The following is a 47,235-nucleotide window of genomic DNA, read 5'->3' as shown; positions in this document are numbered from 1 at the left end:
AATAGCAAGAGTGAACCACCTGATCCCTTCCCGAACTCAGAAGTGAAACCTCTTAGCGCTGATGGTAGTGTGGGGTTACCCATGTGAGAGTAAGTCATCGCCAGCTCATTATTCGAAACACCCCCTGCACTAGTCAGGGGGTGTTTTTTTATGCGTGATGAAAAGGGAAGAAAAAAATAATAAGAAAAGCAGAAGAAAAAACAGGGAAATGATAGATATTTAAAAAGAATAAGGCCGATCAACAATAAACTCGTCTAGAACTCTTTTATATCATTTAAAATGTTTTGCTAATGAAAATGTGTAATAAATCAATATAATAAAATCGTTTGTCTCTTTAATAATATATAGGGTATTTAAGATGTTTTTAAAAAAATTATTAGCTACAGTTTTATTTGCATTTGTTTCTTTCAATACTACAGCCGGTGTGTATCAGGGTAAACTAAGTGAATGTTTGGTAAATAAAATTTCAGCAAAAGAGAGTCAGAACTTAACAGCTTGGATTTATTTGGCATTTTCAGCACATCCAGAAATTTCTAAATATAGTAAAGTAACGCCAGTTGAGATACAAAAAATTGATAAAAATATGGCTATTCTATTTCAAGATTTATTTACTAAACGTTGTAATGCTGAAATCAAAGCTGTTACAGAAAATGAAGGAACAAATGCTCTAGGTAAAGCATTTGAACTATTGGGAAATCGTGCAGCTGAAAATCTGATGAAAAATCCAATTGTTGAAAAACGTATTGCATCATTTGCGCAATATTTTGATGAAGATAAAATGCGTCAATCTATGAAATAATTGAAGAGATTAGACCTAACAAAATTTATCCTCTTAAGCTTAGTTAGGTCTATATGGTTAAATAAAAGATTAAATTTTTAGAAATTATAAGGAACTTTTTAAATTATTTTGATGTTCTTTAACTTGTTTTGCATAACGTTTGCCTTGTTTTTTCATTTTTCGATTGGTGTTATAAGCAGTAGGTCCGACATTATAGTAGGCTAAAGCTTTTGGAATACTACCTGCCGCATTTTTATATTTAGTTAAAATAAATGACCCACAATTAATATTGGTTAATTCGTCATATAAATCCCCAGGGCATGTTGCTTGCCAATAACGTGGCATCACCTGAGTTAAACCGACTGCACCTGCAGGAGAACTGACATAAGGGCGGAAAGTTGATTCTTGGCGAATAACGGCAGCCAGTAGTAAAGGATCTAAGTTGTATTGATCGGCAGTTTGCACAATGTAGGGTGACACTCGATTTGCAGTTTCAGGATTGACTGAATAGGCCTTTTGGATCCCTGATGAAAGTTTAACTGCACGTTTTTCTACAGAGCCACCACCTAGTGATGAACATCCAGAAATCAGGGTTACAGATATAATAACAGTTGAAAACTTTAAGTTGTGAGCGTTTAGGAGCGACGAAAGACGAGTTGAAAGGCGAGTTTTATTCAGTACATTCTGCATTTATATTCACTTTAAAATAATCATGGCTAAGTGTAATTTCTAAAGCGATATTATGAACTGGAGACTTAGAGGTCAATATTTTCTTAAGATGCTCTGTACAGTGAAATTGTAAGAATTGATGGAAATGTACTCAAATTACATGATTTTTTAAGTGAAGAGAGAAAAACAGATCGTGTTAATTGAGTCAGTATTTCTCTCTTTACATTCTTACTTAAGATTGTGGGGCATTCAAATCCCGAGAACTTTAGTTATAAAAAACTAGAATATCCACTCATTAAATATCCCTATTTGGAAAAGCTATAACTCTTTTCAGAGGTATTAGTGGAATCTGAGTTTAAAGCGTTTTAAGCATCCAAATTTCGCATGCTTGGCTATGACCTGTATTGCCCTTGGGAGCTTGTAAATGTTGAAATCCTACTTTTTCATAGAGTTTTACCGCTTGTCCAAGTGTATGTGTAGTTTCTAAATAACACGCTTTAAAATTATGATCTTTGGCGAATTGAAAACAAAGTTCTAAAATATCTTTGGCTAAGCCATGACCACGTAATTCAGGCATAAAATACATTTTTTGGATTTCTAAAATGCTTGAGTCTCCAGCTAAAGGAGAAAGGCCGCCACCACCTAAAATTGTACCGTGTGGATTTTCAATAACCCAATATTGTGCATTTGCTTGTGCATAAACGTGATATAAATCATCTAAAATTGGATCTGCAACAGCAAATCCTGACTCTGGCGCTAATCCAAATTCTTTGGAAACTGTGCGAATGACATTGGCAATGCTTACATTGTCTTCAAGTTGAAGTGGTCGGATCTGAAACATAATCATCGAAAAACAAAAAGATGGATTGTTTATAGACTGATCCTATAAAAAAATCCATCTCTAAGTTTAAAATTACTCAAGCAAAAAATTACTTTAATTCGCTTGAACTTTTACCCAGTTCACGACGTGCAACGATTAATTGTTGAATTTGCTGTGTGCCTTCAAATATATCGAGGATTTTTGAATCACGTGCCCATTTTTCTAATAATTCATCTTCGCTATAGCCGACAGCCGCTGCGAGTTCTACACACTTTAACGTGATTTCATTACCTACACGGCCTGCTTTTGCTTTAGCGATGGATGCTTCACGTGAGTTTGGTTTTTTGTTGTCGGCCATCCATGCGGCTTTGAGCATGAGGAGACGTGCTGCTTCCCAGTCTGCTTCCATTCGATATATTTGTGCAGCAATATTCGAGCTTTGTAAGATCGGTGTTGAATACTGCTCATCTAATTCATCTTTAAAGATTTCTTTAATTCGCTCTAAAGATGCCTTGGCACAGCCAATAGCCATCGCGGCAACGAGTGGGCGAGTATTATCAAAAGTTTCCATAACCCCAGCAAAACCCTTTGCTACATCAATTTCAGCATTGCCTAATAAGTTTGCAGCAGGGACACGACAATCTACAAAGCTAATGGCAGCCGTATCAGAAGCTTTAATACCCAATTTATGTTCTAGGCGTTCTACAGTCATGCCCAGCGTACCTTTTTCAACAACAAAGGATTTAATCGCTGCACGGCCTAATTTTTTATCTAGCGTTGCCCAAACCACCACGGAATCAGCACGCTCACCCGAGGTGACAAAGATTTTTTCCCCATTGAGAATGTATTCATCGCCATCTTTCGTCGCTGTTGTCCGAATAGCAGCAGAATCAGAGCCGCAATTGGGTTCTGTAATGGCCATAGCGGCCCAAGTTCCTTTTAAGCGTTCTAGTTGTTCATCATTGGCTACTGCTGCAATAGCCGAATTTCCAAGCCCTTGTCGAGGCATACTGAGCAACAGGCCTGTATCTCCATAGCACATCTCGATGATACTGAGGGCTGTCGACATATTGACACCGTTTTTATTACCAGTGTCTGTGTCACCACGTTTATTGACGGCAGCACCTGCATTCATGCCATCTCCGCCATCATTCATACCGTCGACGAGGGAAGATAACATGTCTAACTCTTTAGGATAGGCATGTTCGGCTTTGTCATATTTACGTGAAATAGGACGTAGAACATTTAATGCGACTTCATGGGCTTGGTCGATCAGCAATTTAAATTTTTTCGGATTTTGTAAGTTCATGGACATTTCCTTGTTTTTATTTTGCTGAATTAAGCATGCAAGCCAGATTGAAGAATCGCTGTGGCACGTAAGTCTCGATACCAACGTTCTACGGGATGTTCTTTGGTAAAGCCGTGACCACCTAATATTTGCACGCCATCGGTCCCAATTTTCATCGATTTTTCAGCACATAGCACGCGAGCTAAATAGGCTTCACGATGAAAAGGCTTGCCGGCTTCGGCTAGGCTTGCTGCATTGAGGATGAGCATATGCATGGCATCAATTTCGATTGCCATATCTGCAATCATAAATGCCACACTTTGACGGTGCGAAATTGGCTCTCCAAAAGCTGTACGTTCGTTTGCATATTGAATGCAATATTTTTTGACTGCAGTTGCGGTGCCAACAGCCATGGCACACCACATTAAGTTGCCAAGATCGATAAATGAGGTGTAATTGAAATCTTGATCTCCTAAGCGTTGGGCAGGGGTCTGATCAAATTTTAAAGTTACCGTTTCAGTGGCTTTCAAACCCATAGCAGGTGTTTTTTTTGCGCTAATGCTCTGGTCGCGTTGCACAATAAAAACTTCAGGCTGTCCATTGAGCATGGCACTCACTAACAGCACATCTGCCTGTTCGCCTAGAAGGACTAAGGTTTTCTCCCCACTGATTTTATACTGCTGGCCATCAGCAATCGCGTGAGTTTTAAGTTGATAGGGATTAAATGCCGCTGTTGCCTCTTGAACCGCAAAGCTTGCACGTAGGGCTGAATCATCTGCAAATGCCGCTAAGTAGGTTGCTTGAACAGATTCGGAACCCCATTGGGTAATGGCGTTGATACAGCTAAACGTCGACAGTAAACCTGCTGTTAAACTAAAGTCACCTTCAGCCAATTGTTCAGCAATTAAGATATTGCTAATGATATTTTTTTCTGCCGCGACGCCACCCAAATCTTCAGGTAAGGCATAATAATTTAGACCTAGATCTTGGATATGTTGCCATAACGCTTCAGGAAATCTTTCCTCTTGATCGGCTTGATGAGCAAGTGGATACAAGACTTCTGTGGCAAACTGCTGCATCGCATCAGCAGTCATTTGTTGTTCTTCAGTCAGGTTTAAATCAAATAATGATTTTTGTTGATTAGGCAAACGTTGCTTATGCACATCTTTGTTGGTCTGAAATACTTTTTGCGTCTGGCTCAGGGTTTTAAAACCAGCTTTTGAGCTTTGATACAAAGATTTTTCAACAAATTTGCGCAGTTTAAACTGATCGAGTACATCACTTCCGGCAATTTTAGTTAAAAGTGAGAGTCCAAATCCTTGTGCCTTGTTTACCATATTGGTCATTGTTGTTTTCCATTTGCGTTGTTCTTATTTAATGCTGACATGCCAAAGATAGAAAAACCATGTCATAAATGACATGCATGATTGTCAAAGATAAACGGCGAGATTAGGTGGGATTTGATAGCTAAATAATTAATTAAGAATAGAAAAGTAAAAAGGCTTAAAAGGATTTTTATTTTAAAATTGACTTGGCTGACATTTGAGTCAGCCAAGTCTTGAAGTGTGCATTGAGTGATTATTGATATTTTTGAATCATACGACGAACATTGGTTTTCGCTTCAATGACGGTCATAAAGGTATATGCACCGATAAATTTACGGCTGATAAACATAAACTCTTTAGGTGGAACTGAGAAGTAGCGAGATGCCATCGATTTTGAAGCTTGTTGCATTACACGGCTATGTAATTGGCTTTTTTTCCAGTCATAGCGTTGTTGTTCGTCCATAACACCAGCAGGGATGTTTGGGTTATTTTCAGTGCTACTAAATGCCTCTGTTGCTAACAGAAAGACTTTGGCCATATCGGGTTTAATACTTTGTGGAATACCATCAAAGAACTCATAACCTGTCATCGCTTTGACCATTTGCTCAGCGCTATGGTGATAACCCGCGGTAATCAAATTACGTGCAACGCCTAATAGATGCTCATCGAACTGACGGATTGCACCAAAGTCGAGGAGTACGATTTTATCTGGTACATCCGCACCATTGCCCAAACGCACCAAATAGTTTCCGAAGTTAGGGTCGGTTTGCATTTCACCCCATTCAAAAATTTCACGTACGGCAATCTCAAGTGATGCTTCACCTAAGGCATTGCGACGCTCTTGAGGAAGTGACAGCATTACTGGGCTGTTAATCGGTACACCACGTTCAAAAGTCATACACAGCACTTGAGGTGTTGAATAACCATCAATGATTTGCGGCACGATATAGCGCGGGTCTTCTTTTAAGCGTGCAGCAAAACGGCGAGTGGTATCTGCTTCGATTTTATAATTTACTTCACGATGCATCATTTCACGAACTTCATCAAACCACTGATCAAATTCACGCGTTTGAGGAACCATTCGTGTCAGTTTGAGCATGTTTTTGAATAGATTCATATCCGAATCGATTGCATCTGCCACACCCGGATACTGGATTTTTAAAACCAGTTCTAAACCATCAGATTTGCGTTTTGCACGGTGAACCTGTGCCAGAGATGCTGTGCCAAGTGGCTCATGATCAATCACGAGATCATCAAGCTTTGAGCCAAGTTGATTTTGTAATTGGACTTTGATGGCTGGCCATGCCAATGCAACTGTTTGATTGTTCAGCGTGTTGAGGGCTTGGGTGATTTCTTCAGGCAGAAAATGTTCACCATACAACGCCATCATTTGCCCAATTTTTACAATTGAACCTTTTAATTTACCAATTTCTGCGACGAGATATTCAGCCTGATCTTTCATGGCTTTTTTACGCTTTTTCTCTTTTTCTTCTTCACTCGAAAAAATAGAAGTGGCGTTTGATGCTGCCCAACGAGTTCCCGCAAGTAGCGATGCCTTTGCGATAGATAAGCGTCGATCCATAGAAGACGTTTTCAAGTGTTTGAGCTTATCGTTCTGATCTGACATGTAAATTAAATCCTTTAATCAGCAATTCGCAGAAAAATACATTGTAGCTAATTTTAACGTTTCTTAACGTATTAAAATAGTTCAACTTACTGAATATGCAGTAAGCATTTGCAAACTTAAGCAAGATGCCACGTAGACAGGCACATTGGAAAAGAAAACTATAAACGATATTTGATTTTTACCGTATCGTTTTGCATCAATGCCGCTTTATGTTCTTCAATATGTTGATGAATAAGGTGTTGGACAGATTCGTCTTTAAATCCGGCAGCATAACCTTTGACAATAATAATGCTCGGTAAGCTAAAAAATAGGGTACGAGCGTTTTCTAAACTCGGATCAGGGAAAACTTGATGTTCGATCAGCAGTTGCTGAAAAAATGCCTTTTCATTTTGCACGTTTAAAGACTGAGTGTCTTCCCAATAGCTTTGACGCATAGCCATGAGGTTATTGTGCTTATAGCTCATTGGAGCTCCGCATTTAAAATTTAACTGTTTGTATGGGGATGATTTTAAGAAATTAAAGCTTAGGATCAAGTACAAATTGCTAAACAATTGAGCTTGAATTGGTTTTTATTCGTAATTTTCATCTAATTAGATTTTATAGAATGCTGAAGAAAGGCATAAAGTACACATTTCATTTCAGCGAATGTATCAGACCTCATATATACGGTTATGAAATGCTTTCAAGCGGTGAATAATGCCGTATTTTTATTATAAATAGCATTAAAACAAGGTATCATAGGGTGTTTTAAAAATTATGAACTGGAGACGCCTTAAGTGGATCGACCGACTATTAGCCCTGAACATTTACAGGAAGCAGCTGAAAACCTATCTACAATTCGTGATTATATCCGCTTTGGGGTAACAGCTTTACGTCAATATGATGCCCACTTAGGACAAGGTACAGAAGACTATTTTGCTGAAAGCTCAGCATTGGTTTTACAAACGTTATCTCTAGATTGGAATGCAGATGCGGAAATCTTAGATGCGAAATTATTGCCAAGTGAAGTTGCAGAATTTTTAGCATTGTTAGAACGTCGTATTAATGAAAAAGTTCCGACGTCTTATTTACTAAACTTGTCGTATTTCTTTGGTAAGCCATTTTATGTTGATGAACGTGTACTAATTCCACGTTCTCCAATTGCAGAGTTAATTGAAAACCGTTTTGCACCTTATTGTTTAGGCGAAAATGGCGAAATGGGTGCTGCGGTTAATAATCTACCTGAAAATACCAATCCAAAAACTCCTCAGCGCATTTTAGATATGTGTACGGGTTCGGGTTGTATCGCGATTGCTTTAGCTTATGCATTCCCAGACGCTGAGGTTGATGCAACAGATTTGTCTAAAGATGCACTTGAAGTGGCGCAAATTAACTGTGAACACCACAATAAACAATATCAAGTGGCTTTACTTGAGTCTGATTTATTCGCCAAAATTCCAGCAGAAAATCAATATGATTTAATCGTGTCGAATCCACCATATGTGGATGCTGAAGACATGGCAGATTTACCAGAAGAATTCCACCATGAACCTGAAATGGCGCTTGCTGCGGGTCAAGATGGTTTGGATCTTGTGCGTAAAATGTTGGCACAAGCTGCAGATTACCTGACTGAAGATGGCTTAATTGTGATCGAAGTGGGTAACTCAGAATGGGCAATGCGTCAAAACTTCAATACCGTTGATTTTTACTGGTTACAGTTCCAAAAAGGCGGTACAGGTATCTTTGCATTGACTGCTGCTCAATGCCGCGAATACCGAGATTTATTCATTCAATCTGTTCAAGCATAAGGAGTCGTTTGACATGGCAGGTAATAGTATAGGGCAACTCTTCCGTGTAACGACTTGTGGTGAATCTCATGGCGTTGGTCTGATGGCCATTGTGGATGGGGTTCCACCGGGTATTGAACTGACTGAAGCCGATTTGCAAAAGGATCTGGATCGTCGTAAGCCGGGCACATCTAAGTTTGCAACTCAGCGTAAAGAACCCGATGAAGTTGAAATTATTTCAGGCGTATTTGAAGGCAAAACGACGGGCACATCGATTGGTCTATTGATCCGTAATACAGATCAAAAATCAAAAGATTATGGCAACATTGCGCAAACCTTCCGTCCGGGTCATGCAGACTATACGTATACACATAAGTATGGTTTCCGTGATTATCGTGGTGGTGGCCGTTCGAGTGCTCGTGAAACTGCGATGCGTGTTGCTGCAGGTGCGATTGCTAAAAAATACTTGTTTGAGAAATTCGGCATCGAAATTCGTGGTCATGTAACGCAAATTGGTACCGAAAAAGCACAGAAATTGGACTGGAATGAAGTTCCGAATAACCCATTTTTCTGTGGTGATGCAGATGCCGTCCCACGTTTTGAAGCTCTAGTAACGTCACTTCGTGAACAAGGAACGAGCTGTGGCGCTAAACTGGAAATTATTGCGACACAAGTGCCAGTTGGCTGGGGCGAGCCTGTATTTGATCGTTTAGATGCAGATATTGCACATGCTATGATGTCCATCAACGCTGTAAAAGGTGTTGAAATTGGTGATGGCTTTGGTGTTGCCGAGCAGTTTGGTCATGAAACCCGTGATGAGTTAACTACGGATGGTTTCTTGGCAAACCATGCTGGCGGCATTTTGGGTGGTATTTCGAGTGGTCAGGACATTCGTGTTGCGATCGCCTTGAAACCAACAGCTTCCATTACTACGCCGGGTAAAACCATTACGATTAATCGTGAAGATACAGATGTGTTGACCAAAGGTCGCCATGATCCTTGTGTCGGTGTTCGTGCGACACCAATTGCAGAGGCGATGTTGGCAATTGTGCTTATGGATCACTTCATGCGTAACCGCGCACAAAATGCGGATGTAGTCGCACCATTTGCCCCAATTGAACCCAAGTGAGGAAACAAAGCGCTGCTTTGTTCCGAACGCGGTTGGTGAGTAGCGTTAGCGAGTCACAGTAGATAAATAACAAAGCGTTGCTTTGTTCCGAACGCGGTTAGTGAATAGCGTTAGCGAGTCACAGTGGATAAATAACAAAGCGTTGCTTTGTTCCGAACGCGGTTAGTGAATAGCTTTAGCAAGTCACAGTGTATAAATAACAAAGCGTTGCTTTGTTCCGAACGCGGTTGGTGAGTAGCGTTAGCGAGTCACAGTGGATAAATAACAAAGCGCTGCTTTGTTCCGAACGCGGTTGGTGAATAGCTTTAGCAAGTCACACTGATGAGAAAATTGCATAAAAAAACCAGACAATTGTCTGGTTTTTTTATTTCGGTAAACTAGGCCTATGAAAATAAATAGCAAAAAAATATGAATATACGAAATGCTTTACTTGGTGATATTCAGCAGCTTGAAAGCTTAATGAATACAGCCTATCGGGAAAATCATCCCAAGAGTTGGACGACAGAACATCATATTGTTCGAGGAAATCGAATAAATGTGTCTCAACTCAGTCAACTCTTACAAAAAAGGGATTTTCATTTATATGTGATTGAGTCGGTACATGCGCAGATCATGGGGTGTATTGGTATTCAAATGCAGGGGAAGAGCTGTGAAATTGGTCATTTTGCAATTCATCCAAATGAGCAAGATCAGGGCTTAGGAAAAAAATTATTGCAATTTGCAGAACAGCAAGCGATGTTGATTGAACCCAATGTTGAAGAATTTGTGATGTATGTGATTGATCGGCGTTTAGAATTAATAAAATATTATCAACGACGTGGCTATAAGCTTACAGATGAAAATCAAGCCTATCCTCTTCATCTAGAGGTAGGTCAACCGATTTGTGAACTGACAATTAAACAATTAATTAAACGAATAAAATAAAGACCATGTGATGCATTTGATCAATTTATAAAGCGAGATGAATAAAAAATCCCCAAAAAACATACACTAACTTTTGGGATTTTGATTTTAGACTATTTGGGCTTAAGAGTAAGCACGTAAAAATAGTCGGTAGGCATCTGATGATTTTTGGTTTTTTAGCATATAGTGTGCGATTTCACCTTGGTTGGTATTCATAATCACCGCAATATCTTTTGCGTCACAGAATTGTTTAAGCACAGTATCTGGGATCATCACGGTATTAGAAGAATCAATCACATTTGAATTATCTAAGCGACGATAATTTGTTTGACCTATTGCAGGATAAGACAATACTTTGCCGTCGATCACAAAAGATATTTCATTCATATCAAGCTGCTGTTGATCATAAGAATGCAGTGAAAGTGCATACTCACCTTTATTCTTTTGCTAATCAATTGCAAGTTCAGGACATTTTTGTCCAGTTTCACACAGTAATTGACCTCGAGTAATGGTTCGTTGGATTACGTTACTGTTTTCAACGGTATTGACACCATTCAGCTTTAATGTTCTGGTTTCAGGTTTATTTTTAGGTACGGTAATACAACCTGTGAGTAGTAGGAGTGTAAATCCTAGAACTAAATAATTTTTCATGTGTTTTTCCATGTTAGCGTTATTTTTATAAGCAATATTTATTTTGGCGCATATTCACACAGAAAAAACAAAAAAGTAAAATACATCACACTTTTCTAGTTTTGTTTGAGCACTGCTTTGATATAAGTGGTCGATATTCAAATAAAAAATATTATTAAGTGATGTAAATCTTATTTCATTGAAATTTAGATAACTTAAGTAAGATCTGTGATTTTGCGCTATCAATCTGCTCGGGATTGGTTTGTCGAGACAATTGGTCACGTGGTTTTTCGCCTAAAAAATATTTGATCCGTTCAGCATTCGCACCCGATGGATGGGGAAGTCCTGCTAAAATCTGCTGATCTTTTAAATAGCCTAAGCTGCTTACATAATTTAAAACCTCATCTACACCTTTGCCTAGCGGAATATAAATTGCGTTCGGAAGCTGTTGAATCATAGGAATAAAATAATCATCAATATGTTGTTTTAATAATTCATTTTTCAACATTGCGGGCGTTGAGCCTGCATAATTTTTTCCATTGACCAAAATACATTGCTGTAAAACCGAACACATTTGCACCATATCTTGATGATTGCTAAATAGCTCTGCAGTGGTCTGTATGCCTAATTGATTCTGTAATCCAATATGATCTAGCAGTTGAGTTAAATTTTTACGAATAGGACCACTAAAAGCACCACTATTCTTGGCAAGTTTAAGTATGTTTTCCTCAGATAATTGCTGCTCTACGCCGTCCTTCGCTGCAATTAATGCATTACGCCATTGTTGTTGGCCTGGGCAGATGCCGACGATGACCACTTTTGCATCATGATTTATGGCCTCGAATGGTGCATAAAAGCTTTGAATAGTTCCCAGAGTTTTAAGACGGAGTAAATCACTTTGAGTTAATTCTTCAATAGAATGTGTTTTGATCACAGATGCAAAGCAAGAGAAAAGGGTAGAATCCGACATAAAACTTCAATCTTTCTAGATATAAATTTCATTCAGTATTTTAAACCTTTATTTTAAAGATGAAGTATTTAGGTATAAAAAAATTGATTTTAAATTTATAACCTAATAACTTAAATCGATATAAAAATATTATTTAACAATATTGACCCAAATAGGACTTGAGATTTGGTACAAATATTGCTCATATCTAACTAAGGCAATACCAAGATGAATGCCGAATAAAAAACGAATGGATGATTGCAGGAGAGAAGCACAGATCGTGCTCGCCGAAGGAGCAAGTTCCCCCAGGAAACTCTCAGGCAAAAGGACTGTAATCATATAAAAATCTGGAGAGAAGTAGGCTAGACCTACTCACCGAAGGGGAAGGTTCACATTGCTTCGCAAGGAACCAAAGCTCTCAGGTAACAATGACAGATGGGGCGAACATAGGAAATATAATTTCCAAGGAGCCTATATGTGTCATATTGTTGTGATTGGTGCAGGTATTACTGGGGTAACGACAGCTTACGAACTCGGATTACTCGGTTATCGTGTCACTGTGGTCGATAAACATCTTTATCCTGCGATGGAAACGTCGTTTGCCAATGGTGGACAATTATCAGCGTGTAATGCTGAAGTCTGGAACCAAAAAGCAACGGTAGTGAAAGGCATCAAATGGATGTCACAAAAAACCGCGCCATTATTATTAAATCCAAGTTTTAATCTACACAAATATTCATGGCTCTTTGAGTTTATGGGGCATATTAAAGATTACCGTGAAAATACTCACGAGACCGTCCGTCTTGCATTGATGGCACGTCAGCGTTTATTTGAAATTGCTGAGCATGAAAACTTGCAGTTTGATTTAGAAAAACGCGGCATTTTACATTTCTTTCATAATCAACATGATTATGAGGTGGCGACTCAAGTTAATAATATGCTCTGTGAGGGTGGCTTAGAGCGTCATCCTGTGACATTAGCTGAAATCCGTGACATTGAGCCTAGTCTGACAGGTGAATACTATGGTGGATTTTATTGCCCAGGGGACGCCACGGGCGACATCCATAAATTTACGACGCAGCTTGCCAAAGCAACAGAACGCTTTGATGTGAAATATATGTGGGGCTTTGAGGTGACTGACTTTGAACATCATGCAAAAGGTGTCAATGTTCAGTTAAAAGCCAGTGATGAAAATATGGAACATCCTGATGCAAATACCATACTTGAAGCAGATGCTGTGGTGGTCTGTGGTGGCGTAGGTAGTTATGAACTTGCGCATAAACTCGGTGACCGCGTAAATGTCTATCCAGTCAAAGGATATTCAATCACCATAAATTTAAATGATGAACAAAGTCAGGCCAATGCGCCTTGGGTAAGTCTGTTGGATGAAAGTGCCAAAATTGTGACTTCACGCTTAGGTGCAAATCGACTACGTGTTGCAGGCACGGCAGAGTTTAATGGCTATAACCGAGATATTCGTGCAGATCGGATTCAGCCCTTAATTGATTGGTCAAATCGTAATTTTAATCTATCAACAGAACATGTGGTGCCATGGGCGGGTTTACGACCAATGATGCCCAATATGATGCCAGTGGTACATGCTGGTAAGCGAGATCATATTTTCTATAATACTGGGCATGGTCACCTTGGATGGACCTTATCTGCGGCAACAGCTGCAATGATCAGCCAGCAAGTGCAGCAAACACATCCGATTTAACTGACATATTGTAGACATCAAAAAAGCCTAAATGTTGAGGCTTTTTTGATGTATCTAAGTCATTCGAATTTGATCTTAATCATATAAACGATAAATCCCTGCAAAACGTTCACAGCCTTTTTGTTCAGTTTTTACTGAGAGTAAGGCTTTACTGTAATTGAACTGATATTTGCAGTCGTGTTCATTATCGGTGATTTGATTTTTTTGTTCGGGTGTTGTGTAAGCTAAAAATGGAATGGTTTGTGTTTCAACTCGATTGTTCGGATTACGATAGGCAATGCCTTCTATTTTGATGCTGTTTTTGCCTAGTTGATGCACCTTTAAATGTACAGGTGATGTCGCAAAATGGCCATTTTCAAATTTAAGATAATGCTGCGTTAAACTTTGGTTCATTGAGGTATAAATATTCAAATCTTCATGGCGAAGCTCGAATTGTTGTTTAAAACACTCCAAGTTTTTGCATTGCTGAACTCGGCTGTACCATAATTTTTGCGTATCTATCAGCAAGCGTACAGGGGCATCGGTAATCAACTGCGCCGTTAAAAAAAGCCCATCTAACTTTTCACGCTGTTCTTCAAAACCGTCAGAACAGTAATTTTTTTTTGCCTGAGTATTGGCATGATCACAGTCAATCTTTTCTGCATGCGTAAACGTCGCTAGGCTAGAACCTATTAGCAGAACTAGTCCGAATTTTTTGATGATATTTATTTCAGTTTTCAACAGCATGATCGCTTATACTTTCACTATGTTGCGCTTGCCCACACTATAGCGAAATAGAAAGCGTGAATACAAGATTTCAATCATTATTTTCTCAAGGAACTCAAGCATGATAGCTCAAATTCGTATCGGTCAGGGCATGGATGTGCATGCATTTGAAGAAGGTGACTTTGTAACGCTTGCTGGTGTTCAAATTCCACATACACATGGACTCAAAGCACATTCAGATGGTGATGTGGTACTGCATGCGCTTTGTGATGCATTATTAGGTGCTTTGGCACTTGGAGATATTGGTCAGCATTTTCCAGATACAGATCCAAAATTTAAAGGTGCCGATAGTCGAGTACTTTTAAAACACGTCTACCAACTGATTTTAGATCGTGGATATGTACTTAATAATGCTGATATTACCGTGGCTTGTGAGCGCCCTAAACTAGCAAAACATAATTTAGAAATGCGTCAAAGTATCGCAGATGTTATGGATGTTGAAGTTACACAAATTAGCATCAAAGCGACCACCACCGAAAAATTAGGGTTTACTGGTCGCCAAGAAGGTATTCTTTCTACTGCAACAGTACTGATTTCTCACGCAAAATGATCTGGATGGATCAGTGCATGTTGTAAATCTTGAGTTGCTTTACGGCCTTGAAGTTGTAAGGCAACCGCATGGATTAAACCTGTCCATGTTTCATTGGGTTTCCAAATTTGATGCATCAAATCTTGAGCCTTTGGCATATCAACATCCATATAGTATTGACGATATAAATACATCAAACTGCTGACACGGAAGTTTTTCGCACAGTGTAGCCAAACCGTTTGACCTTGAACCAAATGGTCAATCATATCGAGTACTAAAAGGCATTGATCATCTGAAGGGGTATCCCAAGAGATCGGAACTTGAATGTAGTTCAGGCCTAGATCTAGGCAAATGCGGTCTTCATGCTCGATATGATTGGATGCATCGGTCAGTGCTAAATTAATAACCGTTGAAACACCATATTCTTTGATCGTTTGAAGCTCAGAAGGAGATGGTTGTCCTGACGTTAATAAGTGTTCATGTATATATTGGAAGTTTTCAATGTGACTTAACGCATTTTCGATTTCATTCATCTGACAAATAATCCTTCAAAGTAAAACGCCATCTTGAAGATGGCGTTTTTCATTCACTTAGCGTGTCGGTAACACGTCTTTAAGTGCTTCATGCATCTCTAACAAGACTTTTTCAGTCGTATCCCAATCGATACAGCCATCAGTCACTGATTTACCATATTCGAGGTCACAGAGGTTGGCAGGAATATCCTGACGACCACCTTTTAAGTGACTTTCTACCATAATACCCACGATTGACTTGTTTCCGTCAAGGATTTGTTCAGTAATATTTTTCAGAACAAGGGGTTGTAAGTACGGGTCTTTGTTTGAGTTTGCATGACTGGTATCAATCATGATTTTGCCACTAACTTTTGCTTTGGCTAATGCCGCTTCGGCATCTGCAACAGAACCTGCGTCGTAGTTTGGTTTACCGTTACCGCCACGAAGTACAACGTGTGCATAAGGGTTACCACTGGTACGAATAACTGAAACTTGACCTTGGTCGCTTAAGCCCAAGAAGCTATGACCATGTTTAACAGATTGCATGGCATTGGTCGCAACGGTTAAACCGCCATCTGTACCATTTTTAAAGCCAACTGGTGAAGAAAGGCCAGAAGACATTTCACGATGTGTTTGGCTTTCAGTGGTACGCGCACCAATCGCTGACCAAGAAATAAGATCTTGGTAGTACTGTGGTGAGTTTGGATCGAGCGCTTCAGTTGCACAAGGCAAACCTTTTTCATTCAATTCAAGTAAAAGTTTACGACCAATACGTAAGCCTTTTTCGATGTTGAAAGAGTCGTTCATGTCTGGGTCATTAATTAGACCTTTCCAACCCACAGTGGTACGTGGTTTTTCAAAATACACTCGCATCACGACATAGATCGTATCTTGGATTTTGTCGCTTAAAACTTTTAAACGGTCAGCATAATCATGTGCAGCGACTGTGTCGTGAATTGAACATGGACCAATGACAACAAAAAGACGTTTGTCATTTCCATCTAAAATATTACGTACAGTTTCACGGCCCTTAAGGACTGTTTGATAGGCAGTTTCAGTCAGAGGTAGCTCTTTTTTTAGTTCTGCAGGAGTAACAAGAGGCTGAATGCTTTTTACATTCACGTCATCAATGTCGTTTTGGGTAATAGAATTTGACTGTAAAGTATTCATTGCCGTCACTGGTTTGATTATACAAAAGGTTGTTTCGTGAGCCGAATATAACATGAATATAGCATTCAAATGTTATAAAAAAGATCAATAAGTCTCTGAAAAAAAAGTGATGAATCGGGCAGTTAATTTAAACCTGCTGACTATTCACTGTCGGTGCGATCAACATTGCAGTTGTTGGTTTTTTAACAGGTTTTGATTTTACTGGATTAATAATGAAATTCATGCCTAAAACAAACAAGGTAATGCCTAAGACTTTACGAATGACTTTTTCAGGTAAACGTGAGCTGATTAAAGTTCCGACCACAATTGCAGGAATAGAACCCACCAATAACCAACCCAATAAATGAAAATCGACATTACCTGAGCTCATATGACCCAAGCCTGCAACCAGTGTAAGAAGCACGGCATGTACGACGTCAGAACCAATAATACGAATCATCGGTAAGTTCGGGAACATGAGCACCAAGGCCATAATACCGAAGGCACCTGCACCAACAGACGATAGGGTAACGAATACGCCTAAAATAATGCCCATGATGATGATATATGCACGCTTATTTTTTGCTTGGAAATTGATACGCTCCAGATCAGCACTCATATCATCTAACTGATCAGTTTTTCGAAATTTATTAAAGAATTTTTCAATATGACCACGGAAAATAATTGAGATCCCAGTAATCGTCAGCATAAAACCCAAAAACATGGTTAATACGGTTTTGTAATGTGTCGATTGGCTCAGATAGTTTTCAAGGACCCAATGGGTCGCAAAAGACGCAGGGATACTGCCGACAGCAAGCCAAATAACAATGGTCCATACGATATTCATTTTACGTGCATGAACTAAAGAACCACAAAATTTTGAAATTGCGGCATATAGTAAGTCTGTGCCAATCGCAATATGAGGTTCAATTTTATACAGGCTAATCAGGATCGGGGTCATCAATGAACCACCGCCAACACCGGTAATACCTACGCAGAAACCTACAATTACACCTGCCAGAATGAACTCTAAAGGACCGACCATCGCTGAATGCCAAATATCAAAAAACGTGCATATCTTATGACTAATTGATATAAGTCGTTGTCTCGATTAGTGATTTGCTTGTGAAAAAAATAGATAAAGAATGATTTTAATTTTGAAATAAATGAATTATTTCTAAGCTAAGTTATTGATTATGGTTTTCTCAAGTAGTTAATAGTTCAAATGGGGATTATGCTGCAGTGAAATCATATATTTTGAATACAAGGCTTTGAATATCTGAAGTGGATTTCCAATCACTCAAAACACACTAAGTTTTATCATCCTAGCTTTCGATTTGATATTTATCGATATATGCAGCAGTGAACATAAAGTCCACTGCTGCAAAGACTAATATGCCTTAAAAAGATAAGGTTTCGCCATCTAAAGGAATCAACACTTTATCCTGAATATTTTGAGCTTTTACATAGGCTGCCAGTTGTTCACGCGTTAACGACATGTGGTTAATGGCGTCCATATGCACAGCGACAATTTTAGCTTTCGGTGATTGTTGCACAGCGCGTAAGGTGTCTTCTTTGCCCATAATAATCGACTCTTTAAATCCATCGACTAAGGCGTTGCCTGTATTCAAAATAATCACATCAGGTTGGGAGCTTTGAATGGCTTGATCCACTTCAGGGCGCCATATCGTGTCACCCGCCAAATAAATGGTTTCATGTCCTGAGGCTTCAAAAATGATCCCCATGGCTTCACCTAAGCCTTTTTTCAGCTCCGGGACACGATACATTGCATCCGTACCGTGTTGTCCACCAGTTTTGGTTAACGTCACGCCTTTAAATGTGGTTTTCGTTAATACGCGTACATCTTTAAAGCCTTGGGATTGGATGGTCTTTTGATCTTGACTGTTTTGGACAAAGATCGGCAGCGTTTTAGGAATCGCCGCTTGCGCAGCATCATCCCAATGGTCGAGATGAGTATGGGTAATGATCACGGCATCGACATTCGCCAAAATGGTTTCGGCTTTAAGCGGTAAATCCACCAATGGATTACGTAAATAACTCCGATGTGTATTTGGAAACCCTTCATAGAACCCTTTGGGTGCAAACATCGGATCTACTAAAAAGGTCGTATCTGTATAGCTGATTTTGACCGTCGCATTGCGTATTTCTTGAACTTGAGTGATTTTAGAAATATCACGGACTTTGTCTTGATTTGCCCATGCCGAAGCAGAGCCGATAACCAAAGCAGTCGCTAAAAACGTATAGCTTAAAAATGTTTTCATAAAAAGCATTCGTATAACAAAGATGACTTTATTATTGGGAAATAAATGCTTTAAATATATTGTCCTTAAAGACATAAATAGAAACTATTAGGCCAAATGGTATAATGGCTTTATTTATGAATAGCCACGTGATGTCTATACCTAAAATTGCGTTGTTTATATATCCAAATATTCCGCTGTTTCATTTTTCAGTCCCGCAAACCATATTCAATATTGAAATAGAGGGACAGAAATTATTTGAAGTAACGACGTTTTCGGTTGATGGAATGCCCATCAGTACTGAAAAGACGGTCATGATTCAGGCTGATGGCGGCTTAGAGCAGATGCTTGATGCTAACCTTGTAATTATCCCGGGCTGGGATGATATCCATCAAAAGCCAGATCATGAGCTGATGACAGCCTTACAAAAGGTACATGAAAAGGGAATCAAGATTGCAGGCCTGTGCTATGGCGCATATCCATTGGCGTATGCTGGGTTACTTGACCACAAACAGGTCACGACACATTGGGCTGGCAGTGCCGATTTTAAGCAAAAATTTCCATGTGTGAACTTAGATAAAGATGCTTTATATATTGAAGATGCAGGCATCATTACTTCCGCAGGTACGGGGGCTGCTTTAGATTGTTGTTTATACATAGTCGGGGAAATCTACGGGGCAAAAATTGCCAATAAAATATCGAGATTGATGGTAATTCCAACCCATCGTGAGGGCGGACAGGCGCAATTTATTGAACAGCCGATTTCTACAATGACTTACGATACGGAGATCAATCGTTTACTCGATTATTTACGGCATAACCTGTCGAAACCGCACACTATTGAAGAACTTGCCGTTTATTCCAATATGAGTAGAAGGACACTGACCAGACATTTTAAACATGCAACAGGGCTGCCTATTGTCACTTGGTTAAATAATGAAAGACTGCGATATGCGGCTGAATTGCTTGAAGTGACAGATTATTCGATTGATAAAATTGCGGAAGGTGCAGGTTTTAATACCGCAGTGCTATTTCGTAAATTGTTTAAGAATAAATACGGCACAAATCCGAACCATTGGCGGAAAAATTTTAATCAGCAGCTAAGTAGCAGTGATGAATATTCTTAAAATGGTGAATTAAAACCGTGCAGCTTTTTTCAGGAAATCTATTAACTTTGCGAAGGACTCGTATAGAATCTATAGCTAAAGAACATTGAGTTAAAAGGACAGACTTTTGCAAAATCGGAAACTTAAAATTGGCATCGTGGTTGGGGAAGTATCCGGGGATACATTAGGCGCCAAGCTTATCCGCAGTTTTCGAGAGCAAGGGATTGATGCGGAATTTGAAGGCATCGGCGGTCCGCAAATGATTGCAGAAGGTTTTAATAGCTATTATCCGATGGATATTTTATCGGTAATGGGGATTGTTGAGGTCTTAAAAGATATTAAAAAACTCTTTGCTGTACGCGATGGTCTGGTTGAAAAATGGACTGAAAACCCTGTCGATGTTTTTGTGGGGATTGATGCACCGGATTTTAATTTACGTTTATCTAAGAGCTTGAAGCAAAAACAGCTACCAATTAAAACAGTGCAATATGTTAGCCCTTCAGTGTGGGCGTGGCGCCAAGGCCGTGTGCATGGCATCAAGGCGAGTATCGATTTAGTCCTTTGTTTATTTCCTTTCGAAAAAGCGTTTTTCCAAAAATGGCAAGTTCCCGCTGCATTTGTCGGACATCCATTGGCAAGTCAGTTGCCTTTAGATAATCCACTCGCTGCGGCTAAACACGAGTTAGACTTAGATGAGCATCAAAAACACATTGCATTACTTCCGGGCAGCCGTCGTGGTGAAATTGAGCGCTTAGGGCCTTTGGTACTGTCCGCCGCACAGATATTGACGGAGCAGCATCCAGACTATGTGTTCCTGATTCCTGCAATCAATGATGCACGTAAACAGCAAATCGAATTATTGCTCAAGCAGTACCCTGAAGCATTACAAGCCAAAGTTCGCTTGATGGAAAACACCGATACCGAATCTAAAATTGGCCGTCAGGTGATGAACGCATCGAATATTGTCGCTTTGGCATCTGGTACAGCAACCTTAGAAGCGATGCTTTTACACCGCCCAATGGTGACCTTTTATAAGTTAAATTGGCTGACCTACCATGTGGTGAAATTACTGATCAAAATTCCGTATTATTCATTGCCAAATATTATTGCGGGCAAAAAGGTGATTCAGGAACTTATTCAACATGATGCAACACCTGAAAAATTAGCAGCAGAAATTGAAAGCTTGATGGATGTTGAAAAATCGCAAGTTCAAGTGATGCAGCACATCACCATGCATAAACAACTGCTTTCAGGCAACAGTGAAAACCCTGTGGAAGCGATTTTAAAGCTTTTAGATTAAACCTTTAAGATGACTCAGTTTTTGCGAGCTGATGCTGCTGTCGATACTGGCTCGGTGTGAGATCATAAAACTTTTTAAAAGTTTGGCTAAATGCCGTTTCAGATGAGTAACCTATACGATGGGCAATTTGCTGAATAGTCAGTTGCCCCATTTGTAAGTGCTGTGTTGCCAGTCGCAAACGATGTTGCTGCAAATAGGCGAGTGGAGATTCACCGAGCATTTGAGTGAATAAACTGGCAAATTTAGAACGTGACATGCAACATTGTTCTGCCAAGCTTTCGACGGTCCAAGCATGCTGTGGTTGTTCATGAATCGCGGCCAAAGCGTTGGATAATTCAGGATGACTCAAGGCATGCAACCAACTGCTTGAATCTGACAAGGCTGCAATATAATCACGCACACATTCGATAAATAAAATACTCACCAAATGATCCAAAATTTTGTCGCGGCCTGGACGGATCTGATGCGCTTCAACTGCCAGAAAATGTAAGCCAATTTGCAACCATTCCGGTGTGGTACTGCTCATGATATGTGGTGTATGTAACAGCGTGGGGAGTGCATTCACTAAGGGCTTTGCCATAATGCTGTCGACATGCCCACGGATCGCTAGTACAAACAATTCTTCTGCTTCATGAGATTCGGCAGAATTTAAATCAATGGTTTTATTTCGTTGCTCTTGAAACAGTGGTGTGATGTTCACTGATTCGACCAAGATATCAGACTGTATAGATTTGCAGTGGTGGTTTTGCCCTGACGGAATAAGGCAAAGATCGCCAGCTTCAAGTAAGACCTGCTCTTGATCTATATGTACAACACACTGACCTTGAATCACTACATACGCAACCATGGCATTGTGATCTTGAAAATGAAAAGCCCAAGGATGCTGTGATTTCAAATAAATATATTCAGATCGATGGAGATGAATATCATCAAAAATTTTACTTAAAGCATCCATATTTCAAATATTTACTCATATTAATTTTGTATTTATAGATGGTCACTATGTGCTTAAAGGTCAACATTTATCCTTAAATGCCAAAGACGATAGCATAGTTTTTTTGGACGCTTAAAACTGTTCTGGCTGCCCATATTTTACGAATATAAACACAGAAGAAGTAATTAAGGAAGTCTAGCGCATGAATGCACCAGTAAAATTAAATGAACAGCAGCTCGCTCAGTTAGAAAGTAAAATCGGTAGTGTTTTAGATAAAAAACGTTATGGTTGGCTATTGAGTCCAGGTTTACCAGTCATTGGTATGGGGATCTTGGCGGGTTATCATTTTGGTCCAAAACCGACAAAAAAACTATTTGCCATGGGCGGGCCGCTTCTACTGCATGTCATTATTCCTGCACTGGATGCACTGATCGGTGATGATGCCAATAACCCGACAGATGATGACATTAAAGTTTTAGTAAATGATCCTTATTATGATCGTATCGTCAAATTATTTATTCCACTGCAAATGGCAGCGAACGCTTTTGCTGGCTATGTGGTTACCCGTAAAGATGTTTCATTATTAGATCAAGTTCTACTTGGGATTTCGATGGGTGCCATCAATGGAGTCGGTGTAAATACAGCACATGAACTTTGCCATCGACCACATAAAAAAGACCATTATTGGGCACATGCGACGCTCGCGCCTTTGGGTTATAGCCATTTCCGCATTGAACATCCTTATGGACACCATAAACGTGCGGCAACGCCTGAAGATCCTGCATCTTCAAAAATGGGCGAAACCTTTTATGAGTTTTGGCCACGCACTGTATTTGGTGGAATTAAATCGGCGGTACAGATTGAAAAACAACGTTTAAAACGTAAAGGTTTAAGTTTCTTTTCGAAGGAAAATGAACTGTTTCATGGTTGGGCGATGAGTGCAGGTTTTCATGCCGCGATGCTGAAAATGTTTGGTAAAGGCGTGACACCGTATTTAGTTACACAGGCCTTGTATGGAATCAGCCTTTTTGAAATTATTAATTATATTGAACATTATGGCCTGAAACGTGAGCAAAAAGCGGATGGAAGTTATGCGCGAACCATGCCTGAACATAGTTGGAATAACAATAATATTGTGACCAATCTATTTTTGTATCAATTACAGCGACATTCAGACCATCATGCATATCCGACTCGCCCTTTTCAGGCATTAAGACATTTTGATGAAGCGCCAGAGTTGCCTAGTGGCTATGCCACTATGCTAATTCCTGCTTTAGTACCCTCTATATGGTTTAAGATGATGGATAAACGGGTCTATGATCACTATCAAGGTGATTTAACTAAAGCCAATATTCATCCTAAACGTCGTGCAAGACTTTTTAAAAAGTTTGCGGTTTCAGACGTTTAAATCGAATACCTGATGAGAAGAATCCCAAGCTTGTTTGCTTGGGATTTTTTATTGTGCTTAATTTCAAAATCTAAAAATGATTGTTTTAAATAGAGTCTCTTCTTAAGACCACCAATAGCGCAAAATATGGAAAAAAATCGGTGCAGAAAAGCAGATGGAATCAATTCGGTCGAGCATGCCACCATGGCCTTGGATGAGTTGTCCCCAATCTTTTACACCACGATCGCGTTTAATGGCTGACATGACAAGACCACCAAAGAAACCGAATATACAAACAATAAAACCAATACATGCAGCCTGTAGATAGCTAAAGGGTGTAAGCCATGACATAGCAACACCTAGTGCAGTAGCTAAAGCAATGCCTCCGATTAAACCCTCAACGGTCTTAGATGGTGAAAGTATTGGTGCGACTTTGTGTTTTCCAAATAGCTTGCCACAGATATATTGCAAGACATCGGAGGCTTGTACCACCATGATCAGCCAGATCGCTAGCCAAATTTTTTCACCTTCAAATCCGGGAAGTTTAAGATTTAATAGCGCAGGTACATGCGAAATACAGAATACGCTGATCATCAGTCCCCATTGAATTTTTGAGCTACGCTCCAAAAATCGCGTGGTATCTTCAGCTTTGAGTGTAGCGATAGGGATAAGAAGAAACACATACAGCGGAATAAAAATAGAATATAGCCCATACCAATCGATATACACCAAGTAATACTGGTAAGGAATGACAAAATAAAAAGCGATCAGCAAAGGAAGATAATCACCGCGACGGGTTGGGAGCAAGCTGATAAATTCACGTAAAGCAAAGAGTGAAATCAACGCAAACAGGATCACAAAGGCAATTTTGCCTAATGAAATTGCTACACCAAGTACCAACAACATGACCCACCATGCATTGATCCGCGCATTTAAATTGTCGATGACCGGTGCAGGTGCATAACCCGCTTTAAATTTTAGTATTGAGCCAATGGTTGAGGCAATAATCAAAATAATCGCAAAGATACCAAACAATACATAAGTCATTTGCGCATTGGTGAATTCCATTATTGATACTCCAATGCTTTTAATTTGAGTAATTCTTCCTGAGCGTAGTTTAAAAACGCGGATTTACTCTGTTCATTATGAACTTCTAAAGGCTTACCAAAAATAACGGTAGATAATAATGGCAATGGTATTAGCGCACCTTTAGGCATGACACGTTTTAAATTTGAGATCCACACCGGTACAATTTCAACATCAGGAAATTGATTTTTGAGATGGAATAAACCGCTTTTAAACTCTAATAATTCAACGTCATCATTTAAATTCCGAGTGCCTTCAGGAAAGAAAATAATCGAGTCACCTTGTGCTAATACGGTTTTGATCGGTTCTAATGGATCTTGATTTTGCTCTCGATTTCGCTGAATAGTGACGCCAGTAAACGTATCTTGAATGAGAAAACGTCGAAAGCCATCTTTTAGCCAATAATCCGAAGCCGCTACAGGACGCGTATTCCGTCTGAGATCTGTCGGTAGTGATGACCAAAGCAAAATAAAGTCGATATGGCTATTATGATTTGCATAATAAATACGCTGCTTCATTACAGGTTTACACCCGACCCATAGACTCCGCGCGCCCGTGAGCAGCCGCGCACCACGACGAGTGAGAAAGGCAATATAGCGAGCAATTGAACGGCTTAAAAAATTACCTTTCATTGGTGAGTGAGCATTCCTTGAAGTGTCTAATGGAGTTGGCATAGCTTCAAATTATTGTGAATTATTTATACAGTAAAAATATGCAGAGGAATGCGATGTATTGCAAGCAAAGCACAAAGATCTGCCATTTAAATAAAGCCAGACAACCTAATTCACGCAGCTCCCATGCGCGACCACATTTATTTGCAGGCATTAATTTTAAGTTGATTAAACTTAAGTCCAGCTCCTTGGTGGTTTGTTCAAGGTTTTGAGTTTGGCTGTATTCAGCGACAGTGGCTAAAAGTGCCGAATCAAATTTGATTCTCAGGCTTAAATAATGTTGTATTCCGAGCAAAACTAGACAAATTAATAAATATAGCAAATCGAATAGCATCACATTACCAAACTGGATAATGAGCCAGAGCGTGAGGATCGCTGCTACATAAGCTGAAATGAGCAATCCAGTGGTGGATTGTAACAACTTTGATAGCACCACAAGTTGTAAATTCATGGTGCAAGTCCTTTAAGTTTTAAACGATAAGTATTTAAATGTTTTATTTGCGGTGTTTTAAGCACAACCCAAGGACGGTTATGGCGAATAATCCGTAAAACATCTTCGACTGAATATTCAGGATGTTGTTTCAATAATAATGCGGCAACTACAGCACTACTTCGTGAATATCCCAAAGCACAGAAGACCAAGATGTTTTGTGCTTCATCATTGTTATTAGATTTCAAGAATAGTTCTAAAGACTCTACAGCATTATGTAGCTGATTGGCCTGTAAAGGAATCAGGTCTAAACTCAAGTTTTGAGCATAGGAGCATTTTGGATAAGTGGGTAATTCTGCGCAACAATCGAGTAAAGCATCATATTGCTGCATGACGTGTTTGGACGGATAGCGACCTAAATAAATATAACTCTGATTGATTTTGATGATTTTAGAATCTTCAGGATGGCGATAAGTCCAGATTCGGCTATTGATCCAAGCAAATACAAAGTAAGGCGCAAACAATATTTTTGCAGCAATGGTCATATCACCATGACTGAGTTTTTGAAAAAAATGGGGTCGATTGAATAAATATGCAAACGCAACTAAAAGCAGACTGCTTGCAGGATAGAGCAGCCAAAGCCACCAACCTTTTGCATGTGCGATTGCGCTACAAAATAAGGCAGCAAACAGATAAAGGATGCCGATTTTAATGTGCTTTAAGCTTAGCCGACTCTGTATATTTTTAGCCCATGGCGCAGAGCCAGCCATCGGGAATAGCCATAAACATAAGGCACCGACCAATAAACCCGTTGGGATATCTATAAAATGGTGCTGCCAAGTGGTTAGAACTGAGAGACCGATCAAAAAGGACCAACCATCTACCAGATATTTTAGTTTGCCTGTGCTATGCCGACGGTAAAAATCCCAAAGAATCACCAGTAGCACAATATGCAGAGAGGGTGCTTGATTAAACGGTTTATCAAAGCCCATCAAGACATCAAACCACAGCCCGAAAAAACCTGTGAGTTCGGGGCGCTCAAAGCTAAAACGTAGCGGGAAAAGTAAAAAGCAGCTGATTGAAAGGATTTGTGCCGAAAATAGTCGCAGGACATGTTGTTTTAATTCAAACTTATTCCAACAAAGTAATAAAGACAATCCATAGAACAGATCAATCGACCAATAAGGCACAATACTCCATGGCCAAAGTGGAATATATTTTTCCCATTCAAAGACGATAACAGGTACAGACGCTAAACCCGCAGCGTATTGATTGGCAAAACCATAACTTAAGAAGAAAAAAGGTGCCAGAAATGCCAAACACAGTAGGCTGTATTTCCAAGTTCCTGTTTCCGGATCCAGTTTATGCATAAGATTGACCGTCCAAGCTTAAATTTTTTGTGCAACGGAAACGGTGAAAATACCAAACTCATCAATAACTTGATCGATTTTCTTGAATCCTGCTTGCTCAACCAAGGCATCCATCTCGGCTTGTGAGCGTAAACGCATGACCCATGCATCTCTTTGGCGATGTGAGGTCAGAGCACGGGCGATAAACTCTTGTTGCGGATGCCAAATTTGACCTGTGTAGATGAGATAACCATCTTTCTCAATGGCCTGACTTAAGCCGGTTAAAGACTGTCTAAGCAAATCATTATCACTAAATAATTCGTATAAACCTGAGACCACGGCTAAAGTCGGTTTAGGTTCAACACTGGCTAGTGATGTGGTATCAAAGGCATCCGCTTCTACAAATTTGGCAATCTGGCTTAAACCTCTTTGCTCAATCATTACTTGACCTGCTTGTACATTGATCGAGCTGTAGTCTCTAAGCAGGATGGATTCAGGATGCTCAGGCAGTTTTTGTACAGCATCTAAAATATATCGGCCATGGCCCGCTGCAATATCCATAATCCGTACTGCGTGTTGGGCATCATGTAACTTAGAAGCATATTTCGTTAATAGTGCTTCAATATTTTGTTTTCTAACGCGAATACCACGCCAACCGATCGCATTTAAATACTGTCGATCGATGATGTTACCAAGAGCATTTTGGCTTTCTGATTGATCTCGATAAACAAAATCTAAGGTGCTGCCAGAGTCATATCCTGTCTCTTCACCAATTTTTAAGCCCTTGGAAAAGAGACTACCAATTTTAAGATTTTGTTTGGTTAAGCTCCAAAATGCATGTTTTAAAGAATGTTTTGGAAGCGTTGAACTTAAGGTTTCTGCTACAGCACAGCTCGGGCCAATTTTATCTGCATCTAAAAGTTTAGGTGCGGAATAGGGTTGTTTAAAACATTGTTGAATAAAGCGATGGATTTTATCTGTGGCGATTTTGCGATGTTTTTCACCCAAAGTATCATGATAAAAACCATCTAAGACGTGAAATTCCTTCAATGGATGAGGGAGTTTTTGATAAAACGCCAATTGCGGTTTTTGATGCACCACGTAGTCAGATCCTGAACATAAGACTTGAGTAGGAACAAAAATATTTTGTGCATCTTTAACGATTCGATCTGACGCTGCATATAGACCCAGCAGCATCCGGACTGATATGGCCCGAGCGATCTGCGGGTCTGTTTCATAACTTTGCGCACGTGCAGTATCGTGCGTCAACATTTTGGCTTTGACATAACTATTGATAAAAAAGTTGCCGGCGAATTTGTTGAGGAGTGTTAAGCCGGGTTTTGCAAAAGGCACATAGAGTTTGATGTCAAATGCAGGCGAGGCAAGGCATAAAGCACGAATTTTAGGGGCATAATCATGCACCCATGTCGCGGCTAAAACAGCGCCAACGCTTTGAGCTACAATTGCTATATTTTCTGATCGAATTTGGTAATTTTGTTCTATATGCTGAACAAAATATTGAATGTCTTGAACGCATGCAGAAAAGCTCGGTGCATCTCCTCGTTCACCAGGAGTATTACCGTGACCTCGCGCATCCCAAGCGAAAAAATCAAAATCAGGCAAATTCAATTCATTGACCAAATGCGCCATTCGTCCCGAATGTTCATGGCCACGATGAAATAAGATCACCGCTTTTTTCTTACGGTTGCTTTTTAAACTGCTATTTTCCCAATGTTGATAAAACAAGGATGTTCCATCATGGCTCGTAAAGGTATGCTGAGTATTGTTATACATTGTGTTGTTCTCAAAATAATGAATCGACTGACGATCTAAACTGAAATTTATTGTGGGTTGATAATGCTATTTTTAATGCGGTTATAAATCGTAATAAATAATAAAAAGATGGTAATAATCAAAATACTATTGCAGATAAGAGACAATGTATTTAAGCCAACATTCAATATAGAAGAGGTCACGATGATGACGCAGATGATGCTAAATACAAAAGCGCGGTCACTTTTTCCCATTGGACCATCGTAACGACGTTCTTGCCCCACTAATGGCGCCATCACACCGGTATATTCGGCAAGTATGGCGAGAAAACAGGTTAAAATAAGTAATTCAGCTTGAATAAAAGCAAAACAAATTAAACTAAAATAGAGTGCTGAGTCGGAAATCACATCACATAATTCATTATAAAAAGCACCGAGTTTGGATTGTTGGTTGAACTCACGTGCCAGCATGCCATCTATGGCATTGAAGCCCATTCGAATAAGCATCCACACGGGGAAAATCAACAGTAAAATGCCAATACCGTTGTGAGAAAAATAGATATAAATAAAAAATGCCACAGCTAGCGAAATGAACATTGCCAGTAGTGTTACTTGATTTGCTGTAATACCAAGATGATGAAGTGATTTAACCAAAGGTCGAAGCAGGTTTTGAAATGCAGGCTTAAGCTGGTAGATCGAAGGCATATTATTGTTATAGCGGTATGATTTGCATGAATTTTATACGATTGATGCTTAACTTAACAAGAATTTGAATGTTAAAGATTGTCACAGGCCTCAAGATTCGCCTGTATAACGCATTAAGTTTTCTTGTGTAGTACTTGCGACTAATTTTCCATCTTGCCACATTTGTCCATGACTAAGCCCACGTGATTGGGAGGTTCGGGTGGTATTCATGTCATAGAAAACCCAATCATCCACCCGAAAGGCATGATGATAATACATCGAATGATCAAGACTAGTTGCGATGAGTTCAGGAGACAGATAATTTAAACCATGTGTTTTGAGCGCCGCAGAATATAAATTATAGTCTGAATAGTATGCTGCAATGGCCTGATGTATATGAAGTTGGTCAAATTGTGCATCCAAGGCATCATGGAGTTTTAAATATTCTGCATATTGATTTTGATTTAAGACAGAAGTTTGACCGGGCGGTGGCAAATCTGTCAGCACGTATTCAATTGGTTTAGATATAAGCTGAAAAGGCTGTAAAAATGTGGATAGATATTCAGGTGAAATGGATGATTGGATTTGCGATTTATAGAATTGCTCTTCTTTGAGCATAATTGGTGGAAACTGTGGGATCAGATCTGGTTCAGGTATTTGATACTCCATACCCGTTTCGTTATTCATATAGGACAACATCACCATATATATTGGTTTGCCATGCTGTATGGCGGTCACTTGTCGTGTAGAAAAACTATGGCTATCACGTAAATTTTCGACTTTAAATAAGACGGGCTGATTTGCATGACCCGCAGAAATAAAGTTGGCATGTAAAGAGTGAAGTGGGAGCGTGCAGGTATAGGATGCACTGATTATACTCTGAGCAAGTAATTGTCCACCAAAAATATGGTCACCAAACAGAGGTTTGCTCTGTGCCAAAAAGTAGCCCTGATCTTTGGGCACTACAGTTAATAATTGGATGAGGTCTTGAGTCAGCGTTGTCATATTTTTTTGAAATTTTTGCTTTGTTTAAATGTATTCAACTCAAACTTATTGCACAAGTCATGTTCATGAAAAATATAAAAGTGTTCGCCGGTCTTTCTAGAATAGGCTTATAATCGAGTTTTCCTAGTTGTCCGAATGGAATGACGAAAAAGCAATGACACCTGCATGTAAACTCTTAAAATCTAATAAAATCGACTTTACAATTCATGAATATGATCATGACCCAGAAGCAAAAAGTTTTGGTTTAGAAGCTGCGGAAAAACTTGGTTTAACCGTCGAAGAAGTGTTTAAAACCTTGATGGTTACGGACGATAAAAATTACTTTGTTGCCGTATTGCCTGTGGAGTTTCAGCTGAATTTGAAAAAAGTGGCCACAGCATTTGGCTGTAAAAAACTAAAAATGGCAGACCCAAAAGATGCAGAGCGTTTAACCGGTTATTTGGTTGGTGGTATTAGTCCAGTTGGACAGAAAAAACGCTTAAAAACTGTGATCGATGTTTCTGCACAGAACTTAGCTAAAATCTATGTGAGTGGTGGTAAGCGTGGTTTGGACATTGGTTTAAAACCCGAAGATTTAGCAAAAGTTTTGGGCGCAATCTTTGCTGATGTGATTGATGATTAAATGTGGTTTTTGACTACTTAAATTTAAGTGAATTTAGAGGGAATACCTTCCACTTCAAAATCTATAAAATAACAAAAGCCGCATTGAGCGGCTTTGTGGTTCGATGACGCATCAAGTGTCACGGATTTATTGGACATGGTGCAGCTTTTTATATTCGATATACAGGGTACTAAATTTAGGATTGTAGGCTAAATATGATTATTAGAAGGTATATTTATGGTGCTTCTTGAATTGATATGAGAAATACCGAGCGCGCAGAAATTGATGCCAAATTTGATGTGAAATGAGGGTTGGCAGCTTTGCATATATATTGATAATGTTGTAAACCAACCATGGGCTGGTTTTTTTTGCATTACATTTGGGATTTGTAATTATCTAAGATAGATTTTCTACCATCAGGAATTGTTTCTATTTCATAGAGCGACTCATATATTTCTTTGTCTTCTGAAAATTTTTTTGAGTCCACAAGCTGCTTTAATTTAGATTTATATTCTGTTTTACCTGCATGGAATAAGCTCGCATAGTAAGCCCATTCTGTTTTACCTGCATGGAATAAGCTCGCATAGTAAGCCCATTCTGTTTGATCGTAATAGGGATCATTTTTGGGCATATTATCTAACTGTTTTTTATATAAATTAGCATTGTATAAATAACAGTCTTCAATATCCTTTTTTGGTTTGTTTAAAACTTCAATGAGTAAACATTGAAAATTTTTCATATTGGTTGTTTCTTTTTTTTCTAAAATTGTATTTGTAATAGCAAAGGCTTCTTCATAATTGCCAAGACGCATATTGATGTTTAGTAAAAGGTTATTTCGTTCATTCTCTGAGTTAATTTTAGAAATTTTAGGTAGAATTTTTTTGAGCTTTTGATTGGTTATTTGAGGGTCTAACTCACTTTGAGATTGAATTAGTATCTGATTATATTCATTGATGATTTCTTTACTTTCTGGAGAAAGCTCAGCATCAACTTTAGTTGCTGAACTTTGTGCAAGGGGGGGGCTGTTTCACTTGAATTACCACAAGCTGAAAGTGGAAGGATTGATAGTAATAATGGAAATATTATTTGTTTCATTAGTTTACACGCTTAGCTGCTGAATTTAGTTTAAAAGTATATTTCTTATATGGAGGAATAGGGGTTACGTATCCCACACTATCTGCTGGTTTCACTGTGTATCCTAATGTTAATTCAACCTCAACGAGTTGTAAGTTTGGCTCTGGTAAAGTGATATCGCAACTTCCAAGCGGTGCTTTCTTTTCATCTGTATCCCAAATTCCTTTTCCAACTGTTAATTTAGTTAGTAACACACTAAGCAGACAAGTTCCTTCTGCTAATACAGTCATGACTCCTGCCATTGGAAGTAGTTGTAAGCTCACTTGGAAACAGGTGGGCTTTTTTGTTATTTCCGTTTTAGCTTTGAATAACGAAAATCCATGAAGTTGCAGAAGCAAAATTTAGTAAAACTTCATGTTTAGAGGCTCATTCATTAATAGTGCTTAATTATATTTAAATGTAAAAATACCTATAAAAAATAGGTATTTAAAATCCGACTAGAACAGTTGTATTTTAATTTAAAAGCTGTAATTTGAAAGAGCGATCTAATAAAGAGACAACAAAATGCCTTATTCAAATACTAAAGCGATTATTGAGCAAATCTATAATTTTGTATTAGAAAAACATGGTTTAGCGTCTAAAAGTCGATTTATGCAGTTATCGATTTTCTTTAAAGAATTACATGAAGGGGATGAGTCAAAATTTACCGCAGATAGGTCTTTTTATTACAAAGGAATATTTAACAACAGAGAAAAAAGTGTATTTGCGAATGCTGCGCCAGACTTTTTTGATAAGCACAAGTTTTTGGATTGGGTTGTTAAATCAATTGATTGATTTCAACCCAATCGTTTGAGTACATATTCATCATTCATGCTGTATAGCCAGTCTGAATAGAAGATATGGATCAGAAATCAGTGGGTGTTTGTTATGAAATACATGCTTATAGTCAATAAAGATGCATGATCAGTATGATGCCAGTAAAGTCTTCAATGATTAAAATTTAACTACACTTTTTGTACTTTGCTTTAAATAAAAGCTCGGTTGGAAGCAGAATATAAAAACCCATGTAAAAGACATGGGTTTTTAGTTTAAGTTGCACAATGTGATAATTTGGCTAAAAAATAAGCAATTCGATTCATTTGTTCTATGCTAAATGAGAAAATTATCATTTAGTTCCATTTCAGAAAATTGTATAAATAAAAACAGAAAAGTTCATATCAAAAAAATTAATTTTTAAATACATAGAGATAAGACCAAATTTGCAATCCTGTAGCAAATCTTCACAAAAATGCAATTATTAACAATAATGATTATCATTAACATAGTTTCACGCTGGCCAGCGTACTAAGCATGACTTGCACAGTTAAAGAAACATAATTACATGACAAAGCTTGGAAAAGCTTAAAAATAGAGGATATGGTCAGATGAAAGAGCTTGCTAATCGCTTGGCGATGCAGCATCTTGTCAATGCATACTCACAAGAAACCGGTAAAGGTATTTTGCTGGAAAAGTATCAACAGAATTCATCACAATTGACGTTTAGCCAAGGCTTGACGTTGTTATGCATCCCTTTAGATTGCATTCAATCACAGTTATTTGTACCACTATCTTATGTCAGCCTTGTTGGTAGACATCGTCTTGCAGATCTCCCACACGTCTTTAACAAGGGACAGAAACAGTCATTTAGTATCACCGCGATCGCGAGTTTATTGCTTGAACAGCTCGTACAAGAGTCAGGTCATACATTGGATGCTTCATCATTATTAGAGCGTTGGATCGAAAGTCGTGAAGCGCTTACACAATTTTTGACACTACGTGAACATGATTTAGAGGCCTTGGTCCAAGCGGAACAAAGTTTCATTGAATCGGAACAGGCCTTAATTTTAGGGCACAGCATGCATCCTGCACCGAAAAGTCGGGTTGGTTTTGTGCATGAAGATTGGGAAAGGTATTCGCCAGAAGCCAAAGGTCTCAGCCAACTGCATTATTGGTTGGTTGCTCCAGAATATATTCAAGAAGGTTCAGCTTTAGATCAAACTGTATCAACGCAATTGAAAAGCGAATTGCAATGGCATTTATCAGAAACTGATCAAGCACTACTGAATGCCTATTCGCATTATAAGTTATTACCTTTGCATCCTTGGCAAGCACGCTATTTACAGTCAAAAGCATGGTTTAAAAACTTAAAAACCAAATTAAAAATTATCGACTTCGGCGAAAAGGGTTGGACATTTTCACCAACAACATCTGTACGTACCATGGCAAGTTTTGCGGCGCCGTGGATGTTGAAACCATCACTTTCCGTAATGATCACCAATTCAATCCGAGTCAATCTTGCCAAAGAATGCCACCGTGGTGAAATGACCCATCGACTTTGGCATTCAAGTCTTGGTGAACGTATTTTAAAACAATGCCCAACGCTCAAAGCGGTGAATGATCCTGCATGGATGGCATTGAGCATAGATGATGAAATAGTCGATGAAACTATTTGCATCTTCCGTGATCAGCCTTTTAGTGAAAAGCAGCAGGTGAGTTGTATTGCATCATTGTGTCAAGATCATCCTGCACAGCCGATAAGCCGTTTTAATGCACTATTCGAACAAATCGCAAAACAACAACCTGAACTTGATCAAAGCGCCATTGCGATCAATTGGTTTAAACAATTCTTAGCTATCAGTCTAAAACCACTGATGTATTTGTATCACCGATACGGAATGGCTTTTGAATCACATCAGCAAAATGTCTTACTTGAGCTTGAAAATGCAATGCCTAAATATCTATGGCTGCGTGACAATCAAGGCTTTTACTATATTGAAGAACTTGCAGGTGATGTCTTAAGCGCGTTTCCAGAGTTGCAAGAAAAAGCGCATGCCGTGGGTTCCAAAGCCTTTGTCGATGAGCGCTTTAGCTATTATTTCTTTGGTAATACTTTATTCGGCATTATCAACGCAATTGGTGCAACTGGATATGTCACAGAGCAAGTGTTGATATCGATATTGCAAAATGAACTGTTGGACTTACATCAGGCTTATCCAGAGAGTTCATTGATTCATTCATTACTGTATCAGCCGACCTTGCCGTATAAGGGCAATCTGTTGACACGCTTGTATGAGCTGGATGAATTGATTGCCCCAGTCGATCAGCAATCGGTTTATGTACCGTTGCCAAATCCTTTATGTGTGGAACAGAAGGATGTGCAATATGCTTGATTTTATTGGGATAGGCTTAGGGCCATTTAACCTTAGTTTGGCGAGTTTGCTACATAAGCAAAATCATTTGCAGTATCAATTTTTTGAAAAGAAACCACAGTTCGACTGGCATGCGGGTATGCAATTGCCCAATACAGTACTGCAAGTGCCGTTTATGGCCGATCTGGTTTCCATGGTCGATCCAACCAGTCCTTTTAGTTTTTTAAATTACTTAAAGGCGCAGCAGCGTTTATACAAATTCTATTTTTTAGAACAAGCTCAGATTCCTAGACGTGAATATAACCATTATTGTCAATGGGTTGCAGACCAACTAGAGCATATTCAATATCAATCAACCGTAAAAGCCATTTATGCCCAAGAGCAAGGCTTTGAAGTCATGGTTGAACAAGATGGACGTTTTAGACGTTATCAATGTCGAAATTTGGTCATTGGTTCGGGCAATATTCCGCATTTACCACAGTGTCTAAAAGACATACAACAGCAATATCCGGAGCGCTGCTTACATTCTGCAAATTATTGCAATGCAGCGTTAAATCACTTGAAAGGGAATGTGGTTGTACTGGGATCAGGCCAGTCTTCGGCCGAAGTCTTTATGGATCTGTTTGATCGTCAATATTTGCAGGATCAAACCACAACAGCGCAGTTTAAATTGCATTGGCTGACACGCTCAAATGGGTTTTTCCCAATGGAATATGCACCACTTGGATTGGAGCATTTTAGTCCGGATTATACTACGCATTTTTATCAACTAAGTCTTGAAAATAAAGTCGAACAACTGAAACAACAAGGTTTGTTATATAAGGGCATCAGTGCAAAAACCATCCGTGATATTTACCAAAAACTGTATCACCGGAGTATTGGTCAAAATATTCAACAGACGCATTTACATGCTCAGGTGGGTTTGGTCGATGCCGAGCCTCATGGTGCGGGCATTCGTTTGCAGTTTCAGCATAAAGTCACGGCAGAACAATTCTATCTGGATGCGGACTTTGTCGTGGCTTCAACGGGATATCACAGTCCAGAGTGGCAATATCTCAAATATCTAAAACCGCTGATTCAGTGTGATGAGTTCGGTCGCTGGAAAATTAGTCAGGACTACCGAGTACAGCATGACGCTGTCGGTGAGATCTTTGTTCAAAATCAGGAAATGCACAGTCACGGTGTCGGGACTCCTGATTTAGGGTTGGGTGCTCACCGTGCAGCAGTCATTGCCAATCAATTACTGGGTTTTAACTTATACGATTTGGGTGATCAAGCGCAAAGTTTCCAACATTTTTCACCCTGTGAAAATGCTGAAATGCACAGTATGGGCATTGTGAAGAAATCAGCACCAACCAATATCCAAAGACCTTTATCCGTAAAAAAAACCATTGCCAACTATGCAATGAACCGCAATACGACCATGCCGAATAAGCAAGAACAGAATACGGTTAAACTCGAGAAATTATAATGACATTTGCAAAATTACAGATAGATCAAACGCAGTGGCGCCGTGCAGGGCAAAGACTGATTGAAATGGCGATTGCTGAATTTTTATATGAAGAAATTATTCAGATTCAGCCAGTGGAAAATAACACATGGCAACTCAATCTGGATGACAAAACGTATCAATTTGAAGCGACACAGTTTCTGCTTGGGCATTGGCGTATTGTTGAAGGGAGCGTTCGCGAATTAAGTGAATCGACAGCACAGCCCGCATGGAATCTGCATGAATTTATTCGTGCTTTTTCAACTCAAGCTGAGGTGAAGCCATTTACCAAGGCTTATTTGATTAAAGAAATGAACAATACATGGTTGGCTGAAGCACATGTTTTTGATGAACAGAGATTGCTAAGTCAGGCTGTGCTGTCAGCACCGCACTATCAAATTGAAGGCATGTTGCGTGGACACCCATGGCTCATTATGAGTAAAGGCCGTATGGGTTTTGGCTATGATGATTATTTAAGCTCAGCACCAGAGATTTCTCCAACAGTCAAAGTCTTGTGGTTAGCTGTTCATCGTGATTTAGCTGAGTTTCGTTCGACCGAGGCTTGGGATGCGCAAAGTTTATATCGCCATGAATTGAACTCAGCGCAATTACACGATTTTCAACAGCAATTAGCGGACAAAGCCTTAGATGCTGCTGAATATTACTTTATTCCTGTACATGCATGGCAATGGCATCAGTGGTTAATCCCGACCTATGCCAATGAAATCGTCGATAAGCGCATTGTCGAATTGGAGATTGGACAAGATGACTATGTTCCAATGCAATCAATTCGTACATTATGCAATACCAGTCATCCTGAACGGCATTATGTGAAGTTACCTGTCAGTATCTTTAATACGGCGGTATATCGAGGTTTGCCTTCAAAACGAAATTTAGCTGCACCTACGGTGACCGCTTGGCTGAAGGACATTCAACATCATGATGTAGACCTGCAAAAAACACAGGTGGCATTTTTGGGGGAAGTTGCGAGTCTCACTTTACAACAGCCATGTTTTGATCAGATAGATGGTGCGCCTTACCAATTTAAAGAATTGTTTGGTTGTTTATGGCGTGAAAGTGTAGAACCATGTATCGGTGAACATCAGTTAGCGCTTTCCCAAGCAGCGTTGTTGCATCGAGACCTAAACGGTCAGTCTATTTTATCTGTGTTGATTCAGGCTTCAGGTTTGACGCCTTTGCAGTGGCTGAAGCGTTTTGCCGAAGTCTGCGTAACACCGCTACTGATTTGCTTATACAAATATGGTTTAGCTTTTTCTCCGCACGGTGAAAACACCATGTTGATCCATGAAAATGGTCTACCAAAAAAAATGGTGCTGAAGGACTTTATTGATGATGTCAATTTAGTTGATGAAGATTTTCCTGAACTCGAAAATTTACCGCCTGAAGGGCAAATTTTACTGCGTCATCCTGCTGAAGAACTTAGTCACTTTATATTTACAGGTTTATTCATGGTGCATTACCGCTATATCTGTAATGTCTTCCTTGAAGATTATCCAGAGCATACAGAACTTGAGTTTTGGCAAACCATCTCCACCGTGATCGACGAATTTCATCAGGCGCATCCAGAATTGGCAGATCGTATTGAAAAATTCAGTATGTTCCGTCCATGTTTCGAGAAAATTTGTCTGAACCGTGTTCGACTGTTTACCACCAGTTATAACGACGAAGCAGAACGACCAGTACCTGTATTTTTAGATCCAATTGCAAATCCTGTGAGTCCAAGCACTTTAAACCAATGGGCGAAACAACAGCATACCGCTGAGCAGAAAATGACACCCAACCGTATTGCGTCATAAGCAGATATTTGAGCTAAGAACAGAAAAGATTAAACAAATTTAAAGGACGACATCATGACAACTTTATCACGACAACTACCTGATTTTTATGAATACCATGAGAATGAGACGCAATACTACTTACGACAAATGCAATATCCAGAAGATATGGCGTTGGTTCATAAATGGATGCATGAACTGCATGTGATTCCACAATGGCAGCTCAATAAGTCAGAAACTGAACTAAAAGTGTATTACGAAAAAATGCTGGCAGATGATCATCACCGAATTTTGATCGTAGGAGTCAATGGTGAAGACGTGGGCTACACAGAGATTTACGAAGGAAAACGGGATCGATTAGGTTTGTACTACGACGGTGATGAGCTTGATCTAGGTTGGCATTTGTTATTTGGTGAAAAGTCCGTTTTTGGTAAAGGCTATTTACGTCCCGTCATGCGTTTATTGAGTTTTTATATCTTTGAAAATGCCGCATCAGCCAAGATTGTGGGAGAGCCTGATCATAGTGTGAAGCCTTATGCCGTCGTGGTTGAAGACATGTGCTATGAAGCGCAGCGCCTAATCCCAATGCCTGAAAAGACCGCCATGTTGTATTACTGCTTTAGAGAAACATTTTATTCAAAATTTGGTCATTACTTAAACGACTCCAAGGCATTTCAGCATCAGCAACTAGCTAAGGCGGTGTCATGAGTTATAGCTGCACCCACATGCACATACTGGACATGCGCTTTTCAGCGCATGTTTCAGTGGAAGAGTTTGAACAATGGTTGACTCAAGTTGAGCGCTTTTTTCTGAAAAGTCAGCCCTTTGTTTTGGTTATGCAAACGGCTGAGGGAACGACTTTTCCTGAAGAATATCGGCAAATACAGGCCGTTTGGTACAAGAAGTTTAAACATCTCTTTTTTCAATATTGTTTGGGGCTGGTGCGTATTGCGCAAGATCCAGATGACTTCAAACGTTTAAATACACCCGCGCTGCATGCAGCGTGGCGTGTGCCTTATTACGTTTCATTAGAACAGTCTGATGCGCTGCAATGGGCAGTGCAGAGGTGGATATGCAACAACACTCAAGAAAATTAAATCATGCTATTTCACCATCTCAAATTTCAGTCCTAAGTTTGAGCGTCGTGATCATTTTGTACTTAGCACATGCATTGCCTTTGTATTTTTACAATGTGGCTTTGCCTGCCATTTTACGACATCAAGGGGTAGATTTACGCTGGATCGGCATGTTATCGCTGCTTTATATTCCGTGGGCATTCAAGTTTTTTTGGGCGCCTTGGATCGATCAGCTCTATGTCAAAAAACTCGGTAAACGTAAAACATGGCTGTTGTTTACGCAAATCGCATTGGTACTGGGGGTACTGGTTTTAGCCTTTACGCAGTTTTCTTATGGGCTGACTTTATTTGTCATTGTTGGTTTATGGATTTCAACGTTTGCGGCAACGCAAGATATTGCGATTGATGGTTATACCGTAGAGAAATTTACCGAAGGCAATTACCGTCTGGGCAGTATGGCACAGAGTATTGGGGTGGCTGTCGGGAGCATGCTCGGTGGCGCTGCGACTTTATGGATTTACCAATATTGGGGTTGGCAGTCAGCACTCACAACTTTAGCGCTGCTGACATTTTTAACCATGTTTGCTGTGTTTTTTATTCAAGAAGAACCACAAACTCAAATTGCCAAAGCCAAACCAAGCCTACGACAAGCGTTTAAACGACCTGAAATTCGTTGGGCCTTGCTGCTCATCGTTTGTTATCGCGTGGTGGAAGCACCTGCTATGGCGATGCTGAATCCCATGTTGATCGATCAAAAATGGTCACTGTCTCAGATCGGGGTGTTGATGTCTGTGGTCGGTGCCGGTGTCGGTCTGATTGCAGCTGTTAGTGCAGCTGTATTGCTGAAAAAAATCAAAGTGACGCAATTGTTGGTCTGGGCAGGATGGTTACGTACATTGCTATATGCCGTCATTGGGGCAGCCGTTGTATTGGAGTGGTTGAATCAATGGCATCTGCTTTTAGGTCTATTTGTCGTGTTGATGCTAGCCATTCGTTATATCGCCATGACATCACTCTATGCCTATTTCATGCAGACCAGTTCTAAAGAACAGGCAGGTACCGATTTCACCATATTAGTTTGCTTTGAATTGCTCGTTTACTTTATTGGCGGCGCATTTTCAGGCTTTCTCGCAAAATCATTAGGCTATGGACATTTTTACTTGGTATTGGCAATCGGCTCAGTAATCAGTGTCTTACTTAGTCAACGCATTGTTTTAAAAACACAAAATTTAAAAACTCAAACACTTTCGACTCAATCGGAACTCTAAGAAATGGAAAAGAATATGAAACGTTTAGCTCTACCGATGCAACTGACTTGTCTCAGCCTTGCAATTTGCACTCAGCTTTATGCGCAAGACGTCACAACGGACACAGCACAAAATACAGCAGTTGAAACACAAACTACAGAAGCCACTAAAATGGCCCCGATTGTCGTGACGGCAACCCGTTCTGCGAAAAGCATTGCCGATATTGCGGGTACGGTGTACAGCATTCCTAAAGAAGAAATTGAAAAACAAGCCAATGCAGGTAAAAGCATAGCCGATATTGTCGGTTTATTGGTGCCATCACTGACTCCATCGAGTGGTACAACGTCTAACTATGGGATGACCATGCGTGGACGTGTGGTGCAATACATGATCGATGGTGTGCCGCAAACGGGATATCGTGATGGATCTCGACAACTGGCGAGTATTAGCCCGTCGATGATTGAACGAATTGAAGTGGTCTCAGGTGCAAGTAGTATTTATGGTTCAGGTGCGACAGGCGGTATTATCAATATCATCACCAAACGTGGTGGATCTGAGCCGCTGAGTTTTGAAACGAAAGTCGGTGTCACTTCTGGTAATAATTTTAAGTCTGATGCGCTAGCTTATGAAGCTGCACAAACCATGAACTTTAATCAAGGCAATTTACGCGGAACTTTAGGTGCAAGCTATACCAAACGTGGTGAAATACAAGATAGCCATGGCAACCGTATTGGGCCTGAGATTGCGCAAACAGACCGTCAAGATACCGACACCTTAGATCTAAATGGTCGTGTCAGTTGGAAAATTGCCGATGGTCAAACGCTGAGTTTTGGTGCGCAATATTATAATGATGAGCAAGATAGTGACTATGGTCCAGACTATGGTCCAAATTTAAATGCGCTGCGCTCACAGCCCGTGGGTGGCAAGCTGCCGTTGTCACTAAATGCAGTAAAAGGCTTACAACTTGCTGAACAACCACAAACTGAACGTTATAGCGTCAACGCACAATATGAAAATCAGGATATTTTAGGGCATCGTCTAAACGCTGAAACCTATTATCGAAATGAAAAAGCACGGTGGTTCCCATCTGCACGTCAAATGGCCCCTGAACTCTTCTTGGTGTATCAGTCAGAAACCGATATTGATGTGTTAGGCGCACGTGTTGCTCTACAAAAAGATCTTAACTTAAATGGTCGTGAACTGGGGCTAACCTATGGTGTGGACTATGAAAATGAAAAAGATCAACAAAATATCCAAATGTATGACAGTGCTACATTTATTCAAAGTAATGGTCTGAGTTATCAGCCGTTTAACTATTATGCCTTTGGCCCTGATGTTGAAACAGAAAAACTTGGGGTATTTGCCCAAGCGCAATATGAATTAACCGACCGACTAGGCTTACAAGCCGGCATTCGCCATGAACGTGTAGAAAGCGATGTCGATTCATCTGTGCCTTATATGGAAGCCATAACTGCAGATTTAACCCCAGGTTATGTGGCGAAAACACTGAATGGCGGCAAAGTAAAACATGATGCAACGCTGTTTAATGTTGGCGCGGTGTATCACTTAACAGATGCACAGCAAGTGTTTGCGAATTTCTCACAAGGTTCAAACTTGCCCGATGTGCAACGTATGCTGCGCGATGTGCCAGCAAATTCTGTGATTAATAGCCAAACCATTGACCCGATTAAAGTCAATAACTATGAACTCGGTTGGCGTGTACAAAATGCCGGTGGTTTAAATGCAGGAGTGACAGCTTTTTATAATGACTCAGATAAAAGCCTGAAATTTGGTGCGCCGAATTACACCATTGATGTTATTGATACCGATGAACGTATCTATGGTGTCGAAGCCAATGCCAGTTATGAAGTTCAACCAAATTGGACGGTTGGGGGCACAGTTGCATATACCACGGGCCAATTTATAAATACCCAAGGTGACTGGCAAGAATTGGATGCCATTCGTGTAGCACCTTTAAAAGGTACAGCATTTTCAGAGTGGCAATTTGATAATGACATGAGCCTACGTGTTCAAGCTTTAGCGATTGGCGGTACAGACAAAGCCCAAAAAGACGCTGTGAAATATGGATCTGCTCCAGCAGCGTCAATTAAAGGCTTTGCAACGATGGACGTGATTGCCAATGCAAAAGTAGGACCGGGTAATGTGGGCTTTGGTGTCTACAACGTGTGGAATACGGATTATAAGTCGGTATACAGTCAGTCGGTTGAAACTGTCTATGGCCCAATTTCTAGCCTAGCGGCTCAAGGTCGCACCTACGGTTTAAGTTATACGGTGAAATACTGATTTAAAGCCTGAATCAGGTTTAAAGCACGGTATCGTGACTTACAAAATAGAGGTGGCTTAAGTCACCTCTATTGTTTATAACGTAGCCATTAAAAATGGATAACAAAAATAATGGATCGAAATAATAAACTGTTTATTGCTGCCAGTCTTGCCAATGGTGCAAGTTTCTCGATGATATTGCCGCTGTTGGCGCCATTGGTTCGTGAGTTAAAATTTTCTGAACTACAAGGCGGTGCGATGGTTTCCGTCGGTGCGCTGCTGATGGCTGTTGGTGCCATTTACATTTCAAAAAATCAATCCAAGTTTTCGATTTATCAGTTGTTGAGTATCGGTTTTGTGGGCATGGCAGTGACATGGGGGCTATTTACAGCCCTGTTGATGTATGGCCTTACTGTTCATATAGGGATGTTGCTGCTGTTTAGTTTATTGATGTTGTCACGCGCAGCGACTGGGGTATTTATGGCGATGCCACAGATTGCCTTGCAAACTTATGTGATGACCCGTTTTAGCAATGAGCAGCAGCGTTCACAAGCAATGTCAAAATTCGGTGCATTAAATAGTGCAGGCGTGATCATTGGTCCATTTCTAACCACCTTGCTGCTGGGCTTTGGTGGAATCATGACGCCGCTTTGGGCAGCAATCATTATTTTAGCGTTGATTTCTGTGGTCTTGGTGTTCAGCTTTGACCGACATACCGAACAGCATAGCGTTGAAAAGCTAGTGACAGAAAAGCATGAGGCAGCATCTACGGATTTGAGCATTCAGCAATGCTATCCATGGTTAATGTTGGGATTTAGTCTCTATCTTGCCATCGTGACCGTAAATTTAACGGCCGGGTTTTATATTCAAGACCGCTTTAATATGACTGCTGCAGAAGGCGCAGTGCATTTTGCAGAATGTTCTCTTGTCGTCGGTATTGCTTTGGTGATTATGCAAACGCTGATTTCTAAGTATTTAAATTGGTCCGTATATCGCTTACTGTGGGTTGGGCTGTTTAGCATGGCAGTAGCCTTGCTGATTTCGGTTTTCACCAATGAATTACGGATATTTCAAGCCACGTACCTGTTATATGGTATATCGGTAGCATGTTTAATCCCTGCATTTACAACGGGTGCAGCGCAAACGGCGCCCAGTGCGTTACAGACTAAGGTGGCAAGTTGGTGTACAGCCACTCAGGCTTTGAGTTTTGTTGTCGGGCCACTGATTAGTACGGGTTTATACCAGTGGCACAAAGAATTTCCGTATTATTTTTTATTTTTAGTGATGCTTGGTTTAATCGTATTCTTTTTATTTCAAACCAAAACTCAAACCGTGAAGCGAGTAACTGAGTGAAATATGCAGAGACTTGTATACTTACTTCAATAGGTCGGTGTGAAGATAGGCCTATCCTGACAACAGTGGGTTTTGATTACATGATGTTACTTGATCAGCGATTGATTTTACAAAATAGATTTTAAAAGCAAGCTTTTTGATTAAAAAATAACCACAATTGTTTCATTAATTCTCAAAGTACTGAATCAATAGTTTTCTCCGTTATTCTTTTCACATAAAAAATAACGGAGGTTAAATGCTTAAATTTAATAATGATTTGGTTCTGGGCGCCATTTTTGATATGGATGGAACAATGTTTGATACTGAACGTTTACGGTTTCAAACATTGAAACAGGCATCTCTTGAATTGATCGGTGTTGAGTTTTCCGAATCATATCTGATGAATTGTTTGGGGTTAAGTGCACAAAGCGCGCATCGATTGGCCCAAGCTGAATATGATGAAAACATTCCATACGCAGATATTCGCAAACGCGCAGATGAATTAGAGTTGGAGTATGTTCGTCAGTTTGGTGTACCGATCAAAAAAGGCTTGGTTCAAGTATTAGAACGCTTACGTAAGTCAGGACTGAGGATGGCCGTGGCAACATCGAGTCGCCGTGCAATCGCAGAAGAATATCTCATCAATGCAAATGTGTATAAGTTCTTTGATGTCTTAGTCTGTGGCGATGAAGTTGAAAATGGTAAGCCACATCCTGAAATATTTATGCGTGCTGCCGCAAAGCTGAATTTAAATCCTGCTGATTGTTTGATGTTTGAAGACTCGGAAAATGGTGTGACTTCGGCCTTTGAGGCTGGCGGTATTACCGTACTGTTTAAAGATATTAAATCGCCCAATCAAAACATGCTGTCCAAAGCCAAATATTATTATGAATGTATGTATGACTGTTTGACGGAACTTGACCCGTTCACTGCGCATTTAGAGATGCCGCATGTGCAAGAGGCTTTTCCACAAACCCTTAATCAGCTCACTGTTGGTATTCATGGTTTTGGGGCGATTGGTGGTGGTTATTTAGCACAAATTTTGTCGCATTGGGATGGTTATACACGCCCGAAAAAAATTTATGCATCGACTCGTAACCCTTTATATCGTTCTGCGGTCAATGCATTTGGTACCTATTGTATTCGCTATGGTCAATTGTCTTATGACGAACGCATTGAAAACATGGCAGTCATTGATGCTGAAAATATTCAGCAGATGCAAGAGATGTACACAGAGTCAAGTTTGGTTGCCATCTGTTTGCCTGAAAAAGCGATTGCAGAAGAGGCCAAAACCATTGCACAAGGCCTGTATGCACGACATATTGCACATGATGAGAAAGCCATCGAACCTCTAACGATGCTGATCATTTTGAACAAAGTCGGAGCAAAACAATTATTAATGTCACATTTAAAACAGGCTTTAACTGAGCTTGCTGGAGCGGTTGTTGCAGAGAAAATCATGCAACAACACTATTTTTGCGATACCGTGGTCAACCGCATGGTATCTAAGTTAAGTGACCAAAACTTATATCGTCAGCTCCGTATAAAATATAATATCTTCAAACAATTTCAATTAGATGAAGTTGAAGTGAATGCTCAATTAGACTTAGAAGATGCGACGAAATTAAATCCTGATCAGGAACGTCAAGCCACTTTATATGTTGAGGATATGCGCCGAAATTTCCACCCAAGTCATATATTGCAAAGCATGGATTTAATTTTATTTAACGCAGAATCTGACATGCCGATCTATGTAGAAAATAACAGTCCTTTGTTAGAAAAAATGCGTCAAATGATTTTGGTCGATCATATTGAAGATATTCAATTAATTAAAAATCGCTTATGGAATGGCGTACATGCCATGTTGGCTTGGCAATCAGCACTGTTCAATCATCAAACCATAGGTGTGGCACTTGCAGATAATCGGGTTGATCAATTTATGCATGAACTTATTGACGAGGTGCAGGCTGGTTTAGCACGACGCTTACCAAATCGTGCTTTTGATCTAACACGACTGGCAGAAAGCTTTATAAACTCTTGTGAACATGCGTATAAAGATCCATGTGCGCGTGTGGCACGAGATCCTTTACGTAAACTTGCAATTAATGAACGAGTGTTGGGCTCGTTGGCGACCAATGTGAAATATGGACTGGAGACAACGCACCTACAGCAAGGTATTGTCTATGGTTTGATGTATGCCGTGAGTGTTAATCAATGTTCGATGGATCAGGCTATCAACTTTATCCGGTTGCAATTTTCAGAACTGAAAAAGACCAACGAGCTTGAACAACTGCAACGTATTGAACAGATTGAGGCCAATGTAATGATACAGTTGCAGCATTTTTCTGATCAGTCCACAGAGCAGTTTACATCTTGGAAAAACCATGCTGTAACGCAAGATCAGAAAGATACTGCGAAATTTGCCTAAAATATAATGCTTATCTGTGCGCAATATATATTGAATCAAAATGCTGAGTATGACTCGGCATTTTTTTCTTACAAAGACGCTTTAGATGAATGAATTTCAGCTTTAAATGAATATTACTAAATTAAAATTGGGCAAAGTCTGTTTTGATTCATGCTTTAATAAAGCGGATTAAATTTAAAG

44 protein-coding genes, 1 rRNA gene and 1 riboswitch are annotated in these 47,235 nt (G+C 39.7%); of the genes, 21 read left to right on the top strand and 24 right to left on the bottom strand.

Annotated features, from left to right (window positions below; genetic code table 11):
* Together rrf and FTU06_RS08060 are read left to right on the top strand one after the other, a co-directional pair.
* A 5S ribosomal RNA gene (gene rrf / locus FTU06_RS08065) occupies nucleotides 1–106 on the top strand; the annotation flags it as partial.
* A gap of 252 nt (nucleotides 107–358) precedes the next feature.
* The gene (locus FTU06_RS08060) at nucleotides 359–799 is read left to right on the top strand and encodes a hypothetical protein (protein WP_180009496.1); all 441 of its coding nucleotides are present in this window, start codon (nucleotides 359–361) and stop codon (nucleotides 797–799) included.
* A gap of 84 nt (nucleotides 800–883) precedes the next feature.
* On the opposite strand, the gene FTU06_RS08055 is transcribed toward FTU06_RS08060, so the two are convergent.
* The 6 genes from FTU06_RS08055 to FTU06_RS08030 all read right to left on the bottom strand — a co-directional run bounded on the left by FTU06_RS08055 (nucleotide 884) and on the right by FTU06_RS08030 (nucleotide 6,971).
* Nucleotides 884–1,468, bottom strand: a complete 585-nt coding sequence (locus FTU06_RS08055) for a lytic transglycosylase domain-containing protein (RefSeq protein WP_180089961.1) — start codon at nucleotides 1,466–1,468, stop codon at nucleotides 884–886.
* Nucleotides 1,469–1,802: 334 nt separating this feature from the next.
* Nucleotides 1,803–2,288, bottom strand: a complete 486-nt coding sequence (locus FTU06_RS08050) for a GNAT family N-acetyltransferase (RefSeq protein ID WP_180089959.1) — start codon at nucleotides 2,286–2,288, stop codon at nucleotides 1,803–1,805.
* Nucleotides 2,289–2,376: 88 nt separating this feature from the next.
* Nucleotides 2,377–3,576 (bottom strand): acyl-CoA dehydrogenase family protein, encoded by a 1,200-nt coding sequence (locus tag FTU06_RS08045; RefSeq protein ID WP_180009497.1) that lies wholly within the window; start codon nucleotides 3,574–3,576, stop codon nucleotides 2,377–2,379.
* A gap of 29 nt (nucleotides 3,577–3,605) precedes the next feature.
* On the bottom strand, nucleotides 3,606–4,892 hold the full coding sequence (locus FTU06_RS08040; RefSeq protein WP_171263801.1) for an acyl-CoA dehydrogenase family protein: 1,287 nt from the start codon (nucleotides 4,890–4,892) through the stop codon (nucleotides 3,606–3,608).
* 241 nt (nucleotides 4,893–5,133) lie between these two features.
* Nucleotides 5,134–6,507, bottom strand: a complete 1,374-nt coding sequence (locus FTU06_RS08035) for an AarF/ABC1/UbiB kinase family protein (RefSeq protein WP_180089955.1) — start codon at nucleotides 6,505–6,507, stop codon at nucleotides 5,134–5,136.
* 158 nt (nucleotides 6,508–6,665) lie between these two features.
* The gene (locus tag FTU06_RS08030; RefSeq protein ID WP_078193872.1) at nucleotides 6,666–6,971 is read right to left on the bottom strand and encodes a hypothetical protein; all 306 of its coding nucleotides are present in this window, start codon (nucleotides 6,969–6,971) and stop codon (nucleotides 6,666–6,668) included.
* A 312-nt stretch (nucleotides 6,972–7,283) separates the two neighbouring features.
* Between FTU06_RS08030 and prmB the strand changes: the two genes are divergently transcribed.
* The 3 genes from prmB (at nucleotide 7,284) to FTU06_RS08015 (ending at nucleotide 10,326) form a co-directional block, all read left to right on the top strand.
* Nucleotides 7,284–8,294: a 50S ribosomal protein L3 N(5)-glutamine methyltransferase gene (gene prmB / locus FTU06_RS08025; protein WP_180145947.1), complete on the top strand. Its 1,011-nt coding sequence runs from the start codon at nucleotides 7,284–7,286 to the stop codon at nucleotides 8,292–8,294.
* Nucleotides 8,295–8,307: 13 nt separating this feature from the next.
* Nucleotides 8,308–9,402, top strand: a complete 1,095-nt coding sequence (gene aroC, locus FTU06_RS08020; RefSeq protein ID WP_180009499.1) for a chorismate synthase — start codon at nucleotides 8,308–8,310, stop codon at nucleotides 9,400–9,402.
* Nucleotides 9,403–9,810: 408 nt separating this feature from the next.
* Complete coding sequence (locus FTU06_RS08015; RefSeq protein WP_168378683.1) at nucleotides 9,811–10,326, top strand: GNAT family N-acetyltransferase; 516 nt, start codon at nucleotides 9,811–9,813, stop codon at nucleotides 10,324–10,326.
* A 102-nt stretch (nucleotides 10,327–10,428) separates the two neighbouring features.
* Here the strand turns inward: FTU06_RS08015 and FTU06_RS16840 are convergent, their stop codons facing one another.
* From FTU06_RS16840 to FTU06_RS08005, 3 genes are all read right to left on the bottom strand, one after another.
* A complete protein-coding gene (locus FTU06_RS16840) occupies nucleotides 10,429–10,692 on the bottom strand; it encodes a hypothetical protein (protein ID WP_252725827.1) in 264 nt (87 codons plus the stop codon).
* Nucleotides 10,693–10,752: 60 nt separating this feature from the next.
* Entirely contained in the window at nucleotides 10,753–10,956 is a 204-nt protein-coding gene (locus tag FTU06_RS16835) for a hypothetical protein (RefSeq protein WP_257222271.1), read from the bottom strand.
* Nucleotides 10,957–11,131: 175 nt separating this feature from the next.
* Nucleotides 11,132–11,905: a hypothetical protein gene (locus FTU06_RS08005; RefSeq protein WP_180005657.1), complete on the bottom strand. Its 774-nt coding sequence runs from the start codon at nucleotides 11,903–11,905 to the stop codon at nucleotides 11,132–11,134.
* A gap of 230 nt (nucleotides 11,906–12,135) precedes the next feature.
* Nucleotides 12,136–12,226: riboswitch (glycine riboswitch) on the top strand.
* A gap of 133 nt (nucleotides 12,227–12,359) precedes the next feature.
* On the opposite strand from FTU06_RS08005, the gene FTU06_RS08000 reads away from it, so the two are divergent.
* Nucleotides 12,360–13,601: a D-amino acid dehydrogenase gene (locus FTU06_RS08000; RefSeq protein WP_180145945.1), complete on the top strand. Its 1,242-nt coding sequence runs from the start codon at nucleotides 12,360–12,362 to the stop codon at nucleotides 13,599–13,601.
* 75 nt (nucleotides 13,602–13,676) lie between these two features.
* On the opposite strand, the gene FTU06_RS07995 is transcribed toward FTU06_RS08000, so the two are convergent.
* The gene (locus tag FTU06_RS07995) at nucleotides 13,677–14,327 is read right to left on the bottom strand and encodes a hypothetical protein (RefSeq protein ID WP_180145942.1); all 651 of its coding nucleotides are present in this window, start codon (nucleotides 14,325–14,327) and stop codon (nucleotides 13,677–13,679) included.
* A 100-nt stretch (nucleotides 14,328–14,427) separates the two neighbouring features.
* Between FTU06_RS07995 and ispF the strand changes: the two genes are divergently transcribed.
* Nucleotides 14,428–14,916, top strand: coding sequence for a 2-C-methyl-D-erythritol 2,4-cyclodiphosphate synthase (ispF, locus tag FTU06_RS07990; protein ID WP_168378679.1), 489 nt, complete (start codon nucleotides 14,428–14,430; stop codon nucleotides 14,914–14,916).
* Here the strand turns inward: ispF and FTU06_RS07985 are convergent.
* The 4 genes from FTU06_RS07985 to FTU06_RS07970 form a co-directional block, all read right to left on the bottom strand.
* Complete coding sequence (locus tag FTU06_RS07985) at nucleotides 14,904–15,428, bottom strand: protein tyrosine phosphatase family protein (protein WP_180054898.1); 525 nt, start codon at nucleotides 15,426–15,428, stop codon at nucleotides 14,904–14,906. The two genes, ispF and FTU06_RS07985, sit on opposite strands and share 13 nt — an antisense overlap.
* A gap of 57 nt (nucleotides 15,429–15,485) precedes the next feature.
* On the bottom strand, nucleotides 15,486–16,577 hold the full coding sequence (locus tag FTU06_RS07980; protein ID WP_143221612.1) for a 3-deoxy-7-phosphoheptulonate synthase: 1,092 nt from the start codon (nucleotides 16,575–16,577) through the stop codon (nucleotides 15,486–15,488).
* Nucleotides 16,578–16,704: 127 nt separating this feature from the next.
* Complete coding sequence (locus tag FTU06_RS07975; RefSeq protein ID WP_180124037.1) at nucleotides 16,705–17,601, bottom strand: sulfite exporter TauE/SafE family protein; 897 nt, start codon at nucleotides 17,599–17,601, stop codon at nucleotides 16,705–16,707.
* 355 nt (nucleotides 17,602–17,956) lie between these two features.
* Nucleotides 17,957–18,838, bottom strand: a complete 882-nt coding sequence (locus FTU06_RS07970; protein WP_168378677.1) for an MBL fold metallo-hydrolase — start codon at nucleotides 18,836–18,838, stop codon at nucleotides 17,957–17,959.
* 131 nt (nucleotides 18,839–18,969) lie between these two features.
* On the opposite strand from FTU06_RS07970, the gene FTU06_RS07965 reads away from it, so the two are divergent.
* Both FTU06_RS07965 and lpxB read left to right on the top strand, forming a co-directional pair.
* Complete coding sequence (locus FTU06_RS07965; RefSeq protein ID WP_180145939.1) at nucleotides 18,970–19,944, top strand: GlxA family transcriptional regulator; 975 nt, start codon at nucleotides 18,970–18,972, stop codon at nucleotides 19,942–19,944.
* A gap of 106 nt (nucleotides 19,945–20,050) precedes the next feature.
* A complete protein-coding gene (gene lpxB, locus FTU06_RS07960) occupies nucleotides 20,051–21,223 on the top strand; it encodes a lipid-A-disaccharide synthase (protein WP_168378675.1) in 1,173 nt (390 codons plus the stop codon).
* 4 nt (nucleotides 21,224–21,227) lie between these two features.
* Here lpxB and FTU06_RS07955 read toward each other — a convergent pair whose 3' ends face one another.
* Nucleotides 21,228–22,178, bottom strand: a complete 951-nt coding sequence (locus FTU06_RS07955) for an AraC family transcriptional regulator (RefSeq protein WP_168378674.1) — start codon at nucleotides 22,176–22,178, stop codon at nucleotides 21,228–21,230.
* Between the two features lie 181 nt (nucleotides 22,179–22,359).
* Here FTU06_RS07955 and FTU06_RS07950 point away from each other — a divergent pair, with 181 nt between their 5' ends.
* On the top strand, nucleotides 22,360–23,565 hold the full coding sequence (locus FTU06_RS07950; RefSeq protein WP_180065102.1) for an alkane 1-monooxygenase: 1,206 nt from the start codon (nucleotides 22,360–22,362) through the stop codon (nucleotides 23,563–23,565).
* A 102-nt stretch (nucleotides 23,566–23,667) separates the two neighbouring features.
* Here the strand turns inward: FTU06_RS07950 and FTU06_RS07945 are convergent, their stop codons facing one another.
* The 7 genes from FTU06_RS07945 to FTU06_RS07915 all read right to left on the bottom strand — a co-directional run bounded on the left by FTU06_RS07945 (nucleotide 23,668) and on the right by FTU06_RS07915 (nucleotide 30,541).
* The gene (locus FTU06_RS07945) at nucleotides 23,668–24,612 is read right to left on the bottom strand and encodes a phosphatidate cytidylyltransferase (protein ID WP_180089943.1); all 945 of its coding nucleotides are present in this window, start codon (nucleotides 24,610–24,612) and stop codon (nucleotides 23,668–23,670) included.
* Nucleotides 24,612–25,262 carry a 1-acyl-sn-glycerol-3-phosphate acyltransferase gene (locus FTU06_RS07940; RefSeq protein ID WP_180041484.1) on the bottom strand — a complete coding sequence of 217 codons (651 nt, stop codon included), beginning with the start codon at nucleotides 25,260–25,262 and terminating at the stop codon, nucleotides 24,612–24,614. The genes FTU06_RS07945 and FTU06_RS07940 overlap by 1 nt, the downstream gene beginning before the upstream one ends.
* A 61-nt stretch (nucleotides 25,263–25,323) precedes the next feature.
* The gene (locus tag FTU06_RS07935) at nucleotides 25,324–25,752 is read right to left on the bottom strand and encodes a hypothetical protein (protein ID WP_180003781.1); all 429 of its coding nucleotides are present in this window, start codon (nucleotides 25,750–25,752) and stop codon (nucleotides 25,324–25,326) included.
* Nucleotides 25,749–27,101, bottom strand: a complete 1,353-nt coding sequence (locus tag FTU06_RS07930; RefSeq protein ID WP_180145936.1) for a phosphatase PAP2/dual specificity phosphatase family protein — start codon at nucleotides 27,099–27,101, stop codon at nucleotides 25,749–25,751. Before FTU06_RS07930 ends, FTU06_RS07935 begins: the two co-directional genes overlap by 4 nt.
* An 18-nt stretch (nucleotides 27,102–27,119) precedes the next feature.
* Nucleotides 27,120–28,874, bottom strand: coding sequence for a bifunctional alpha/beta hydrolase/class I SAM-dependent methyltransferase (locus tag FTU06_RS07925; protein ID WP_180145933.1), 1,755 nt, complete (start codon nucleotides 28,872–28,874; stop codon nucleotides 27,120–27,122).
* 47 nt (nucleotides 28,875–28,921) lie between these two features.
* The gene (locus tag FTU06_RS07920) at nucleotides 28,922–29,557 is read right to left on the bottom strand and encodes a CDP-alcohol phosphatidyltransferase family protein (protein ID WP_168378667.1); all 636 of its coding nucleotides are present in this window, start codon (nucleotides 29,555–29,557) and stop codon (nucleotides 28,922–28,924) included.
* A 90-nt stretch (nucleotides 29,558–29,647) separates the two neighbouring features.
* Nucleotides 29,648–30,541, bottom strand: coding sequence for an acyl-CoA thioesterase II (locus FTU06_RS07915; RefSeq protein ID WP_180145930.1), 894 nt, complete (start codon nucleotides 30,539–30,541; stop codon nucleotides 29,648–29,650).
* Between the two features lie 154 nt (nucleotides 30,542–30,695).
* On the opposite strand from FTU06_RS07915, the gene ybaK reads away from it, so the two are divergent.
* Nucleotides 30,696–31,163 (top strand): Cys-tRNA(Pro) deacylase, encoded by a 468-nt coding sequence (gene ybaK / locus FTU06_RS07910; protein WP_180011910.1) that lies wholly within the window; start codon nucleotides 30,696–30,698, stop codon nucleotides 31,161–31,163.
* Between the two features lie 352 nt (nucleotides 31,164–31,515).
* On the opposite strand, the gene FTU06_RS07905 is transcribed toward ybaK, so the two are convergent.
* Both FTU06_RS07905 and FTU06_RS07900 read right to left on the bottom strand, forming a co-directional pair.
* Nucleotides 31,516–31,953, bottom strand: a complete 438-nt coding sequence (locus FTU06_RS07905; RefSeq protein ID WP_180145927.1) for a hypothetical protein — start codon at nucleotides 31,951–31,953, stop codon at nucleotides 31,516–31,518.
* 283 nt (nucleotides 31,954–32,236) lie between these two features.
* On the bottom strand, nucleotides 32,237–32,506 hold the full coding sequence (locus tag FTU06_RS07900) for a hypothetical protein (protein WP_180003768.1): 270 nt from the start codon (nucleotides 32,504–32,506) through the stop codon (nucleotides 32,237–32,239).
* 274 nt (nucleotides 32,507–32,780) lie between these two features.
* On the opposite strand from FTU06_RS07900, the gene FTU06_RS07895 reads away from it, so the two are divergent.
* From FTU06_RS07895 to mtlD, 10 genes are all read left to right on the top strand, one after another.
* Nucleotides 32,781–33,050 carry a hypothetical protein gene (locus tag FTU06_RS07895; RefSeq protein WP_168378663.1) on the top strand — a complete coding sequence of 90 codons (270 nt, stop codon included), beginning with the start codon at nucleotides 32,781–32,783 and terminating at the stop codon, nucleotides 33,048–33,050.
* A gap of 590 nt (nucleotides 33,051–33,640) precedes the next feature.
* A complete protein-coding gene (locus FTU06_RS07890) occupies nucleotides 33,641–35,425 on the top strand; it encodes an IucA/IucC family siderophore biosynthesis protein (protein ID WP_180145923.1) in 1,785 nt (594 codons plus the stop codon).
* Entirely contained in the window at nucleotides 35,418–36,875 is a 1,458-nt protein-coding gene (locus FTU06_RS07885) for a lysine N(6)-hydroxylase/L-ornithine N(5)-oxygenase family protein (RefSeq protein WP_180145920.1), read from the top strand. The genes FTU06_RS07890 and FTU06_RS07885 overlap by 8 nt, the downstream gene beginning before the upstream one ends.
* Nucleotides 36,875–38,710 (top strand): IucA/IucC family siderophore biosynthesis protein, encoded by a 1,836-nt coding sequence (locus FTU06_RS07880; RefSeq protein WP_180145918.1) that lies wholly within the window; start codon nucleotides 36,875–36,877, stop codon nucleotides 38,708–38,710. Before FTU06_RS07885 ends, FTU06_RS07880 begins: the two co-directional genes overlap by 1 nt.
* A 54-nt stretch (nucleotides 38,711–38,764) precedes the next feature.
* Nucleotides 38,765–39,397: a GNAT family N-acetyltransferase gene (locus FTU06_RS07875; protein WP_180145915.1), complete on the top strand. Its 633-nt coding sequence runs from the start codon at nucleotides 38,765–38,767 to the stop codon at nucleotides 39,395–39,397.
* Nucleotides 39,394–39,786 (top strand): hypothetical protein, encoded by a 393-nt coding sequence (locus FTU06_RS07870; protein ID WP_180078912.1) that lies wholly within the window; start codon nucleotides 39,394–39,396, stop codon nucleotides 39,784–39,786. Before FTU06_RS07875 ends, FTU06_RS07870 begins: the two co-directional genes overlap by 4 nt.
* Nucleotides 39,762–41,033 carry an MFS transporter gene (locus FTU06_RS07865; protein WP_257234339.1) on the top strand — a complete coding sequence of 424 codons (1,272 nt, stop codon included), beginning with the start codon at nucleotides 39,762–39,764 and terminating at the stop codon, nucleotides 41,031–41,033. Before FTU06_RS07870 ends, FTU06_RS07865 begins: the two co-directional genes overlap by 25 nt.
* Nucleotides 41,034–41,048: 15 nt before the next feature.
* Nucleotides 41,049–43,316 (top strand): TonB-dependent receptor, encoded by a 2,268-nt coding sequence (locus FTU06_RS07860; protein ID WP_180145909.1) that lies wholly within the window; start codon nucleotides 41,049–41,051, stop codon nucleotides 43,314–43,316.
* Between the two features lie 111 nt (nucleotides 43,317–43,427).
* Nucleotides 43,428–44,648 (top strand): MFS transporter, encoded by a 1,221-nt coding sequence (locus FTU06_RS07855; protein ID WP_168378656.1) that lies wholly within the window; start codon nucleotides 43,428–43,430, stop codon nucleotides 44,646–44,648.
* A gap of 235 nt (nucleotides 44,649–44,883) precedes the next feature.
* Complete coding sequence (gene mtlD, locus FTU06_RS07850) at nucleotides 44,884–47,055, top strand: bifunctional mannitol-1-phosphate dehydrogenase/phosphatase (RefSeq protein ID WP_180145906.1); 2,172 nt, start codon at nucleotides 44,884–44,886, stop codon at nucleotides 47,053–47,055.
* The last annotated feature ends 180 nt before the right edge of the window (nucleotides 47,056–47,235 follow it).

Origin of the sequence: Acinetobacter sp. YH12052, from assembly GCF_013419835.1 — a bacterium.
GTDB classification, from domain to species: Bacteria; Pseudomonadota; Gammaproteobacteria; order Pseudomonadales; family Moraxellaceae; genus Acinetobacter; species Acinetobacter amyesii.
This window is presented reverse-complemented; position numbering and strand designations above follow the sequence as displayed.

Excerpts from the sequence above, each read along its gene's own strand:
- FTU06_RS08060 (WP_180009496.1), top strand. The coding sequence starts at position 359 with ATGTTTTTAAAAAAATTATTAGCTACAGTTTTATTTGCATTTGTTTCT.
- FTU06_RS08055 (WP_180089961.1), bottom strand. The coding sequence starts at position 1,468 with ATGCAGAATGTACTGAATAAAACTCGCCTTTCAACTCGTCTTTCGTCG.
- FTU06_RS08050 (WP_180089959.1), bottom strand. The coding sequence starts at position 2,288 with ATGTTTCAGATCCGACCACTTCAACTTGAAGACAATGTAAGCATTGCC.
- FTU06_RS08045 (WP_180009497.1), bottom strand. The coding sequence starts at position 3,576 with ATGAACTTACAAAATCCGAAAAAATTTAAATTGCTGATCGACCAAGCC.
- FTU06_RS08040 (WP_171263801.1), bottom strand. The coding sequence starts at position 4,892 with ATGGTAAACAAGGCACAAGGATTTGGACTCTCACTTTTAACTAAAATT.
- FTU06_RS08035 (WP_180089955.1), bottom strand. The coding sequence starts at position 6,507 with ATGTCAGATCAGAACGATAAGCTCAAACACTTGAAAACGTCTTCTATG.
- FTU06_RS08030 (WP_078193872.1), bottom strand. The coding sequence starts at position 6,971 with ATGAGCTATAAGCACAATAACCTCATGGCTATGCGTCAAAGCTATTGG.
- aroC (WP_180009499.1), top strand. The coding sequence starts at position 8,308 with ATGGCAGGTAATAGTATAGGGCAACTCTTCCGTGTAACGACTTGTGGT.
- FTU06_RS08015 (WP_168378683.1), top strand. The coding sequence starts at position 9,811 with ATGAATATACGAAATGCTTTACTTGGTGATATTCAGCAGCTTGAAAGC.
- FTU06_RS16840 (WP_252725827.1), bottom strand. The coding sequence starts at position 10,692 with ATGAATGAAATATCTTTTGTGATCGACGGCAAAGTATTGTCTTATCCT.
- FTU06_RS16835 (WP_257222271.1), bottom strand. The coding sequence starts at position 10,956 with ATGAAAAATTATTTAGTTCTAGGATTTACACTCCTACTACTCACAGGT.
- FTU06_RS08005 (WP_180005657.1), bottom strand. The coding sequence starts at position 11,905 with ATGTCGGATTCTACCCTTTTCTCTTGCTTTGCATCTGTGATCAAAACA.
- FTU06_RS08000 (WP_180145945.1), top strand. The coding sequence starts at position 12,360 with ATGTGTCATATTGTTGTGATTGGTGCAGGTATTACTGGGGTAACGACA.
- FTU06_RS07995 (WP_180145942.1), bottom strand. The coding sequence starts at position 14,327 with ATGCTGTTGAAAACTGAAATAAATATCATCAAAAAATTCGGACTAGTT.
- ispF (WP_168378679.1), top strand. The coding sequence starts at position 14,428 with ATGATAGCTCAAATTCGTATCGGTCAGGGCATGGATGTGCATGCATTT.
- FTU06_RS07985 (WP_180054898.1), bottom strand. The coding sequence starts at position 15,428 with ATGAATGAAATCGAAAATGCGTTAAGTCACATTGAAAACTTCCAATAT.
- FTU06_RS07980 (WP_143221612.1), bottom strand. The coding sequence starts at position 16,577 with ATGAATACTTTACAGTCAAATTCTATTACCCAAAACGACATTGATGAC.
- FTU06_RS07975 (WP_180124037.1), bottom strand. The coding sequence starts at position 17,601 with ATGGTCGGTCCTTTAGAGTTCATTCTGGCAGGTGTAATTGTAGGTTTC.
- FTU06_RS07970 (WP_168378677.1), bottom strand. The coding sequence starts at position 18,838 with ATGAAAACATTTTTAAGCTATACGTTTTTAGCGACTGCTTTGGTTATC.
- FTU06_RS07965 (WP_180145939.1), top strand. The coding sequence starts at position 18,970 with ATGTCTATACCTAAAATTGCGTTGTTTATATATCCAAATATTCCGCTG.
- FTU06_RS07955 (WP_168378674.1), bottom strand. The coding sequence starts at position 22,178 with ATGGATGCTTTAAGTAAAATTTTTGATGATATTCATCTCCATCGATCT.
- FTU06_RS07950 (WP_180065102.1), top strand. The coding sequence starts at position 22,360 with ATGAATGCACCAGTAAAATTAAATGAACAGCAGCTCGCTCAGTTAGAA.
- FTU06_RS07945 (WP_180089943.1), bottom strand. The coding sequence starts at position 24,612 with ATGGAATTCACCAATGCGCAAATGACTTATGTATTGTTTGGTATCTTT.
- FTU06_RS07940 (WP_180041484.1), bottom strand. The coding sequence starts at position 25,262 with ATGAAAGGTAATTTTTTAAGCCGTTCAATTGCTCGCTATATTGCCTTT.
- FTU06_RS07935 (WP_180003781.1), bottom strand. The coding sequence starts at position 25,752 with ATGAATTTACAACTTGTGGTGCTATCAAAGTTGTTACAATCCACCACT.
- FTU06_RS07930 (WP_180145936.1), bottom strand. The coding sequence starts at position 27,101 with ATGCATAAACTGGATCCGGAAACAGGAACTTGGAAATACAGCCTACTG.
- FTU06_RS07925 (WP_180145933.1), bottom strand. The coding sequence starts at position 28,874 with ATGTATAACAATACTCAGCATACCTTTACGAGCCATGATGGAACATCC.
- FTU06_RS07920 (WP_168378667.1), bottom strand. The coding sequence starts at position 29,557 with ATGCCTTCGATCTACCAGCTTAAGCCTGCATTTCAAAACCTGCTTCGA.
- FTU06_RS07915 (WP_180145930.1), bottom strand. The coding sequence starts at position 30,541 with ATGACAACGCTGACTCAAGACCTCATCCAATTATTAACTGTAGTGCCC.
- ybaK (WP_180011910.1), top strand. The coding sequence starts at position 30,696 with ATGACACCTGCATGTAAACTCTTAAAATCTAATAAAATCGACTTTACA.
- FTU06_RS07905 (WP_180145927.1), bottom strand. The coding sequence starts at position 31,953 with ATGCGTCTTGGCAATTATGAAGAAGCCTTTGCTATTACAAATACAATT.
- FTU06_RS07900 (WP_180003768.1), bottom strand. The coding sequence starts at position 32,506 with ATGACTGTATTAGCAGAAGGAACTTGTCTGCTTAGTGTGTTACTAACT.
- FTU06_RS07895 (WP_168378663.1), top strand. The coding sequence starts at position 32,781 with ATGCCTTATTCAAATACTAAAGCGATTATTGAGCAAATCTATAATTTT.
- FTU06_RS07890 (WP_180145923.1), top strand. The coding sequence starts at position 33,641 with ATGAAAGAGCTTGCTAATCGCTTGGCGATGCAGCATCTTGTCAATGCA.
- FTU06_RS07885 (WP_180145920.1), top strand. The coding sequence starts at position 35,418 with ATGCTTGATTTTATTGGGATAGGCTTAGGGCCATTTAACCTTAGTTTG.
- FTU06_RS07880 (WP_180145918.1), top strand. The coding sequence starts at position 36,875 with ATGACATTTGCAAAATTACAGATAGATCAAACGCAGTGGCGCCGTGCA.
- FTU06_RS07875 (WP_180145915.1), top strand. The coding sequence starts at position 38,765 with ATGACAACTTTATCACGACAACTACCTGATTTTTATGAATACCATGAG.
- FTU06_RS07870 (WP_180078912.1), top strand. The coding sequence starts at position 39,394 with ATGAGTTATAGCTGCACCCACATGCACATACTGGACATGCGCTTTTCA.
- FTU06_RS07865 (WP_257234339.1), top strand. The coding sequence starts at position 39,762 with ATGCAACAACACTCAAGAAAATTAAATCATGCTATTTCACCATCTCAA.
- FTU06_RS07860 (WP_180145909.1), top strand. The coding sequence starts at position 41,049 with ATGAAACGTTTAGCTCTACCGATGCAACTGACTTGTCTCAGCCTTGCA.
- FTU06_RS07855 (WP_168378656.1), top strand. The coding sequence starts at position 43,428 with ATGGATCGAAATAATAAACTGTTTATTGCTGCCAGTCTTGCCAATGGT.
- mtlD (WP_180145906.1), top strand. The coding sequence starts at position 44,884 with ATGCTTAAATTTAATAATGATTTGGTTCTGGGCGCCATTTTTGATATG.